Raw genomic sequence first — 43,046 nt, forward strand, 5'->3', positions numbered from 1 at the left:
CATTCTACATTTATACCCATCTTAACGCAAAAAGAGGTAGACACCTATTAAAGTGTCCACCTCTTTTATTATTTCTTATCTATTAATCATCATCTCTCTCATCATCGTCATCACTATCATTGTCATCATCCAGTTGGTCTTTTTCAAACTCTAAAGTTTTACCTGTTTTGCCATCTAGTTCAATACTATATTCATATTTAGAATCTATAACTTCTACTTCATATACCCATCTATTATCATCTTCGTCTAACTCAATTTCTACAATCTTTCCTGTTGGTACAAGTTTCATCACCAATGTTTTGATTTGTTCTTTTGTAAGTAGTTTATTGCCTACTTCTGGTTTCACTGGAACTTCTGGTTTTACTGGAGTTTCTATATCATCCATATCTAAATCCATTGCGAGCAATGCACCTGTTTCTGGACATACTAAAAGGTCTACCGTACCATTTTTTAGTGTTACATCCACATCATATACCCATAACTGACGTGAAAGCCCCATTTCAATTTCTGTTACTTGACTTCCTGGAAATTGTTTTAATACAAGTGCTTTAATTTGTGCAGGTGAATACTTTGCTACGTATCTTCCATTTTCATAGCGATTTGGCGCATTTTTATCTACTTCTTTTGTATTTAATATTTCTGCTTCGTCTATTAATCCATTACTTCCATCAACTGTAATTTCGATGTGGTAAGTTTTATAAACAAATGTCATCTCGTATTTTACTTTTTGATCATCAATAACTCTTTTACTATTTACAAGTGTTGACCCTTTGGGAAGCTTATTATAAACCTTTTGAATCGCTTCATTCTCTGTTACAATGCCTTCCACAATTTCATCACTTGGAAGAGTTGTTGGTCTATCATTTTGTTGTAACCCTCTAAATTTTAAATCTCTTTCAAGTGTTCTACCTGTTTCTGGGTCTATTTCTAATGAACCTTCTACTGCTTCTGACTTAAATTCTACTTCATAAATCCAGTATCCATTATCTTTTTCAAGCTCAACTTGCTCAACTACTGCCCCTGAATAAGTTTGCTTCACAAGTGCAATTACTTGGTCTTTTGTAAACTTAGGTTTATATTTTTCATTTTTCTTAACTCTATTTTTAGCTTTTGCATCAAACCCTAAATACGTCTCGCTATCTAACTCTTCAACTGTTTTTGATACGGCATCTACAATCACTTCAAATTTTTCCTTTGTTCCTCCATTATGTATTTTAACCTCATACTCTTTGTCATCTTCATCATAACTTGTTGAAATGTGTTCACTTCCGCGAGGCATCATTTGTAAAACAAGTTGTGTCGCTTCCTTTTGAGTCATAAATGTTGGTATAGATGCAGCAAAAGTTGTCACTGTAATAGCACTTAATGCAGTCAATATAACAAATAGTTTTGTAAGTTTCATTTTTAATCTCCTTGTATCGTTTTATTTTATTTACACTACACTATACAGATCTCTTTTTTTATTTGGGGACCTTTTTATCTTTTTTATTTTAAAAAGTAATAATTATAAATTGAAAATCAAAAACAAGTCCTTTTAAGTATGCTATAATTCTAAAACAAAAGCAGACTTAAGTGGGCTTGTTAATTTTTGAATAGTTATCTATGCTTATTTATAGCTTAATTTTTTTCTGATAGGAATGTAGTAGCTTTGTCAAATCCTTATCTTGCTTTTTATAACGTGTATCCAATAACAAACAGACGAGTACATAGATGATTGAAAAACTAATTACAAAGATAAGTACATAGGACTTATTGGACCAGTCTCCCCAAGCAAAATGTGCTGCCCAACAAACTATAATGCCTAAGAGCACTACATATTGCCCCCCTAATAACCATTTATTATTGATGCCTACCATCTTATTACTCAAATAATCTACTCCTGCAATCACACTTGCAAAGATAGCTGCTAGTCCCATACTTTGAAAACAACTTTGAACTAAACTTGGATCTGATTGAAGTCCTACCTTAAAGAGTGCAAATGTTATCATTATAATCGTAAACATCGCATTAAAAAGTGTACAAAAATATTTTATAAAACTCATTTTTTATGAACTCCTAACTTTTCCTTAAATTCCCCTACATAGGACCTTGTAATAATCACGTAATCCCCACTTTTCATAGTGACTTGCATACGTCCATTAAAAAGGGTTTTTAGTGATACGATATGTGCTAGGTTTACTATAACTGATTTAGATGCTCTAAAAAAATAAGTCGCTGATAACTTTTTCTCTAGTTCATATAACTTAAAGCTGAGTAGATACACCCTATCCTTTGTATAAGCAAAGACCTTATCATCTACACTTTCTATATAATAGATGTCATTAGGCTCAATCAAGAAACTTTCTTGCTGATCTACTCCCACAATCTTTTGATTATGACACGCTAAATCATTGATAAAATTCAAAAGTTCAGGCGTGATATGCTTACACCTAATACTTATTTCCGTTTCCTTTAAATCTTCTACTTCTTCAATAGTAACTTTCAAAATACTTCTCCTTATTGTTGCAATATCTTTTTAGGATAGATGTAAGATAGAACTAAACCTATTATTATAAAAACATACGCTATGTTTTCCATAGGTGACGGTAACAAGTCTTTTGTTATGAATTGGAGCGTAAACACAATAACCCATATACTGCTTAGTGTCTTATTAATATTCAGGAATAATTTTGTTTTCACCATTTCCTTGTTGTACTCTATCTTGGAATAACTCATTGTCATAGGCTTTTGCATAAGTATACTTATTAAAAAGCCTGCTATTAAAAATCCATCTACTAGATAAGGTGCCACCTGCTGATAAATATGAGTATCTCCTATACTCAGCACACCATATAGCATGAAGGTAACTAATGCTAATCCTTCTAATGACGTAAGCTCCTTATGCTTTCTTGGCTTAACCCAACTTATAAAGGCTACTATATAAAGAGTCGTCAACAACGTCAAGCTTAAAGGCTGTACATAAGCACCTACGATCCAATAAATAATCCATGGAAGTAAGGCTAAGTTTACCCATATAATCGTATTCATCTTGCTCTTTTCTTCCGTTTCCTCTTTGCCAGACAAGCTTTGGGTGTCAAAGAGCTCTTGAATTTTCATAAAGCTCTCTACATCCCCCTCTACCCTTATCTCTCCGTCAAATAATGCAGCTGCGCCACTTCTTCCCTCAAAAGCAATTTGATACCATATCAGATAGGAGGTATGGATGACTACATCTATTTGGCTTGGTGCCTCTTTGAGTAACTTCCCCTTCCCTTTTTTGACTTGCAAATAATAACTCCCGGCGTTATCAAATTGAAAGGCATAGACAATGTGAGCATCCTTAGCCTTTTTACGATCTACATTAGCTGCCATACCTGCCATAAATATAGGTAACGCCATAGGTGGTTCGGTCACTGTATGTGTTTGTTCTACTTTTGGTATCGTACTTGTTCTTAGCATCCTCTGTGCACACATTACCCCTGATACAATAGCCCCTTCAAATCCCCCACCTGGATTTGACCAGGCGCCTGCAAGTAGTGCGTTGTGAAGTGGCGTTTTAAAACTTACTCGCTTAAAGCCGCCTTGTCCTACACTTTGTTCCCAACCATAGACTGCCCCTTGTGAGTTATTGGTATATCTTTTCATCGTACAGGGGGTTCCAAGTTCCATGACTTTAATATGTTGACTTAAATGAGGGAAGATACGTTCTGCCTTTTCAATGAGTTTCTTAGTGACCTCTAACTTTCTAGCTTGGTAAGCTTCACTTTTATACGCTGGCCAATTATCTATAGTGTCACCTACTATAATGGCAACCACACCTTGTCCTGCACCATTCAACTTAGGATCTAATGTATCATAGCATGTGATTCCAAAACTCATTTGCTCATAATCTCCACTTTTAATGGCTTTATAGGTTTCCTCATGCTTTGTCACTTCTATAAAATAATCCCCCTTGCTCATCCCTAGTTCACGAGATGCACAATCTAGGCCAATGTACAGCTGAGTCAAACTAATCCCTTTTTCTAAACTTTCCAGTCTTTCTTTGTATAGCCTTACCTCTTGCGTCTGTTCCTCTATCATTTCAAAGATAGGAGTGGGGTCACACGCTATAATAAATTGATTGGCATAAAAGGTCTCACCCTTTTTAGTTGTTACCGATACAATCTCCTGCCCAGAAGTCTCAATCTTTACCACTTCAGATGAGCATTGAACTTTAGAGCCTTTTGCTTCTATCATTTCTTTAAATGTGTCTGACAGTTTCCCTGCTCCACCTTCTATATAATACGTTCCACCTATATGGTAAGAAATCCACGGCAAAATATAATAAAGTGCGTTTAACTTTTGGGGTGGTAGGCCATAGTAGAGCCATAAAAATGAAAAGGCTTCTATCAACTCTTCATGTTGTGTATATGTCTTTAAAAAGTCATATAAGGTAATTGACTCAAGATAAGTATTGTATTTGGGCATCCTTGTAGAAGATTTATAGACTTCCACCATATCTTCTTTCACATCCATTAAAAAGCTAAATAATCTTTTTATATTTTCCTTTTCACTTGGATATCTTTGAGTTAAGTACTTTTTATAATCTTCAAAGTTTGAGGGAATATCATTTTCTTCTCCCTCTAATGTGCGTACCGTTGCAGTTTCTGGCTTTTCCAAGAGTTTAATCTTACTGAGTATGCCAAGTTCTTCTAAATAAAGATTAAAAGCATTTCCCTCTCTCATTCCTCCAATTCCATGAAGCGCCGTATCAAATGTATAAAAATGTCCTTCTTTATCTTTTCTTTTAAAATTTGTCGCATAGCCACCTGCCATATGGTGCTTTTCTAAAATGACTACTTTTTTCCCATCATTCGTGAGTTTTAGCCCTGCTGCTAGGCCCGCTAGTCCTCCACCAATAATAACCACATCATAGTTCATCACGTTCCCCCTCTTATTTCGTCTTGTTATCTCCTATTATAAGCAAAGCAGATTCCTTATCAAGACTTCTCCCTGTGAAATGTCTTTTTAAGTGGGTAAGTTACAAAACTTTCTATACGGCCCTTTAGTATGAAATGATTGAAATTAGTCGTAAAAAGTGTTATGCTACCAACGGTAAACATAACAAAAGAACTTGTTTTTATAAGCTCTTTTTTAATGATAAAGCGAGGTAACACTATGATTAAAGTTGATAACTTATCCTATTCATTTCCAGAAAAGGACTTATACAATAACATTTCATTTACATTAGAAGAAGGCCAACATTGTGCATTTATAGGCACAAGTGGTAGTGGAAAAAGTACACTTATCGATATTATTAGAGATCCTGAAAACTATATGTTTGATGGTGACTTAGAAATAGCACCTCATTGTAGAATGGGCTATGTCAGCCAATTCTCTCAATTAGATGACACTAACGAACTTACTGTTTTTGAATACATTGGTGAAACATTTATTAAGCTTCAAAATGAAATCACCGCTATTTGTACAGAAATGGAAACTGCTTCAGACCTTGAAGCTTTACTTGAAAAATATCAAGAAACCTTAGATGCATTTAGTGCTATTGGTGGAGATGACTTTGAAAGTAACATTACTAAAAAGTTAAATCTAGCAAACCTAAATAAACATGAAGATCTTATGGTTTCAAAGCTTAGTGGCGGAGAGTTTAAACTTGTTCAAGTTATTAAGGAAATGCTCACAGGTCCAGACCTTATGATTATGGACGAGCCTGATGTATTCTTAGACTTCGAAAACTTAAATGCCCTGAAAAACCTTATCAATGCCCATAAAGGTACGATTCTTGTTATTACTCATAACAGATATCTCCTCAACCATTGCTTCAACAAAATTCTCCATCTTGAAAACACAGAACTTCAAGAATTTGATGGCAGATATATTGATTACAACTTCTCCTTACTTGAAACTAAAATTGAGTTGCAAGAACTGGCTGTTGCTGACACCCTAGAAATAGAGAGAAATGAAGCCTTAATCAATAAATTAAGAGCTGCCGCAACTGCCTATGCTGAAGCTTCTCGCGGAAAAGCATTAAATGCCCGTGTTAAAATTCAAGAAAGATTAGAAGCCCGTAGAATCAAGGCTCCATTTGTAGAGATTAAACAACCTCAAATCAACTTTGTTACAGAAAATGAAGACTTGGAAACTACTGTTTTAAAAGTTACTGACTATAGTGCGGCCTTTGAAGAAACCCTTTTAGAACATGTAACCTTTGAGATTAATGCCACCGATAAAGTAGCTCTTATTGGACCAAATGGCTGTGGAAAGACTACACTCCTTCGTGCAATCTTTAAAAATAACCATCAAGCAATTGAAATCAATCCAGAAGTTAAAGTGGACTTTTTATCTCAACTTCAAGGCGAAGTCCTTGGTGAGACTCATACTATAGTAGAAGAATTTTTAAATGCTGGATTTGAAACACCTCAAGAGATTAGAACTTACCTCTTAAACTATGGTTTTGGAGAAGAAATGATGAATCACAAAATTGGTGATTTATCTGGAGGTGAAAAAAACATCCTTCAGTTAGCAAAACTTGGTGCACATCCTACAGACTTCTTACTTCTTGATGAACCAACAAGTCATCTTGATACCTACTCACAAATTGCACTTGAAAAAGCCATTGAAAACTACAACGGCGCTATTCTTATGATTTCTCATGATTTCTATTCCATCGTTAACTGTATGGATTACGCTTTAATCATTGATGATAAGACCGTTAGAAAAGTGAGTATGCGTAAATTTAGGAAGATGATTTATGCAAATCATTTTGACAAAGACTATTTAGAAATCGAGCAAAAGAAAAAAACTTTAGAAACTAGAATAGAACTTGCTCTAAAAGATACAGACTTTACACTTGCAAAAATTTTATCCGAAGAATTAGAAGAACTCATCAAATTACTTTAAATTAAAAAGCTAAATCTTTGTAGTCCTTTACATCTAGACTACCTGAGATTTAGCTTTTTTCACGTTTAATATTTCCTAAAAACAAGATTTATAAATACTTATTTAAATAATTCATTGTAGTTCAAAATCTTTATTGACAGCCTATTCCCTTCATGCTAAACTAGGGGGAAATTGTAGGATTTTTAAAATTCTGCCAATTTATCATTAGGAGGCCATAACAGTGCTCAAGATTAAAAACGAACTTTATTTTTATGATATTTATCCAAAGGTGCTCCCTATAGGGCAAGCAGTCACACTTACCATTCGTGCCTTACAAAAACCTTTCCAATCTGAAGAATCATATGAGGTACATATCCATCCTATTAATAAGGCTACACCTCCTATTTTCTCCTGTACACTCCAACCAGAAAACGGTGCATTAATCCTTACACATACCTTTTTAAAAGAACAAGAATACTCAATTCGTATTAGCAGTTCTAAGCAACAAGGCTATATCGCCAAATTATCGGTCTATGCACTAGAAGAAGATTTATTTTCCCGCAAACCACTTGTTGGAGATTTCCACGTACACACATTCTGCTCTGACGGTAAGGAAAGTCCTGAAGTCGTTGCCGCTATGTATCGTCAACATGGCTTTGATTTTATCTCCATTACAGATCACCTTCAATACGAGCCTTCTCTTAAAGCCATTAATACTTATAAATCACTTGATTTAGACTACAAACTCTACCCAGGAGAAGAAATTCATACCCCTGGAAACGAAGTACATCTTGTTAACTTTGGTTCTGATTCTAGCGTCAATGATTTATTCCGCGACCACATCAATTTTGACAATCTTTGGGACCGTCAAGGTACAGCCAAATGGTATGGCGAGATTGCGGCTCTACAAGCAACACTTACAGAAGTTCCTGAAGATGTAGATCCTTTTATTCATGCATCTTGCCTATGGGCCATCTCTAAAGTTCGCGAGGCTAATGGCATGTGTATTCTAGCACACCCTCACTGGCTTTCAGATGTGCGCAATCTTTCAGATTCTTTTACTTCCTTCTATCTTAAGAACGGTTTAGCAGATGCCTTTGAATTAATTGGCGGACAGTCTTGGCATGAGAATATGACCCAAATTGCACTTTATCATCACCTCCAAGCAGGAGGCGCTCAAATTCCTATTGTTGGTAGCAGTGACTCTCATGGTACTGTCAATCCACAACATGGAAATGCCCTGGCACCTCAGCAATACTTCACTGAAGAACGTACCATGGTCTTTGCAACACAAAATAGTAGAGATGCTATCATCTGTGCAGTAAAAAATCTTTATAGCGTGGCTATCGACCATTATGTTGGACAAGACTTCCATATTCATGGTCCTTATCGTTTAGTTCAATATTCACTCTTCCTTCAAGAAGAATACCTTCCTTTACATAATGAAATGTGTTATGAAGAAGGTCGCTTAATGCGCATGTATGCCAATGGATGTGATGAAGCCCATGCTCGTTTAAATGCACTAAAAGGACAAACTGAACGTCTTTACCTTAAGTATTTTGCTCAAATAAAGTAAGCTCTTGTGTTCACATACTTCTCTTATCTTACCTTTGATTAAGAAAAAATCCAAATAAAATTGGCCCAAGTTTGTCACTGACTATAAATGTGTACAATCTTGGGCTAATCTTATTTATGTTCTACCTTTTTATACTTGATTAAAATCAATTATTTTTCTTCTATTTCCTTCAAGCTCAATCTCTAGCTTTTCTCCGTCTGGTAAAAGAACTGTACAAGTAGTATTCTTTTTAGCTATAAGGCTTATTTGTTGTACTTGGCTAGATGCCCATTGGAAGCTCACTTCAATCCCACCTCTTGCAAGGAATCCTTTTGCACTTCCTTTTTGCCACGCTTGTGGTAGTGCTGGCAAAATGCGTATCATCTCCTCATGAGACTGAATAAGCATTTCTGCAATGCCGGAGCATCCGCCCAAATTGCCATCAATTTGGAATGGTGGATGTACTGTAAAAAGATTACACTTAGCCTGTTTTGTCATAAGCGTCAGTAATTTGTTATAAGCATCCTCTGGTTGCAACAATCTGGCATAGAAATTAATCATCCATGCCATACTCCATCCAGTATGTCCACCACCATGTTCTAACCTCCTTTTCAAGGTTACTTTTGCAGCTTCAAACAGCTCTGGTGTTTCTTCTTTTGTAATTTGATTGGCTGGGTGTAGTGCAAAAAGGTGTGACATATGTCTGTGTCCTGGCTCTGCTTCTTCGTAGTCTTTGTACCATTCCATAAGCTGTCCATGTTTCCCCACGCGTATAGCTGGCAACTGTCCAAGAATTTTCTTGAATGACTCAATTTCATCACTATCAACACCTATACTCTGACTTAAATTAATATATTCAGTCATAACCTGTCTAATAATTTGAGCATCCATAGATGGTCCCATACACAGCGCACCTACTTCTCCTGACTCCGCCTTATAGCTGTTTTCTGGTGATAAAGATGGACCTGTAACCAAGTACCCTTCTGGTGATTTAACCAAATACCCTTTATAGAATTTCCCTACCTCTTCTAATATAGGCAAACATACTTCTTTTAAGAACTGCTCATCTTGAGTATAGTGGTAATGGTCACAAAGATGCAGACTAAGCCACGCTAATCCCATGGGCCAAAAAGGTGCGGCTGCAAAAATACCTCCTGGTGTTGTCTGTGCCCACATATTACTTGTATGATGGGCAACTGCCCCTTCACATCCATACAATCTTCTTGCCGTCTCTTTTCCTCTTTCACAAAGTCTTTTAATAAAGTCTATAAGAGGTTGTTGACATTCTATTAAATTGCCTGCACAAGTCAACCAATAGTTCATTTGCAAATTAATGTTAATGGTATAGTTACACTCCCAAGCCGGCATGAAACTTTGACTCCAAAGCCCTTGCAAGTTAGCAGGTAGTGCACCTTCTCTAGAAGAAGCAATAATTAAATATTTGCCATAGGCATAGAAAAGTTCTGCTAACGCCGCCGCTTCTTCTCTTTTGCCTTCTTTACACTCATCCATAAGTTGCTGCGTAATAGGAGTCTCTTGCATTTCACTCAACGTCAATTGATTTTTGTTATAAATTTTTTGATAGTCTTCTATATGATTTGCTTTAACACGCTCAAACCCTTTATTTTTTGCTTGTTCATAGGCTTCTATTGCCTGTTCCTTATAGTCTTCACCTCTAAAAGATGTTCCCACACTGACATAGATTTCTACCTCTTGTGCTTCTTCAACATATACAAAGTCTCCGATAGTCTTTATACTTCCCCCTTGTACTTTGCCTCCGATTAAGGCCATAAAATGTACACCCTCGGGTCCGCTTTGACCTTGTACACATAATGTATCTTCACTATATTTACCACTTTTAACATCAAACGGCCTGCGGTTCATATTTAAAGCGAAAGTAAGTTTGCCTTCTCCCTCTGCCTTAAACTGCATGGCTATAACTTGGTCTGGGTAGCTGACTAAGTATTCTCTTGTATAGTGAGTCCCCTGATGACTATAACTTACCTGACTCATTGCCTCATCTAGGTTAAGTTCTCTTTTATAACTTTCAATCTCTCCAGCAAGCCCTTCAAATGATATACTCAGATGTCCTAAAGGTTGATAAGGATTCATATATTTAGGTGTAGAAGTCATTGCCATTTTTGCAAGTTTGGTTGCCTTACTAATCTCTCCGTTGAAAAGCAATGCTCGAATCTCATCTAGAAATATAGGTGTATCTGGATTATGACAATCTCTATCTCCACCATACCATAATGTATCTTCGTTTAGGAAAACTTGTTCGGACTTGGCCCCACCCATAATCATAGCACCTAATCTTCCATTTCCTATCGGATAGGCTTCTTCCCACTCTCTTGCTGGTCTATCCATTTTTAATAACCGTTTCATTTTGGCTCCTCTTATCGGCACCTTGCCAACCCTTCTTCATCTTTTTATTCTAATTATTTTATTCTAATTTTTCGTATAAAAACTATAAGTGGCTGCTGCAAACGACTCCTCGTCTTACAACAGCCATTAAGATTCTTATATTCTATCTCCTTCTACATAACACTCAATTTCTGTTATCCCTTTCGGAATAGTTAATTTGATAAAGGGTAAGCTTACTTTAGGATGAATAATGTTGCAACTTGTCTCACATTGCATACTTTCTGCTACCCCTTCACCTTTGCGAAGGGTAATACTTGTATAAGCTTCACCATGTTCTAGTCGTACACTTGCACCTTCACAAGTTCTAGTCATTGGACTTGTGCCCAGTACAGGAATTGCAAATCCTGCTTCAAATGCTTCACATTCAATTTCTGAATGTATCGTGTGCTTACGAATATGACCTTTTCCACAAGGTTCTAGCACAGTTTCTACTACAATCCCTTCTAATGGAGACCATTTGGAATAAATACTCTTTTCCCCAATCACTACCACTTCACATTTTCTACGTACAAAACACATATGGTTATGCATGAAGGTAAGCATATTATCAGGTGCTGCTTGACTTAATGAGTAGTAGGATCTTGGTACATTGAATCCAAAGTATGTAGAATAAGCAAATTTTGAATATTTTTCAGCTGTATGTAAAGGCTCCCAACCTGCATATTGACCTGAAGCAAGTGCTACTGCGTGATTAGGAGAAATGCGTTGAATCATCAACATAGCATGTTTTTGCACACGAATCTCATCTAATGTTGGTAGTGGCTCTTCCTCTGCAAGCCAGAAAGGATGGTGATCATCAAGCGCTAGCACAAGGAAGCTCTTGAATGACCAGTAAGGGGACCCTGAACTATTGTATCCTTCTGTCATTTGAATATTAGGGTAGCCATAACCAATAGTGAGTTTACCTTCAGCATCTAAAATCGGTCTACTAAACCAACTTCTAAAATGTCTATTCACAATACCTTTCATAACACCCCATGAGAATACCTCTACATCTGCAAAGGCTAATGCACTCCAGAAAGCACATTGTGCAAATCTGTAAGTTAAAGAACGTCCATAAGGAAGAGATTCTCCACCTTCTACAAACCAGTAAATAAAATCTTGTGCAAAAAGTTTTGCGCGTTCTTTATAGGTTTCACATCTTGCAGGGTCTATATCTTTCATCTTTTTTGCATAAACTAAGCTATAAAAATGCATTGCAAAAGCTACATAATAATCACGTTGACTAGATTTACCGTCTGAGTACCATCCCTCACCTAAGTAGAACTTTTCTACTGTTTCTAAGGATTCATTGATGGCTTCTTCGCTATATTCGGCACCTACACTTCTTAAGCCAATATTGACAAAGACTCTAAAGAATAACCAGTTATTTGACGGAATAACATGCTCATTAATTTGTAATAACCATATATTAAGATTTTTTTGTTCTTCTGCTTTTAAAGGTGTCCAGAATTTCTCTGGCGCTAAGAGAAGTCCAAGTCCTATCGCAGCCATCTCTACGAAAGATTGATGACAGGTTGATCCCTTTCCCCAATATTCTTTATGCACTTCATTAGGTCCATTTTTAAGCCCTTCTTGATAGAAAGCATCAAAATCACTTTTTCCTCCACCTGCAAAGAAAGGCACTAATCCCCATAAAGGTCTAGAGAATGTCTCAAGTGCTATTGTTCTTTGGTCATAATGTGCTTCTGTTACTCCAATTTTCAATCCTGCTTTGCCTTGAAAGAAATATTTTTTTAAAGGCTCACATAATGCGAGTACCGATTCTTGATAATCCTGTTTGGTATTAAATTTAAGCGTATTCATATCCCTTTACCTGCTCTTTCTTTTCACTACCAGAATAGTTGTTCATTTCCTTTTAATTTATAAAGCGCCTCTACAAAGAAATAATCCCCATAAATAATAGGTATATGTCTACCACCACCATCACTGTGATACTTTTCTGTACCCATTTGTAAAATACTATCTTCTGCTTCATCCCAGTTACAGAACTTTTCTTCCATTGCCTTCAGCATACGTACTGCTGGTGTTAAGTAAACATGTTTTTCATATTCTGGTACCATACGCGCTATTTCAATAAGTCCGCAAGCTGCTATAGCCCCTGCTGTGCTGTCATAAATCACAGGTTCTTGTGGGGACCTAAAGTCACATTTTGGTAAGTAATCCTCACTTATATTAGCAATGAAATAATGAGCAATACGCTTAGCTGTTTCTAAGTATTCTTCTTTTTGTGTATGTATATAGCTTAAAACGAACCCATATAGTGCCCAAGCTTGCCCTCTACTCCAAGAAGAACCTACTCCATAGCCTTGCCCACCTTTTTCTTTTAGTACGCCGCCATTGATTGCATCATAAACAATAATATGTTTGACACTGCCATCTGGTCTTACATGGTTTTCCATAGTTGTATCTGCATGGCTTTCTGCAATGAATCGAAATCTTTCATCTTTTGTTTCCCTAGATGCCCAGTAAAGAAGAGGAATATTCATCATACAATCAATAATTGCCCATCCTTCTGTTCCATTTCCATTCCACGCTCTGATAAATTGACCCTTTAAGTTGTAGCGTCCAGCTAATGTATTCGCCGTATATAATGCTCTAACTTTTGCTTGCTTATCTCCTAATAAACGATAATGTACACCACTTGTAATATGCCACATAAAGCCTACATCATGATGGAGTCCATCATAGTTTTGTAGTGCCTTATCAAGTCGTTCCTCACCTTTTATTGCAGTGTCTTTATAGAGGTCATCCCCTGTAGCTGTATACATAAGCCACATCATGCCTGGCCAAAATCCATTTGTCCACCAAGATACATTATTTTTAGATTGGTCATCAAATTGTCCATCTACACTTGTATAAGGCAATTTTTCTTGATTTCTAGGTGCAACTTGTCTCAACTTATGCTCGATCCTATTCCAGGTTTTATCAATCCAAAGTTCTTCCATGTTCTTTCCCCTTGTCTTATCTTCTTTATATGGACATTTGCAATGTCTTTAAAATCATAGAGAGATGAAGCTATCTAAGGATACCCTTATACAGCTTCACCTCTCTTATTTATTCTGCTTTTACAACTTCTACTTCAACCGTTATTGCTGCTTCATTATTCGCAAAGTCGGTAACTTTTAAAGTTACATTGTATTGGCCAACTGTTGTTGTATCTAATTCTGAAAGGTCTGCTTCCACTTGTTTCTTAAGTGAAATACCATCTTTATCTTCTACTGTTTCTATAAAGTCATTGTTCCAATTAATTTTATTAACATCTTCTCCTAATTTAAGTTCTCTATAATCTTCTTTTGCCACTAATGTTGGAGGTATTGTATTTTTGTCATCAAAAATAATAATGTCTTGTTTAAAAATACCCTCATTACCATTACTATCTTGTATCTTAATTTGTAATGCACCTGGATAAGTTGCTGGCTTTGTATTGTCTACATCTACAATTTCAACAGTAGCTGTAGACATATCTAAATCTCCATCAATATTATCTTTCGCTGTAAAGTCAGCTTTAAAATCAATCACTGAAAGATCTGTTCCCACAGGATAGCTGTAAAGATCTTCATTAACTTTTGTTACTTTAGGGCTTACATTATCTTGTGCTGTCCCTGAATTCAATGCCTTTTCTTTAATATCCATAGCTTCTTGGAAAATACCTAGATTTTGTTCAATAGCAACAGGATAACTCGGTATATTATTTCTACCATAGATAGAATCTCCCACTAATCGGATAAATCTGCCACTCATACTAAATATATCAGCAAGTTCATTTACAACTGTTTCGCTTGCTCTCTTACGATAAATATCTACCATATCTGAACCTATTTCTGGATGGAACATATCCATCCCTATAAATACATCTTTTTCTTCCTCCTCTTTAGGCTCACCTGTCTCATCATTTAGGTACATATATGTTGCTTGAATAATAACTGGAATCTTCTCAGGGTCAGTACCTTTTAAGATACCATAACTTTCTCCTGGTATACGACAATCACGGTAGTTAGGATCATCGAATGCCATATGATCTGGTCTAGGAAATGGTACATATCCCATAGATTGTCCTTTCTCTGCAAGCATCTTAGAATGTCCCCTTGACTTCCAATCTTCAATAAGTGAAAATACTGTTTCACCTTTACCAATAGATTCTCGCCCATCTACAATATCTTGGTTTGTTTGTCCTTCATTTTGTACATAAACTAAATGTGACTCAATAAGTTCTTCTGTATAAGCAACTGCCTCTTTGGTCTCTTTTGATTCTACCCCTAATCCATTACGCCCATAAACACTTCCCCCTGCTGCATGAACAGCTTGGAGTACAATGTCATAATGGCTAGACCAGAAAGCTTCAATACGTCTTTCAGGACGGTCTGGTGCTTGACTATTTTCATAGTAACTATCTATTTTCCCAAGGTACTCTTTAAAGGTACTCCATGTCCACTCACCTGCTAAATAAAGATCTGTAGGATACACAGTTTTACCATCTACCTTTAGCGAATCTACTGCTTCTATGTAATCGATGTTATACATAAGGGGTAAGAATGTTGTCTCCTTATCTCCCCCTATTCTTAGAAAGTAATTTTTATCAAATACTTTAGGTGGTGCTTCTTCCTTAAGCAGCTCTTCCCACTCATCTAATGGTTGCAAAACATTTTGTCCTAAAATAGTTCCAGCCCCATATGTGTAGATACGAGCAACCTCACATATAGGATCTCCTGATAATACGCTTTGTAATAAAACTTCTGTTGTGTCTCCAGGGAATTCTACAAATTCCATTTCGACATTGAGTGTCTGCCTAATATTATCTAGTACTTTCAGTTTAGTCTGCCTTGCTTCTTCTCCCATTCTATACTCACCTGTTATAGGATCCTTATAATTGGGGTCATTTTCACCAATTGCACCCGTCCCAAAACGTACGACTATCGGTTCCGCCTTTTCCTTATTACCGTTAACTGTACTTGCCTTTTGTTCAGGTCCACTACACCCTGTTAATAGTATTGCACTTGCCATAGCTACCGAAATAAACTTTTTATACTTTTTAAATAACATAGAACTTCCCCCCATTTTTCTAAATGTATTTAAATTTCTAGTTTAAATCCTAATGCTACTAAGTTTTCTCCTACAGTTGCCTCTGGTAAAGTAACTTGAATACCTTTTTCTGTTGTCTTAAATTCAAGTGGTGTGATCTCCCCTAATAAGGTAACTGATTTAACTGCTTTTTCTGTATAAGGAATCATCATTTGTAATTCAACTGCTTCTTCCTCTTCATAAAGTTTGAATGCATATACAAGTTTTTCTTTTGCTTTTTGTGTAAAGGCAAAATTATTTTCAAAGTAAGGGCTACATACTCTTGTTCCATAAATACCTTCACCATTTACATTCAGCCATTGACCTAATTCCTTAATGCGTTTAATTGCATTTTTAGGAAGTCTTCCATCTGGTTGAGGGCCTACGTTTAAAGCTAAATTCCCCCCTTTTGCTACAATGTTGAGGAGCATATGTACAATTTCTCTTATAGATTTGTATTCATCTTCATAAGCAAATGAGAAAGATGTACCCATTGTAATACAGCTTTCCCAAGGTATGGGGATTGGTTTAGATGGAATACATTGTTCTGGTGTAATATAGTTCTCGTAAGGTCCACCAATGGTACGGTCTGCTGAGATAATCCATGGTTGTATTTTTCGAATCTTATCTACTACCTCTCCAAGACGAATGTCTTGCCCTGCTTCTTCACATACCCATCCCGCATCGAACCATAAAACATCAATCTTGCCATAGTTCGTACATAATTCTAAAAGTTGATTATGTGTAAACTGTATAAATTCTTCCCAGAGTTCTTTATGCTCTGCTGGTTTATATGAAGGCCCTCTCCATGTGAAGTCTCCACGTTCCATATTGGGTGCCCAATAAGATGGCACATGCCAATCTGCTTTTGAGAAGTAAGCTACAATACCCATTCCCTTTCTTCTAAATGCTTCGAATATATTGGCACAAATATCAGTATGTTTATTCGTATGGAATGGACAATCTGGTGCTGTTACTTTGTAATCAGAATACTGAGTATCCCACATACAAAAACCATCATGATGTTTAGTCGTAAAGATAAGGTATTTGAATCCACCTTCTTTAGCTAAGGCTGCCCACTCATCTGGTTGAAATCTCACAGGATTAAAAGTTTTATTTAAGTTTCTGTACTGCTCTTTAAATTCTTTTCCTGTTACATCCCAGTCGACACCTCTCCTAGACCATTCAGCATCGTGATCACTCATTGCCCAAGATTCTACTAACCCTAATTGTGAATAATGCCCCCAGTGCATCATTAATGCCAATTTTTGATCTTGGAACCATTCAAGGTGTTCGATTACCTTTGGTTCTGTAGGTGGAACATAGCTGTCTACGCTACTATAAGTATGTACACCTTGTTCTACTACTTCTTCTACTTCCACCTCTACAGTTGTTTCTTCTAACACCTCTAATAGTTGTTCATTTTCTGACATCTTCAAACCTCCTGGTTATCCTTTTCTTGTGAATTGTCACAAATTTTTATTATAACATTTTAATTTTTAGTGTAATTTTATTAAAATATTATGATTTATTCTATATTATTATTTGAATTATTACAATCACTTCCTTTTGTTTTTATTTATTTTTATTTTTACTTTTGTTCTTTTGACTTTCCCAATAAACTCATTTATCTAATTATTTTTCTTTCAATTTATTTAGTTGATGACTTAATTCTCAACACTTTCAGCCTATATCCTTTCATTTTCATTTGTATGAATTATTATAAAACAATCTAAAAATTACTTTCAAAAACTAACTTTTATAGATTATACAAGCTAACTAAGTTGTAAACTTTTTTACATTATTATTTTATCTTCACTTTTTACACACTCTCAGTACTTTATTTTTTAATTTACCAAATATAAATTTAAGTTTATTATCTAATTGTTTTATAAATAGATATACCCCCTCTTATTCGTTTTGAACCGCCCATATATTGCATTGTGGAGATATCAATATCCATTTATAGACAAAATAGACGTAAGCGTACTCTCAAGCACGCCTCGTTTTAACTGATATATTTTATTATACTATCTTCAAAACATTGGAGGTAGTATATGAGAAACAGAAAAAGCACGATAAAACAAGAACGTATTAATCTAGTGGCCCCGTTCATTGCAAGTGGTGAATCCCAGGTTAGTTGGTGCAAAAAACAAGGGATTGCAGCATGTATTTGAGTAAATCCAATTAAAGCATGACGTATATCTGAAAGATGTAAAAATAGAAATACGCCACAAAACTAGTACTAGTATACTAGCCGTGGCGTATTTTTTATAGGCGTACTTGAATTGACGCTTACTTAACATGACAACTTATCTCCATAAAGTTCCTAGAAAATAAAAATGCCATAATGGCATCCTAAAGGTATCGAATCTTTTAGAAAGGATGTGAGACATTATGGCATATAGAAGTAGCATCTCCAGAGAACGTAGAATTATACTAATTTACCAAGGATAAACTGATAAGAGCAAGTAGTATCCTTAGTTTAAATATATAGAATTTACAATTCAACCCTAAAACGCTAACTGCGTAAAAATATTAAAGATGATGTGAAAATTTTGCAAGTGTTTACTTTTTAGCGTGTTCTAATACAAGTTTCATTTTTTCTTGTACATGTTCATAACTGTTGGCATCATGAGGTTTTGTACATCCCATACAACTTTTGATACCTGATTCTAGATAGGTGAAGTTTCCACCACACTCCTCTTTGAGCATATATAATGGACAATAACAAAACAAACAATTAAAGTCCTCTATATTTTCTAATTTATGGCATGGAAAATACTCACATGCTGTATTTTGAAACTTTTTATAACCTTCCATATTGTACCTCCTGACTTTTGATTGACTCATCTATTCTACTTTAACAAAACCTATTTTTTCAATTCCTTTATATTGAAGGAAGTATGATTATTAAACTAGGCAAACTGTGCTTCATACAAAGAACAATAGAAGCCTCTTTGATGCATCAAGCTTTCATGGCTTCCTTGCTCAATCACTTCTCCATCCTTAACAACTAGAATGGTATCGGCATTCTGAATGGTAGAAAGACGATGGGCAATGACAAAGCAGGTTTTGTTCTCCATCAACTTTCTCATAGCCTGACCTATTTGTATCTCCGTTCTTGTATCTACATTGGAGGTTGCCTCGTCTAAAATCAGCATAGGTGCCTCGAGTAACATGGCCCTTGCAATCGTTAGAAGTTGTTTCTGTCCTTTGGAAATGTTAGCTCCCTCATCATTAATGACAGTATCATACCCTTGTGGTAGTCTTTGAATAAAGGAATGGATTTTAACAGCTTTAGCTGCTGCAATAACCTCTTCACGCGTTGCGCCTTCTTTACCATAAGCTAGATTGTCATAAATAGTCCCATGGAATAACCACGTTTCCTGCAATACCATAGCAAATGATTTTCTTAGACTTTCACGAGTAAGCTCTGTACTTGGATGATTATCTACCAAAATATTTCCACTTTGAACATCATAAAAGCGCATTAAGAGATTAATCAACGTTGTCTTCCCAGCACCTGTTGGTCCTACAATAGCAATGAGCTTACCAGGTTCTACCTGTAAAGATAGGTCGTGAATAATGTTTTTCCCTTTTTCATAACCAAACTGAACATGACTCAGTTCTACCCTGCCTTCCACACCTTTCTCACCACCAAGAACAATAGCTGTTTCTCCATCTTCTACCTCATTCAGCTCATCTAGAAGACTAAATATTCGCTCTGTTGCTGCTAGAGAAGATTGCAACTCACTTACAATATTAGCAGCTTCGTTGATAGGTCCTGAAAATTTTCTGGAGTACAAAATAAAAGAGGAAATATTCCCGATTGTCATTTTACCTGCAAGGAATAACATGGCTCCAAATACACTGATTAAAGATAAAGATAGATTGTTTATAAAGTTAACACAAGGACCTGCCATCCCACCATAGTAATCCGCTTTATAGTAAGCATCTACTGCCTCTTTATTTTTCTTACGAAACTTAGTAAGTACATTCTGCTCTTGTGTATAGGCCTTTAAGGTCTTCTGTCCTGACACCATTTCCTCTGTAAATCCATTAAGTAAGCCAAGTTTTGCCGAACGATCTCTAAAGAGTGGCCTTGTTTTACTTGTAATAAACTTTGTAATGCCCATAGATAATGGCACTGTCAAGCAAAAAACTAAAACGAGTTGCTTAGAAATCACCAACATCATAGCTAGTGCACCTGTTACAGTAATAAGTGTGGTGAGTATTTGAATCAGGTCACTGGATAATGAAGCATTAATAGTATCAATATCATAGGTGATTCGACTAATAATATCCCCTGTCTGCCTTGTATCAAAGTACCCTACTGGGAGCTTCAAAAGCTTATCAAAAACATCTTTTCTCATTCGCTTAACGACCTTTTTACTAATCGTAAGCATCAAGATGGCTAACCAATAAGAAAGTACACTTGATATGAGATAAAAAGCAATCATACACCCTGCATAATAAAATACCTTTTCAAACTGCACCTTACCAACACCTACAATAGCATCTACTGCATAACCTGAGAGCATAGGCCCCACAAGTGCTAGTAGATTACTTCCCACCGTGAGTATCAATGCGACCAACAATAATCCTTTATATTGCATCAAGTAAAGTGCTAATCTTAAAAGCGTTGCCTTCTTATTTGTTGCTTGGTTGCCAGCCTTCTGGCCTTTAATACTTTTATCGACTTTTAGTTCTCCTACAAATCCACGTTGACCCATTTAAGCCACACCTCCCATTTGAGATGCACTAATCTGTTTATACGACTCACACTGTGCCATCAACTGCTCATGTCTACCATAGCCAATCATACGGCCCTCTTCTAGGACAATAATATGATCTGCTTGCATGATGGAACTTACTCTTTGAGCAACGATGATTTTTGTTGTCTTTGTAAAATGCATACTCAACTCTTGTCGCAACATAGCATCTGTTTGGTAGTCTAGTGCACTAGATGAGTCATCTAGAATTAAAATATCAGGATGGGCTGCTAAAGCTCTTGCAATCAGGATTCTTTGCTTTTGTCCACCACTTAGATTGGCTCCCTTTATATCTAAGGCTTCCTCTAGATTATTCGTTTTTTGATCCACAAATTCCTTCGCTCTTGCATAAAGCAAAGCCTCTTGAATAGCCTCTTCACTGAGATTTCTTCCCAAGTTTACATTCTCTAAGATTGTATCTTCAAAAATTATATCATTTTGAAAAGCTACTCCAAATTTCCCTCTTAGCTCCTGTATAGGAATCGTTTTGATATCTCTACCATGGATTAAAATACGACCTTGCTTCACATCATAAAATCGCAAAAGCAGACTGACAATGGTTGTTTTTCCTGCACCTGTCCCCCCTAATATGCCTAATGTTTCTCCTGGCTTCACTTCAAAGCTAATATCCTTTAAGTCATCTTCCTCACCCTCATTATAGGCAAATGAAACATGCTCAAAGACAATATGACAGCCTTTCTTTTGTTCATGAGTTGGACTAGGATACTCCTCTTCGTAAGTCTTTAGAACTTCTACCACTTCCATATCATCTTCTAATGCTAAAATTATATCAATACGATTAGCCGATGCAATCGCTTTTGAGAGAATAACAAACATCTTGGATATGGCAATCATAGCATTAAGAATAATTGTAAAATAAGTCATAAAAGCTAAAATTTTTCCCACTTCACTGAGTCCACTATTTACTCTAAACGCCCCTACGATTAATACACCAACTAAAGCTAAGTTCATAATGACGCTTACACTCGGGTCTATAACAGCCATGACCCTTCCCGCTTTTTGCTCTTGCCCTACCACCTCATCATTAATACGCCCCAAACGGTCTCTTTCGTAATCCTCTTTAGATAAGGCCTTGATTACACGAATACCACTAATGTCCTCCCTAACAATCCTCACGAAACGGTCAATGGACTGTTGTAACTGAGTATACATAGGAATACTTTTTCGTGATACCTTAATCATAATCCACGCCAAAAATGGCAAAGTGATCATCAGTACGCAAGCTAATACAGGATCTAATGTCAATGTTACAATGATTCCACCAATCAAAAGAATGGGCGCTCTTACGCCTAGGCGCTGTATTCTTCCTATCATTTGATGGATATTATATGTATCTGTTGTCAACCTTGCCATAAGTGACGGCTTCGTATAAGTATCAATATACGTATCCGATAAGCACATGACTTTCTCAAATAAATCATTCCTAATATTTTCTGTTGCATCGCTTGCCACTTTAGAGGCCATTCTATTGGCAATGATATTAAATGCTACGGCTAAAAATGAACACACTATCATCATAAGCCCCCATAGATAAATCTGACTCTTATCTTTTGTAGGAATGATCGTATCTATCATATACGCCAAAATCCATGGTAAACACAGGTCCATAATAGAACCTACAAACTTAATGATAAAGCCTTCACTCATACGCCAATAATAAGGCCTTAAATAATACGTTAAAATCTTTTGCATTGTTGTCTCTACCTCCTTTAACTGTTGTCATATTATTATTTGCATATTTATTATTCTAATATAGTTTAGAATTTAATTTCAAATTTATCTACGCTATCCTATTTGCAACGTACCGCTTCAGTCATTTCAAGTCCTGTACTATAATCTAGCTGTTTTGGCTCATATTCTTCATTTTGCTTTTGTCTTGTCATACCTGTGTAGGCCCATGTTACTTTTCTTGCATTCACACGCCATGGTCTTCTCTCCCAGTAATAGCCTCTAAATGGGTCGCGTGATGTATTCATCTCTTCCAAGAGGGCATCATGAAGTCTATTCCGAATCTCTTCATAAGCTTCATCCTCAATTAGATTATTCACTTCATAAGGGTCTGCTTCTAAATCATAAAGCTCATCTGATGTTAACAAGTTGATGACCAACTTGTATCTTCCATCAAAAGTTGCTCGTACAAGTTGCACACCACCAAATCCATCATGGTCTACTTCAAATCGACCAAATTCCATGAAGATATAGTCATTGGCACGGTTGCCCTCTGTAATCTGCTCTTTTAGGCTATTCCCTACAAACATCTTAGGGATAGGTACACCCATCATATCGAATACAGTAGGTGCAATATCTACATGAGATACGGGAGCACCATCTACAATGCCTTGCTTTTGGAATGCTTTACACCTCATGATTAATGGGATATTCGTAATCTCATCATACATAGCTGGCCCCTTCTCACGAAGGCCATGTTCACCAAAGAATGTCCCGTGGTCACTTGTATAAATCACAAGTGCATCTGGTGCATAGTCGTCAATAGCCTCCATCACACGCCCCATTTCATCATCTACAAAAGTATTACAACCAAAGAAGATATCCTGTCTTGAGCCCTTGCCATTGTTGGTAGTTTCCACAATCTGTTCTGGTGTGCGCTTGCCAGTCTTTTCATTTACACCTGCCCATACTTTGTGGTGCTCAGGCTTTCCTTCTAAGGTATCTAGATGTGCTGCGGTCACTGGTACATAGTAATCCATATACATCTGACCATACTTCTTAGGTGCCAGACAAGGTCCATGTGGTTCATCATAAGAAACGACAAGGAAGAAGTCCTCCTCATGGTGATGCTTCAAGAAGTCAATGGCACGATTAGAACAACGATGTCCATACGTAAAACTGGCCTCAATTCCATCTCCATTACTGATTGTCGCATGTTTTCTAGAAGCTACACGCTCCTGTGGTGTCAGCTCTTCTAAGTAGTTACGCATATCATACCAATAGTTTGAATCCCATCCTGCTGGGCATCTGCCCATACCAAAGTAGTCTCCCCCATCTAGATGCCACTTACCAATATAAGCTGTATGAATTCCGTGGTCACTCAATCTCTGTCCAATAGACTGTACATCTTGTCCGATTCCCATAGAATTAGTCCATCCCCCTGTAGAGCGTGGATACTGCCCTGTAAAAAGAGCGGCACGGGCAGGTTGACATACAGGCTGTGCTGTATAGGCTCTTTCAAATCGAATACCCTCTGCTGCTAATGCATCAATATTAGGTGTAACCATCCTTGGGTTGCCATAGCACCCTACCATATCCTTCCGCTGCGTATCTGTCATCATCAAGATTACTTTTCTAATTGGCTTCATCTGCTTTTCCTCACAATCATCTTCTTATAGTTATATCTTCTAACTCATCACAACTCATTTCATTAAAAATAGGCACCTTATAGGCACAAAATTTTTCTACACATACCTGACAACTCATTATTCGCTTTCCTTTACTTTCTATCATTTTACCTTCATACATCTTAGAAGACATATGACATATTCTTTTTATCCTTATGTTCGATCATTCCCTTTACTAAAAGGAATGTATTTATTATATGATATTTCATTTGAGATATGTAGCTCTATCTAGGCCACGAAAATTAAAACAAGATACCCCCTTCAAACTTAATAAGCTAAGCCTAAAGGGGGTGTGTACTTATTAGACACATCGGTAAAGAGATCATCTTTGCTACTGCTGCATTTTCTAAATGTCTAACCTATGATTAAAACTTCCATCGTCCCCCCACATACCATCCCTTCATCTTCTTCAAAATCATTAGTAAGGTCAAGTGTCACTATTTTATAACTGGATGAGCCTATCATGTTTCTTGCTACAGTAATAACTTGATTTTCACTACATCCACCTCCAATAGAACCTAGTGTATGTCCTAAATTCGTGACAGCCATAATCGCACCTGCTTTTCTTGGTGTAGAGCCTTTAGTTGAGAGAATGGTCACAATAGCAAAAGGTTCTTTTTGACTAGTAATTTGCTCTAAAAACTCAATCGTATCATAGCAAAAACAGATATTATGCTTAGCCTTTAAAGGATACACTGTGCGTTTTACCTTAATGAGTTCTGACAAGATGGAAATAGCAATTTCTTCTGGCGTTTGTGCACCAATAGCAAGGCCTATCGGCGTATAGATTCCATTTAATTTTTTCTTATCATATCCTTTTTCTATAAGCCTTTCAAATAAACCACTCACTCTTCTTTTAGAACCAATAAGACCAATATATGCAGGCCATCTACCCTTTAATAAAGTTTCAAGGCAAATTTCGTCTTCTTGATGTCCACGTGTTATAACCGCTACATAGTCATGTTGTGTCACATTAAGCTTTTCAATAGCAACTGGAAAAGCATCACATAGGGTTTGCTTAGCATAAGGGAAACGGTATGCATTCGCAAATCTAGGCCGATCATCCACAACTGTTACTTTAAAGCCTGTCTTACTTGCAAATTCAGATATAGGTAGTGCAATATGTCCACCTCCTAGTAAAATAAGTCTTGCAGGTGGCACATAAGCATAACAAAAAGTATCTGGACTTTCCGGCTCATACAAAGTAAGTTCTTTAGAAGAATGAACCTGAACAACACTTATATTAAGTGCATCAAAGGCTCCTGCTTTTGCGCCAATATTTATTTTTACTAAAGCAATTTTTCCAGCTTGTACTATTTTTAATATTTCTAAGTAGATTGCTTGCATTTATAAACTTCTCCTTTATTCCTTTTAGGATTGCATCAGTCTTCCTTTTTTTAGTAGGATGGATTGTGTATGCTCCATTTCCTCTATATACTTCAGTACAGTATCTGCCATTTGATCTTGCCTCTTTGTATCTACCTTATTTAAAAAAACAGTGTGTGCCTGATTCATATTTCTGTTTTCTAAGTATCCCTTATAAATAAGTACTGCAACATCTTTTTCATCTAAGAGATGATCTTCTTCAACTTTTAAAATTTGCTTTGCTAATTCAAACCGATGGCAAACTTCACTTATTTTCTTTCCTACACTATCTATACCCGTTACGACTATAACCCTATTGGTTTGTTCCCTAATAACAGGTTCAAAAGTTGCTGGAAATTTAATAGGCAACCTTCTTGATCCATCTGCTTCAACCAATAGGACATCACTTATTAATAAAAGTTGTAAAAAGCATGCTTGACTTACACCTTTCATCTTCTCCTCATTTGCTTTTGTCCCTACAATAACAAATCCATCTCTATTTAATGTACTTTTAATAGCATTCATATCTTCATTAAGTACGACATGACGAGTAGGTAAATACATCTGGGTAGTGGTTGTTATAATAACCCTCTTCCCCTTAGCTACTAATTGCTCTTTTAATTTCTCCATACACGATGTCTTGCCACCTGCACCAACGACTGAAATAACCATCTTCCCTTCATTAGGTATATGTAATGCCTCTAATAAATCCATTTAATCACCTTTTCATTCAACGATCTCTTCTGCCAATGCCCGGATTGCCTGTATGCCTATATTAACTTCTTCTTGCGTATTGAAATAGGAGAAGCTAAACCTAACAGTACTTTGCTCCATTGTTCCGAGTGTTTGATGTAATAAGGGTGCACAGTGTCCTCCGGTTCTCGTAGCAATACCGTATTCCTCCATGAGTATATCGCTGACTCGGGCAGCATCTATATCATTAATATTAAGCGTCACAATAGGCACTCTATTGAAATTGAAAAAATCTCCATAGATTGTAACGCCCTTAATCCCTTTTATTCCCTCATAAAATTGTCGCATAAGTGCTTGTTCTTTGAGCCTTATTTGCTCAATACCTTGATTTAAAATAAAAGTTATACCAGCCTTTAATCCAGAAATGCCATGGGTATTTAAAGTCCCTGCCTCTAAACAATCTGGCATTCTACCAGGATGTTCTTTGTCATAGGTATTGATACCACTACCTCCTACTTTTAAAGGCCTAATCTTAACACCTTCTCTAACATAAATGCCTCCTGTTCCTTGTGGCCCATATAAACTTTTATGTCCTGTAAAACAAAGAATATCAATACAAGCCTCTTCCACGTCTATAGGTAAGATCCCCGCAGATTGAGCTACATCTAAAATAAATAATAAGTTATAGGCTTTGCATAATTGCCCAATACGACCAATATCTACTACATTGCCTGTTAAATTAGAAGCATGTGTACAAATAATCGCCGCTGTATTTGATTTGATTTTTTGCTCCACTTCTTCATAATTTAGTACCCCTAATGCATTACAAGATATAAAGGAAATCTCAATAATCCCTTGCTTTTGCAATAGATATAAGGGTCTTAATATACTATTATGTTCAAGAACGGTGGTAATAACATGGTCTCCCTTTTGAAAAACCCCTTGTATAGCAAGGTTAAGACTCTCTGTCCCATTATATGTAAATGCAACTCGACTTTCATCTTTTATGCCAAATAGTTCCGCTAACTTTACCCTTGTTTCATAAATGATTCTACTCGCATTCAAAGCATAGTCAGATGTTCCTCTCGTGGCATTGCCAGCTAACTGTAATGCCTCCATGATTGCACGATACACACTTTCTGGCTTCGTTAAGGTTGTGGCTGCATTATCAAAATATATCATCTCTTTATGCCTCCATTCTTATTACTTGTTTGTTTGTCTATCTTCCATTCATACGCCAATAGCCTATTAAAATGGCCTCTAATACGCTGCCTGCTACACATCTTGCCTTGTCCGATATAGTAAAGCAATTATTCTTTTCACTTTCCCTAGGGTCAATATCTATAATTTTCAACCCCTTTTTCACTTGATAACCTTCTCTGATCATCCCTCTTAATACACCAGTTAATGTTGCATAAATAGGATGTTCATCTACCTGTGCAATCAGTTCTCCCTCTTTGACCACATCACTAATTTCTTTTATCCCATGTAATCTACCTTCTACAGGTGCATGAATGACTCTTTCTTCACCATATCCATTGATGAGGCCCGGTATCCCTGTATTAGGCTTTGCTTTACCCCTTTCAATAATCTTACCTAGTTGATGCCCTCTACTTGTCTCAATGACAAAATCCACATCTACACCAGCTTCAAACCCAGGTCCTAGCGCTATTGTAATAGGCGCCATCTGCCTATTGGTTCCTAAATTTTTCTTGGCAATAATGGCATCAATCACTGCAAGAGGTTTAATTTCTTGAATACATGTACCTGCTACATCAATCATCAATGGCACGTTTCCCTTTTGGATGACTTCTAGCGCCTCCTCATATGTATCCACTTTTACACAGCTTATCCCCTCTACTTGAGCCACTCCATCATACACTGCTTCACAAAAAGATACTTTTCTACGAATAGCAGTTGGCATAGCCGTTTCTAATACAATAAGCTTAAATCCAGACCTTACTAATTTATGTATAATGCCAGTAGCAATATCGCCACCACCTCTAACTACTATGATCTCATTCCAATTCATCATTTCTCCCCTTCTTCTTAAGGTTTAATAATCTTGCCTGAATGGGCTAATGCCTCAGCAATATCATACATATTCGTCACTGTGCCCACTTCTAATTGATCTGCAATCCCATAATAGTCTAGACAAGTTCCACAGGTCATCACCTTCACACCACTTTGTTCTAAATACTGTAAATCTTGAACCACTTCTGATGAGGCTACAGCCAACTTAGCGCCACTATTATACATAATAATCTGAGTTGGCAAAGGATCTATCTGGGTTAAGGCATAGATAAAGCCTTTAAGCAATAATTGCCCTAATTCAGCCACTCCTTCTCCCATTTTATCAGAGCTTAATACAACAACCATCTCTCTAGTATCTTTATCTTTTTCTTTTTCAAAATTATAAAGTTGTAGCGTCACCTTATAATGCGTAGAGCCTACCACTTCTGTAGTATACCCTAACCCTTTTTGAACAGCCATTTTCTCTAGGTTTTCCATGGCAATTTCATTATCTACACTCACTTCTAAAAAATCTTCTACTTCCAACTTTTCTAAAGCTTGTTTAGCTAGAATTAATGGAAGAGGACATTGTTTGCCTCTTGCATCAAGATATTGTATCATTTTATCCTCTCCTTTATATAAGGGACTATTAAATATATAATCATATGTTAAATCACTATTATTTCATGGTGCTCCCTTGAAATGACTTCACCTACTATTTCTGCATGTAGGCCCTTTTGCTTAAGTTCTATACAGGCTTTTATAGCTTCTTCTTTACTCAAACTTACTAATAGCCCTCCAGATGTCTGAGGATCAAATAGAATTTCCTCCATTCCAAATCCAACCTCTTCAAAATGAATATATTCTTGCAAATACTTTCTATTTCTTTGACCTGCCGCTGTAATGAAAAATTCCTCTGCATAGGCAAATGCATGTTCTATAATAGGTAGCTTCTTAGTATGAATCAAGAAAGAATAGCTAGACTGTACCATTTCATGTAAATGACCTAAAAATCCAAATCCTGTCACATCTGTACAAGCATGTACCTCATATTTTCTAATGATTTGCGCCCCATACTTATTAAGCAAAGTCATAGACCGAATAGCTTGTGCCATAGCATTCATTTTATCTTCTCCAACACGATGTGCTGTAGAGACAATGCCTACCCCTAATGGTTTGGTGAGTATGAGATAATCACCTATATGACAACTATTATTCTTATAGATCTTCTTAGGATGAATAATGCCTGTAACAGATAATCCATATTTGATCCCTTCATCAACAATAGAATGTCCTCCTGATAAGACCCCTCCAGCTTCTTTTACTTTTTCACTACCGCCTAAAAGTATCTTGCCTAAAATATTTAAATTCATATTTTCTGGATAACAAACAATGTTCAGCGCTGTTTTGACCTCTCCACCCATAGCATAAATATCACTTAGTGCATTCGCTGCTGCAATTTGTCCAAATACATAGGGATCTTCTACCATAGGTGGAAAGAAATCTAGTGTTTGGACAATTGCTAAGTCATCTGTTAATTGATAGACTGCTGCATCGTCTAGACTTTCAAATCCTACTAATAAGTTAGGATCGTCAAATGAGGGAAGCTTTGATAATACTGAGCCGAGTAATCCCGGCCCTAACTTCGCCGTACATCCACCACTTTTACAAAAAATAATATCTTCTTCCATCTTTACACCCCTTCTTATAAAAGCATTTCATATATACCATCCGTTGTGATTTGCGCCTGACTTAATACCGTATGCATACAGTCTTTATGTTCTATATCTGTACACCACGCAAAGCCACAACCTGCTGAAATTTGACGTGGAATAGGGATAAGCCTTCCCGGAATTTTCTGCTCTTTACAAAGATATTCTGCCTTTAGGGCATATGTCGTTGTTGGAAATGCTACAATTAATTTCAAAGTCTTCCTCATCCTAATCCCTCCAATTTTGCCTCATAATGATTTCATTCTTATGTCTACTTACTCTTTACCATTATACTAAACTTATCCTCATAATTATACAGTTTTTCCTCTGTTAGTACTTATGCTCCTTTCATTTGCGTAACACGCTTTCCACATAACACTAAGCCACCTTACACTCAGTCCTATATTTCATAAGAGGAAACTGAGTATAAGGTGGCTTAGTCTGTTTTTATTCAGTATAAGCTACTCTTAAATAGAAGTTCATTCACTTTTCTTTTGTTAAAGATAATACGTACACCTTACAGATTGACACCAAACTGTTTCCATATAGGTGTCAAATCCAACACCTGACCATCTAGTCTTGCTTGCTCGATTCCAAGGGCTACAACTGCACTACGTATACCCTCTTCCCCACTACATACAGGCGCTTTACCATCAACCATAGACTCCATAAGTTCTTTTATAATATAGTAGTCCCCATCACCATGACCTCCACCTACTAAATCTACTTCTGTAATTGCCTCATCACCTAATCTCTTATAAATCAACTTTCCACTATAAAGTTCTACAATAAGCGTTCCTTCCGTACATGAGAAATAAAGACGTCTTTCTGGAATTGCATTGGAAGTTGTAGCTTGAAACTGAACTTGAACATTGTTTGCAAATCGCATAATGGCTACGACGTTATCTTCTATGGTCTTATCTGATAGGAAAGGATTATCACACCCTTGTTCATAGTCTTCAGCCATACCTGTATCCCATCCATTAAATAAGTTTGGATGTTGATCATAGAGATGACTATTGGCTGGTACAAACATTTTATTGCCACCAAATGCACTGATATGTGTTGGTACTGAGGCAATAAGCCAGTTCAATAAATCCATATCATGAACACATTTTTCTAAAATATGTGGGCCTGAAAGTTCCTTCAGTCTACGCCAGTTTTTCATAATATAGCTTCCATGATCAGGTAAAATATTTTCGGAACCATTTACTGAAATAATGTCACCTAAAGCTTTACTTTCTAGAATTTTTTTAGCTTCTCGGTAGATTGTTGCATATCTTAATGTAAAGCCCGTTGCAAATAATTTATGGGATGCTTCATGAGCTTCTTTAATGGCTAATAACTCCTCTATAGATATAGCAATAGGCTTTTCTGAAAAAACATGTTTCCCAGCTTTAAAAGCAGCAATAATCTGCTCTGCATGAAAAGCATTTGGTGATCCAATCATCACCCATTCAATTTCCTCATCACTTAACATCTCCTCATAGGAGTTATAGATAATTCCCTGATTATCTTTTGTACATTGTTGCAACAATTGTTCTGCATCTGCATGACTCGGATCCCACACACCCTTAAGCATTACACTTTCATATCCATTAAGCGTTGCCGCAAGCCCTCTAAGTCTTCCTCCACATCCAATGACACCAAATTGAATATTTTTCATTTTATTCCCACCCTTAATATGTAATTTAAATATATTTTAGTCGATAGTATCATACTAAATCTATTTTAAAAAGATTTTTTGTGTATTTTACTAAAATTTTATTATCAAACATTTTTATTTTATACAAAAAAACTTATTTGTAATTATTACTTTATATTCTTTCATAACTCGTGTCTCTTCTTCTATTAATTTGACAAAATCTTATTAGTGTATTAATCTAAGTTATATAGTTTTCGATACTACATTCTTTAGATTAGTACACTGTTTTAAACGATAAAAATAGATTATATGGAGATAACATTATGATTAAAATTATATCTGACTCAGCATCACTTTACTCAAAAAAAGAAGCCTTAGCAGCTGGTATTGATATTTCCTCTCTTGCAGTAACCATTGATCATGCCACTTACAAAGAATATGAAGATATCGACACTAAAACCTTCATTGACATTATCAACAAAGGGCATATTCCTACCTCTTCTCAGCCCTCTATTGGTGAAGTATTAGATGTCTATAACGACTATCCAGATGCAGAAATCATTAATATTTCTATGGCCGATGGTCTCTCAGGGACTTATAGCTCAGCTTGTATGGCAAAAGAAATGGTACAAAACCCTGAACGCATTCATGTCATCAATTCTAAAACACTTTGTGGGCCTCAAAAATATCTTATTGACCTAGCCTTAGCGCTAGCTAAATCTGGTAAATCTTCATCAGAAATCATTGATACCCTAACTATGCAGCGCACAAAGTCTTACCTTATTCCTCATGATTTTGATTATCTCGTTCGCGGCGGTAGATTATCTCCACTTGTTGGAAAAATAGGTGGCCTCATTAAGTTAGTCCCTGTAACAATCCTTTCTGAAGATGGAAAATCTCTCGATAAATTTACCACAAGTAGAGGCTTCAAAAAAGCTATCCAAAAAATTTGTGCTGATATGCTAGAAGATGGCGTGAGCTCTGCTTATCAACTCTATATTACTCATGCCATGAGAGAGGATTTAGCTTTAGAAGCCAAAAGCGTCATCCTCGATTATATCCCAAATGCTAATATTGAAATTAAACTTCTAGGCCCTGCATTTACAACACAAGGTGGTCCAGGATGTGTTGCTATCCAATGGATTAAAAAACATGATTTATTAGCCTAAAACAAGTGGGGGGGTGTATGGATATTGAAACTTTTCACCTTCCTAGATTTAACGAATTACCAACTCTAAAATAGTATCTATATTGAGGCATAGATCTCATCTAATTTAAAACGTACCGTAAGAATATAAGGCTCTTGATTGACTTCATCTTTATCCCAATGTCCATAGGAAGTTAGTATGTAAGTACCATATTCCTCATGATGGATATCTGTAATCTGCTCAATGCCAGCATAGCCACAATCTCCATCATTCCCATTCCAAGAGACTGTCCCTATATTCTTTTTAAGGCAAATACGACAGTCACCTTCTGTCCCATTAACAAGGTCCTCATATTGACCTAACCAAGCTACCCAATGTCTATCATCTGGATTACCCGTTATGCCATAAGATCTAAAGGTAACTAGTAGCTTGCCTGTCACACAGTCATACTTAGCTTGATGTCTTTCCCCTCTTAAAGCACCTGCTACCTCTTTTGGCTTACTCCATGTCTCACCTTCATCATCCGAGAAAATAACCATAGAGCTAGTCACCTTCGTATTACCTCTAAAGATTACTGCAAGCTGCTTGCCATCAGGTGAGCGTAATGCACAAGGCTCACATAGCCCTGCATACATCTCAATGCTTCTATAATTTTGTGGTTTTATGGTTGTTGTTAGTAAGAGTCCATCCTCTGTATAAGTCTTAACTACCTTATCTTGACCTAAGTAAGCTTCTGGCATAGAACAAACCATTTGGCCTGATTCATCAAAACTAAGTATAACTTTATAATTTTTGTACTCACGATCATGGAAGAGTCCCATCCAACGATAGTCCCATTCTCCATTTGGCTTTTTAAGTCGAACAAGCGTGGCAAAAGCAACAATGCCTTGCACACCAATCTGATCATAATACGTTTTAAACTCAGACCAAGTTATGCCTTGGTCATCTGAATAAGATATTCTAAAGCCACCTGTACCCGATACAATACCTGATACCATGAGAAGCCTTTTAATACCTTGTGGTGTTTCAATTTCATAGAGGATAGGTGTTTCTTTGCTCTCTTCCCAACTCTTTGGTGTCTCTAGTCGCGTGCTCCATGTCTTACCTGCATCTTCACTCTTCTTGAGAATGATGGCACCTGCACCATGTCCCTTAGGGTATACCGTCCACATCGTCTTTTGGTCTTCTAAAAGCACAGTGGTTGGATGTCCTAGATATTGTCCTACTTCACGGTCCACAACGACTTGCATCTTAGTCTCTTGATCTAGGTTGATAAAGGGAATCGTATAAGGCTTAGCATTTGTCTCATGATAAAGTAGCTGGTGGTCTAAAGCTTCACGAAGTACTGGATAAATAGTCTCTGCCATGCGCATAAAGCCTAAGTCATTAGGATGGCAGCCATCTACTGTACATTCGCCTCTTCCTCTCTCACCAAAAAGTGTTGCGCCGTCAATGAAATAAATATTGGCATCCCCTTCTGTTTTTGCCTTCATATAGGTATTGTAAATGACTTGCCTACGCTTACCATGGCCTTCTACATCCCCATCAAAATCTGGTTTACTTATCATAACCATTGGCAAAGATGGATGGGCCTTTCTTATGTATTTAAAGAAAGGTTCATAAGTCTCTTCTAAATCTTGAAGGGTCGGTGCATTGTGGTCATAATCAATGACTAAGGCACTCATGCCTTTTTCACTAATGTACTCTGCGACTATCTGCTCTCCCTTTGCATTTCCACTAAATCCAAAGTTAATCATATCTGCATCTAACCATCTAGATAAGAGGAGTGGATAGCTATTACCTGGTCTACTTGCACAGCCACCTTGTGTAATGGATGAACCATAAAATAAAATAGGTTTTTCTATAGTATAAGGTGTAGGTTCAGAGAGTGTTGCCTCTTCTTCAATCCCTACAACCACATCTTCGACCCCATTGTAGAGTGGAAAATGGATAAGGATATCTTTTTCTCTATCATCACTCCAGAAGTAGCACTCTCCTACAACAACAGGTCTTGTATCTGGATTACCATAGCCTAAGTCTGGGGTGAATGTCTTTTGATACCTATACTCTTTTTCTCCTACCACTCTTACATAGACATCAAATCCTGAGATACCTGTATCTGCCATATGTGGCATAGTATCTTTAGAAGACAAAATGGCTTTGAATGCAAAATACTTGGTATTCGTTTTAAACCTTATTCTCACACCACTTGTGTGAAGACCTAAAATTTGAATACCTTCTGGGAAGCTTTGGATTCGATCGCTTTCAATACGTGTTAGAACTTTTTCATTATTAGGTGTGCCATAGATATGAATGGCTTTTTCATCTAATGTCAACCAATTTAAATCTGTCTTTGTAATACTACCAAAGCTAAATCTCTCATCAATTTTTTGAATACTGTTCATCTGCATGCTCCTTATATTCCTTTAGATATTCTTACACTTGGAAGATAGTTTTTAGCAATTCGCTCTACAAATACACGCCCCTTAAATGCTTCTGTTTCAAAGTGCTCAAAGACCACAGTTGTTTGATCTTCTTGTACTTCTTCTGAAAGTCTATAAGGTGCTTTTCCATCAATACTTGTATAAAGTGCAATCACATCCCCTTTTTCTACATTAGAGATAACGAGTTTTTGGTCTTGTTGGTTATCTATTTCTACTGGCGATACTTTTCTTGATCTTTCTGGATAAGCTTCATCAAAGAGTTCAAAGGCATAAATCCTTGTATGTCCACCACCATTGATACTAATTTGTCCAGGCTCTATAATCTGCAAGCGCACATATCTTGCGGATACTTCATGGAACAGCATTCTATTGATTGTTGCATTTTGATTATTAGTAACTTCATCTACTAGTGTGAAGCTTTCTCCATCTATACTTGTAAGGATTTGTAAATGCTTTGTATTCCAAACACCTGATTCTCCCGCTTCTGGATGTCCACAGTTAATGATACGATATTGTTTGATGACCTTTACTTCTTTTAAATCCAAAGTTAGATAAGGTCTAAATTCTCCTGTACACCATTTACCGCTTTTGATTGTGCCCTCAATCACCTTTTCAGGCTCTTGTCCTTTAATGATTTTATTGGAACACGTTACACTCACACCCAGTCCTGCTAAGGCAATATTTTTTCTATCGTAATGTAAAACCTCTTCTTCTTGTTCTATCCCTGCTAAAATAGCACACTTTTTAAGCGTCTTTTCAAGGAATGGCTTGATAAGTAGTGTCCCTACTTCTACTGTAAAATCTTTTTCTACGCCATCTTTTAAACGTAGTACCTTACAGTCTTGCATAGCTTCTACTTGTCTCAGTGCTACTTCATTTTTCTCTTCCATACTAGCAATATCATTGGCAAGGAATGCTGTTATTCCATACATCATATTTTGTCCAGCCTGTACCATTAAGCGTGTAGCATCTAAAAACGGGCGGAGTTCTTTCATCAATTGGACATGCGTACATTCTGCGTCGATTGTGTCCACTGCCGTTTCGATTTCTTTAAAAGCTACCATCAAGTTGGCAATAGGCGTAGCTAAATCAGCTCTCTTTCCTAAGCCCTTTTCTATGGCTTCAATATCCGCTCTAAGTGTCCATGACTCATCAAAGTAGAAGGTATCTCCCTCATCCCCTACATGACAGCAGTGAGAAGCAAAGCGTTGAAGTGCCTCGGCTACTTCTGGTGCTATCGCCTTAAAGGAGGCAGCAAAACTTGCTTCACTATCAAATGCATCTGTGTTCCAGTTATGGTCAGCAATGCAGAACAAAGCCTGTTTTGAAGCTTGTGCTTGATTCATAGGATTTGAGAAGAATCCATTGATATTGTCTACATCTGGACTTAAAGTTTCTATTTTGCCCATCAGGATTTTGGCATCACAGTAATCATTAACAGGGTAGTTCCACCATACAGATAAGTTTTTCTCACTTTGAATCATACGCTTTGGTGCATCGAATTTTTCTTTTGATACAGTAGACATAGTCGCAGAGCCTGTCCACATGATTTCTACATCCTCATGTAAGTCTTCTACAAAAGGTTTGAAGTATTTTTCCATCGAAGGTCCCCATGCTTCACAATATCTTGTACCTACTGTAAGTAAAGGACGTACATCCCCTTTTGCTTTAATAAATTCTGTATCCACACGATTAATATAGCGTGCTTGTTGTTCCCCATCTGGATAACCACCTATATCATCAAATAACACACCAAACTGGCGCACACCTAGTGCATACAATTGTTCAAGTTTATGAATGGTTGCAATAAAGTCTTCTTCTGAGTCTAGGTCAATAGAATCTCCTGGATGGATGGTCCATACAAAATTCAAGTTGTTTTGATGCCCCACTTCTGCAAGTTCTGCAATTTGCCTTGCTTCATTTTCTGGATAGAGTGCTCTCCAGTCACTTCTATGGTAAGGATCATCTTTAGGCGCGTAAATATATGTATTGAGTTTATATTCTCCCCCAAATACCATTAAATCTTTTCTATCTTCATGACTCCAAGGGAAGCCATAGAATCCTTCAATGTATCCTCTATAAAGAATCTCTGGATAGTCTGTGATGACAAGCTTTTGCACAGTGCGCGCTTCAATTTGAGATAAAATTTTTCCAAGTGTGACTACTCCATAATACAGACCTTCTTGATCTACCCCTGCAATACACATGTTACAATGCGCCATGCCACCAATACTTAAACGATAACCTTCTTTTTGATTGATGCTATCATATTCTTCAAGTCCTTCTTGCCCAATCAAATAAAGTTGAGTTTGCCCTTCTACCAACTCTTCTCCAATGGTGTACTCAAACTCCTTGTCACTTAAGACTTGTTTGAGTTTTGAAAGGGTTACATCTCTTACACTCGTTTTTAATACAATGTTTATTTTTTCACTTATTTTTACTTGTTCATGTTCATAAGTTACAACTTGTGGAACCGGAAAGATTTCGTAATTATTTAGCATGTCTAATACTCCTTGTTTTCTAGTAGTGTTCTCTGTTTTTTACTGTATTTAAAATATATTCCACTACACTTTAAACATATTTTACTACATTTAAAATATATTTTATACTTAAATTATAGTAAAATATAAATTATTTTTCATTTCACCAAGACCTCTTTATTCTCTATACTTTCAGATTCATTGTTATCCCTTCTGTCTATTTCTATGACCATTAAATCGTTTTAGTTTTAAAGTCTATGCAGTTAGGCTATAATGAAAAGTAAAAAGGATTAAACGTAATGAACATACAAATATTTGGCACTAAAAAATGTAATGACACAAAAAAATCAGAACGCTACTTTAAGGAACGTAATATAAAATATCAATTTATAGATATGAAAGAAAAAGGCTTAAGCCAAGGTGAGCTCAATAGTGTAAAACAAGCTGTAGGTGGTATTATTGCCATGATTGATGAAAATTGCAAAGATAAAGAAGCTGTATCACGCATTCAGTATGCCTCTCATATCAATAAAGAAAAAAGAGTATTAGAATATCCTCAACTTCTAAAAACACCTATTGTAAGAAATGGCAAACAAGCTACCATAGGCTATAAACCAGAAGTTTGGAAAGAATGGGACTAACTTTTCAACAACACTCAGCCACCTTACACTCAGTCTTATATTTTATAAGCAGGAATCTGAGTATAGGGTGGCTGAGTGTATCTTTATTCAAGGTGCGTTACTTCTAGATATAATTCATCTCTCCTTAAGCTTCTCAAGTGCCTCTAAAAAGGCTTTATCCTGTTTGTAATTTACGTACATCAAGCAAGAAATAGATTCGCCATTTTCAATTAACCTTGTTGCAATACGTACATGATCTTCAAGTGCCTTAGTCTCCATTTTGAACTGGAGGTCTAAATGACGCTTCTCCCCCTTAACCCAAACTACATCACCTTCACTTGGAATAACCACCTCTACTTCTTTAAGTGTATGCCCCTCACTAATATTACCAAATTTACTTATTGTAAAAGCCACATCCCCTTCTTGATAGCGGCTATATTCTTTGATATGTTCCAAAATCTTTTCTGCATCTTGCCTCTTCTGACGAAAGTCTGCTTCCTCATAAAAATAATAAATCGATAAATAATCCAATACAAATTTTTCACCTTGTCTATCCATCTTTTGGTTGCCTCCTCAATATGCTTAAACATATTTAGTGTTCACCGTTTAAATTTAATCTATGTAATTTGACTCCTATTTTACGCTACGCCACTCGCAGTATAATGTGTTTGTTACCTTATTCTTACTGTCATCTATTCTCAAAGGAGGAAATAACTTTGAAAGAACAATATATCTCTACCTCTTATGGTACCATTCACATTTATAGCAAGGGCAGTGGACCAAAAACGCTTATACTTCTTCACGGAGCCGGTTGCGACAATGCACTCCTTTCTTGGCATAAAATTATGGAGACCTTTTCAGATGAGTATACGATTTATGCCCCTAGCCATCTAGGATATGGTCTTAGTGACAAACCGGAAGATCTTGTTGGTCCTGCTTTTTATCCTACGCACATCTCTTGTCTAAAAGAAGTAGTAGATAGACTTGGACTAGATACCTTTGCCTTAGTCGGGCTATCTATGGGAGGAGCTATTGCTATTGGCTTTGCCTTACAATATCCCAAAAGCGTTCAGTATTTATTTCCCGTAGCTTCATGGGGTCTGTCTCCTAGATTCCCATTTCAGAAACTCGCTAATTGGTATATCTATAAAACTAATGGTACACTCTATCAATACCGCTGGCTCACCAAATATAACACTCTCGCTAAGCACTTCATTGGCTACTCTCTTATAGGTAATAAAAAAAACATTACCCCCTCACTCATAGACGAAGTCTTACAAGCATGTAGTCGAGGTGGGGCAGGCAAATCTATGCAAGATTTTCAAAGAAGCTCTTGTATCAACACAGGCACTTTCCCCTACTACGGCGATGCATTAAAAAACCTAAAGATGCCTGTTATCTTCTTTGCTGGTGAAAAAGACCCTCTTATACCTCTGAAAAATATAAAAGAGGCTTTTAGAAAAGTACCCCATGGAAAACTCTATATATTTCCAAAATGTAAGCACTGGTCCATCAAAGAAAAACCCCATGCTTTCGTAGAAATTGTACAGAAATACTATTAAAATAGGGTTTAAGTTACTCGACTTATATTATGGTGTATCAGGTGTTTTGTTAGCTCAGAACTTAAAAGGGACAGTACCTTACATTTGTAAGGCACTGTCCCTTTTAGGGTAAACTTGATATGACTCTCAAAGAATTTAGAATGATGTCCATCCACCATCTGTTTGTAATGTAGCACCTGTCATATGTGTTGAATCGTCAGACGCTAAGAATAATATAGATGCAGCTTGCTCTTCAGCCGTTGCATTTCTCTTTTGAATCGTTTGAGTCTTTTGTCCTGCCATAGAACCTGCATCAGCTGGATTCATTCCATTTGCTATAGCTTGCGCTCTTCTAGCTTTTACATATTCCATAGCTTCTTCCACCATTGGTGTATCTGTACCTGCTGGGTTAACTGAATTTACTCTAATTCCAAAGCGAGCATAATCTAAAGCTAAATTTTTAGTTAATCCGTTTACTGCATGTTTAGAGGCTACGTATGCAGGATTTCCTGGTAATCCTGTAAGCCCAGCTATAGAGGCATTATTAATAATTACTCCTCCATTATTTTGAGCAATAAATACTTTTAGTTCACTCTTACATGAAAAATATACACTGTATAGATTATTAGCCATAGTGTAATCCATATTCTCTTTTGGCAACTCATGTAGTGGACTTGGATTACCCATTACCCCTGCATTGTTAATAGCTATATCTAATTTCCCATACTTGTCAAGTGTTTCTTTAAGCATCTCTTCAGCAGCTTCTTCTTTAGATAAATCTAAATTTAAGAAGATTGCATCTCCACCTTCACTTAATATGGCCTGTAAAGTTTCTTCGCCTTCTACTACCTTTTTATCCACTAAAACTAGCTTAGCACCTTCTTTAGCTGCTCTTAAAGCTGTTGCTTTTCCTATCCCTGTAGCTGCTCCTGTGATAATCATTACTTTAGTGTCAAATCTTCCTGCATAATATCTTTTTTCCATTTTTATTCTCCTATATCTTTTCTTCACCAAACAACTCTTCTAATGGGCTATCTGTAACTTTTCTAAAAAGATAATAGAATTGTTCTAATTCTTCTTTAGTTAGTTTTTCAGTTAATTCTTTTTCCCAGTTCTTTGATGTATTAATGATTTCTTCTCTATTATTCTTAGCATACTCCGTTAAAAATATATGGTACTTCCTCTTATCTTTTATATCCTGTACTCTTTTTATATAGCCTGCTTCTTCTAGCTTTACGATGGCTCTTGTCGTTGCAGCTTTATCCACACCAATTTTTTCAGTTAATTCATCATGAGTGATCCCATCCTTCATATATAAATAGACTAAAAATTGATACTGTCCAGCCCCTATATTATATGCTTTATACTCTTTTCCTAAAAAAGCTATACCTTGCCTATAGAGTTGATTAATATATCTACTAATCGATTCTGTTTCATACTTTTTCATGAGATTTACCTCTTGTTCACCTTTTTATAAGCTTATATTATCCTGATTAAGTCTTCTATACTGGTTAATTTTATACTCCATAAGCTTAGCCTTCAAGATAATGTTATACTTTTTATACTCATCTTGAATAGTATGATTTAATAATTTTAGTTCCTTTACATCTTTTGTATACTCCATCGCCAAATCTTTCATAAAGTCTTCTAGGGTATAATAGAGTATATATCGATTAATTATTAGGGCTATAGCACATCCTATTATAGTAAATAAGATCCTAAATGCTAATATTTCTATTCCTGCTCCTCCCATTGTTGCACCACCTAATGCTGAAACAGCTACTAACGATGTTGAAATATGATATTTTTTCATAAACAAATTAATATAAGCTAGTAATATAACTAAGTTCATTCGTACTGAATTATCTTTCACTATACTAAATAAGATAGTAAAAAGAACAATACCTATCACCGTTCCAATTATCCTATCTATGGCTTTCTTAACTGTTCCATCGTAATGAGGTTGTATAATAGCAATCATAGGAAATACAATCCATCTACCATAAGTTATCTGGAAACTATCTACTAAGAAAATTACCAGACTAATAGCTAAGGCCATTTTTATAGCAAATTTAAAAGTAGCTGTATCTCTGTCTATTCTTTTTAAACCATTTTTAAGCGTTAACTTTTGTGTATTCAAGACATGCTCTTTCTTATCTTCTATCATTTCCAGATAATCTGGGAATGACTTGAGTGTCTGAACTACTTCTTTTATCCTTTTATCGCTTATCTTCACATTCAGTTTTTGTATCACTTCATCTATCTTTTGTTGTGTCTTATTTTTCTCTACATCGCTATAAAAATATTCATCTAACAGATGCGTGATCTCTCTTATACCCACTAAAAGTTCTTTTTCCTCTTCTGTTAGGGCTTCTTTCTCAGAAAAGTTATGTAATACTCTTCCTAATTGTTGCTTAGCCATTGCAAGTTCTAAATTTCCTTTGTTTGCAGATGTAATATGCTTACTTTTTAATCTCGTATCATAGATTGCTTTAGCCATTGTATCTACTAATGCATCCATTTCAATATTCAAAGTAGGTTTGTAATCATTTTCTAATAGGCTATCTACTTGCCTTGCTATATTCGCAATCATAGCTTTTCTTGTTCCTAGTATAGTCTTATTCAATCTATTTCTATTGAAAACTAATTGTATTAACGCTATATACAGACATCCAATAACAATAGAACCCATCCTTAAAGGTAATCCCTTAAAATCTGTAGGTGCAGACATGATCATAAATATATAAGTTAATAAAAACGGGAAGTAAATAGGCATTTTATAATTATGCATGCCTTGATAAACAATACAGAATATAATAGCTACGTTAATTATTAGCCCTACCATAGGATGTATGGTAGCTACACTCGCTCCTATTCCTAAAACAAGTGTAAACATTGATATCCAAAAAGTTTTTCTTATTATTCCCTCTGTCAAATCTGTAGCAACTAATGTTAAAGCTATAACAACAATTGAAACTGCAACTATCGTATTTGACGCTCCAAAAAGCTTAGCAAATATATTGATAAATATTGAGTTTGCTATGAAGGTTAATGTTTTTGTGATAATTTCTTGCTGATTAATACAAACACCTCCTATTATTTAATTGATAGATCAACTATTATTTTAGTTGAATTTAGTTGATATGTCAATTAAATTCAACTAAGACTTTTTACAAACGCTTTTACTTGCACTTTATTCTATTCAAAGAAGTGCTTTTACAATTTCCTGGTCTCCTCTAAAGTTAATATTATATCTGGCTTCTGTGCACCTATCTTTCATAGCCGGAATTTGTCAAATATGTTGTCGCATGAGTTGTAATATTCACTCTTTCTAGCTA

32 protein-coding genes are annotated in these 43,046 nt (G+C 36.3%); 5 read left to right on the top strand and 27 right to left on the bottom strand.

The features are described from left to right. Positions 1 to 82: 82 nt before the first annotated feature. From RRY75_RS08985 to RRY75_RS09000, 4 genes are all read right to left on the bottom strand, one after another. Positions 83 to 1,402, bottom strand: coding sequence for a PepSY domain-containing protein (locus tag RRY75_RS08985; protein ID WP_332491974.1), 1,320 nt, complete (start codon positions 1,400 to 1,402; stop codon positions 83 to 85). Between the two features lie 208 nt (positions 1,403 to 1,610). After that, positions 1,611 to 2,042, bottom strand: coding sequence for a hypothetical protein (locus RRY75_RS08990; protein ID WP_332491972.1), 432 nt, complete (start codon positions 2,040 to 2,042; stop codon positions 1,611 to 1,613). Beyond that, entirely contained in the window at positions 2,039 to 2,485 is a 447-nt protein-coding gene (locus RRY75_RS08995) for a LytTR family DNA-binding domain-containing protein (RefSeq protein WP_332491970.1), read from the bottom strand. Before RRY75_RS08995 ends, RRY75_RS08990 begins: the two co-directional genes overlap by 4 nt. A gap of 11 nt (positions 2,486 to 2,496) precedes the next feature. Further along, positions 2,497 to 4,899: a phytoene desaturase family protein gene (locus RRY75_RS09000; protein WP_332527208.1), complete on the bottom strand. Its 2,403-nt coding sequence runs from the start codon at positions 4,897 to 4,899 to the stop codon at positions 2,497 to 2,499. 237 nt (positions 4,900 to 5,136) lie between these two features. Here RRY75_RS09000 and RRY75_RS09005 point away from each other — a divergent pair, with 237 nt between their 5' ends. Next, complete coding sequence (locus tag RRY75_RS09005; protein ID WP_332716439.1) at positions 5,137 to 6,876, top strand: ABC-F family ATP-binding cassette domain-containing protein; 1,740 nt, start codon at positions 5,137 to 5,139, stop codon at positions 6,874 to 6,876. Positions 6,877 to 7,096: 220 nt separating this feature from the next. Further along, positions 7,097 to 8,431, top strand: a complete 1,335-nt coding sequence (locus RRY75_RS09010) for a PHP domain-containing protein (RefSeq protein ID WP_332491964.1) — start codon at positions 7,097 to 7,099, stop codon at positions 8,429 to 8,431. Between the two features lie 129 nt (positions 8,432 to 8,560). Here the strand turns inward: RRY75_RS09010 and RRY75_RS09015 are convergent, their stop codons facing one another. The 17 genes from RRY75_RS09015 to RRY75_RS09095 all read right to left on the bottom strand — a co-directional run bounded on the left by RRY75_RS09015 (position 8,561) and on the right by RRY75_RS09095 (position 31,496). Further along, positions 8,561 to 10,795 (bottom strand): glycoside hydrolase family 95 protein, encoded by a 2,235-nt coding sequence (locus RRY75_RS09015; protein WP_332527205.1) that lies wholly within the window; start codon positions 10,793 to 10,795, stop codon positions 8,561 to 8,563. Between the two features lie 135 nt (positions 10,796 to 10,930). Further along, positions 10,931 to 12,640: a DUF2264 domain-containing protein gene (locus tag RRY75_RS09020; RefSeq protein WP_332716443.1), complete on the bottom strand. Its 1,710-nt coding sequence runs from the start codon at positions 12,638 to 12,640 to the stop codon at positions 10,931 to 10,933. 26 nt (positions 12,641 to 12,666) lie between these two features. Further along, positions 12,667 to 13,782 (bottom strand): glycoside hydrolase family 88 protein, encoded by a 1,116-nt coding sequence (locus RRY75_RS09025; RefSeq protein WP_332527203.1) that lies wholly within the window; start codon positions 13,780 to 13,782, stop codon positions 12,667 to 12,669. 109 nt (positions 13,783 to 13,891) lie between these two features. After that, positions 13,892 to 15,877, bottom strand: a complete 1,986-nt coding sequence (locus RRY75_RS09030) for a hypothetical protein (RefSeq protein WP_332527202.1) — start codon at positions 15,875 to 15,877, stop codon at positions 13,892 to 13,894. 29 nt (positions 15,878 to 15,906) lie between these two features. Then, entirely contained in the window at positions 15,907 to 17,328 is a 1,422-nt protein-coding gene (locus tag RRY75_RS09035; protein WP_332491953.1) for an alpha-L-fucosidase, read from the bottom strand. A 1,135-nt stretch (positions 17,329 to 18,463) separates the two neighbouring features. Next, positions 18,464 to 18,718, bottom strand: coding sequence for a cysteine-rich small domain-containing protein (locus RRY75_RS09040; RefSeq protein WP_332491951.1), 255 nt, complete (start codon positions 18,716 to 18,718; stop codon positions 18,464 to 18,466). Positions 18,719 to 18,813: 95 nt separating this feature from the next. Further along, the gene (locus RRY75_RS09045) at positions 18,814 to 20,631 is read right to left on the bottom strand and encodes an ABC transporter ATP-binding protein (protein WP_332491949.1); all 1,818 of its coding nucleotides are present in this window, start codon (positions 20,629 to 20,631) and stop codon (positions 18,814 to 18,816) included. After that, entirely contained in the window at positions 20,632 to 22,383 is a 1,752-nt protein-coding gene (locus RRY75_RS09050) for an ABC transporter ATP-binding protein (RefSeq protein WP_332491948.1), read from the bottom strand. Between the two features lie 98 nt (positions 22,384 to 22,481). Continuing rightward, the gene (locus RRY75_RS09055) at positions 22,482 to 24,008 is read right to left on the bottom strand and encodes a sulfatase-like hydrolase/transferase (protein WP_332527201.1); all 1,527 of its coding nucleotides are present in this window, start codon (positions 24,006 to 24,008) and stop codon (positions 22,482 to 22,484) included. A gap of 393 nt (positions 24,009 to 24,401) precedes the next feature. Beyond that, a complete protein-coding gene (locus RRY75_RS09060; RefSeq protein ID WP_332491941.1) occupies positions 24,402 to 25,394 on the bottom strand; it encodes an XdhC/CoxI family protein in 993 nt (330 codons plus the stop codon). Positions 25,395 to 25,418: 24 nt separating this feature from the next. Then, entirely contained in the window at positions 25,419 to 26,126 is a 708-nt protein-coding gene (yqeC, locus tag RRY75_RS09065; protein WP_332491939.1) for a selenium cofactor biosynthesis protein YqeC, read from the bottom strand. Positions 26,127 to 26,138: 12 nt separating this feature from the next. Beyond that, positions 26,139 to 27,287 (bottom strand): aminotransferase class V-fold PLP-dependent enzyme, encoded by a 1,149-nt coding sequence (locus tag RRY75_RS09070; protein WP_332527200.1) that lies wholly within the window; start codon positions 27,285 to 27,287, stop codon positions 26,139 to 26,141. Positions 27,288 to 27,324: 37 nt separating this feature from the next. Then, a complete protein-coding gene (gene yqeB / locus RRY75_RS09075) occupies positions 27,325 to 28,137 on the bottom strand; it encodes a selenium-dependent molybdenum cofactor biosynthesis protein YqeB (RefSeq protein WP_332491936.1) in 813 nt (270 codons plus the stop codon). 17 nt (positions 28,138 to 28,154) lie between these two features. Next, complete coding sequence (yedF, locus tag RRY75_RS09080; RefSeq protein WP_332491934.1) at positions 28,155 to 28,739, bottom strand: sulfurtransferase-like selenium metabolism protein YedF; 585 nt, start codon at positions 28,737 to 28,739, stop codon at positions 28,155 to 28,157. A gap of 47 nt (positions 28,740 to 28,786) precedes the next feature. After that, positions 28,787 to 29,809 (bottom strand): selenide, water dikinase SelD, encoded by a 1,023-nt coding sequence (gene selD, locus RRY75_RS09085; RefSeq protein WP_332491932.1) that lies wholly within the window; start codon positions 29,807 to 29,809, stop codon positions 28,787 to 28,789. A 14-nt stretch (positions 29,810 to 29,823) separates the two neighbouring features. Then, positions 29,824 to 30,057, bottom strand: a complete 234-nt coding sequence (locus RRY75_RS09090; protein WP_332491930.1) for a DUF3343 domain-containing protein — start codon at positions 30,055 to 30,057, stop codon at positions 29,824 to 29,826. Between the two features lie 290 nt (positions 30,058 to 30,347). Then, the gene (locus RRY75_RS09095; protein ID WP_332491928.1) at positions 30,348 to 31,496 is read right to left on the bottom strand and encodes a Gfo/Idh/MocA family protein; all 1,149 of its coding nucleotides are present in this window, start codon (positions 31,494 to 31,496) and stop codon (positions 30,348 to 30,350) included. Positions 31,497 to 31,798: 302 nt separating this feature from the next. Between RRY75_RS09095 and RRY75_RS09100 the strand changes: the two genes are divergently transcribed. Beyond that, a complete protein-coding gene (locus RRY75_RS09100; RefSeq protein ID WP_332528545.1) occupies positions 31,799 to 32,644 on the top strand; it encodes a DegV family protein in 846 nt (281 codons plus the stop codon). A gap of 77 nt (positions 32,645 to 32,721) precedes the next feature. On the opposite strand, the gene RRY75_RS09105 is transcribed toward RRY75_RS09100, so the two are convergent. Then, on the bottom strand, positions 32,722 to 35,028 hold the full coding sequence (locus RRY75_RS09105) for an SGNH/GDSL hydrolase family protein (RefSeq protein ID WP_332527198.1): 2,307 nt from the start codon (positions 35,026 to 35,028) through the stop codon (positions 32,722 to 32,724). Positions 35,029 to 35,039: 11 nt separating this feature from the next. Next, on the bottom strand, positions 35,040 to 37,568 hold the full coding sequence (locus RRY75_RS09110) for a beta-N-acetylglucosaminidase domain-containing protein (protein WP_332494149.1): 2,529 nt from the start codon (positions 37,566 to 37,568) through the stop codon (positions 35,040 to 35,042). A gap of 278 nt (positions 37,569 to 37,846) precedes the next feature. Here RRY75_RS09110 and RRY75_RS09115 point away from each other — a divergent pair, with 278 nt between their 5' ends. Next, on the top strand, positions 37,847 to 38,188 hold the full coding sequence (locus RRY75_RS09115; protein ID WP_332494147.1) for an arsenate reductase family protein: 342 nt from the start codon (positions 37,847 to 37,849) through the stop codon (positions 38,186 to 38,188). Positions 38,189 to 38,302: 114 nt separating this feature from the next. Here the strand turns inward: RRY75_RS09115 and RRY75_RS09120 are convergent, their stop codons facing one another. Then, positions 38,303 to 38,725: a hypothetical protein gene (locus RRY75_RS09120; RefSeq protein WP_332494145.1), complete on the bottom strand. Its 423-nt coding sequence runs from the start codon at positions 38,723 to 38,725 to the stop codon at positions 38,303 to 38,305. A gap of 158 nt (positions 38,726 to 38,883) precedes the next feature. Between RRY75_RS09120 and RRY75_RS09125 the strand changes: the two genes are divergently transcribed. Beyond that, on the top strand, positions 38,884 to 39,729 hold the full coding sequence (locus tag RRY75_RS09125) for an alpha/beta fold hydrolase (RefSeq protein WP_332527197.1): 846 nt from the start codon (positions 38,884 to 38,886) through the stop codon (positions 39,727 to 39,729). 135 nt (positions 39,730 to 39,864) lie between these two features. Here RRY75_RS09125 and RRY75_RS09130 read toward each other — a convergent pair whose 3' ends face one another. The 3 genes from RRY75_RS09130 to RRY75_RS09140 are packed head-to-tail and all read right to left on the bottom strand — an operon-like array spanning position 39,865 to position 42,604. Further along, positions 39,865 to 40,692, bottom strand: a complete 828-nt coding sequence (locus RRY75_RS09130) for an SDR family NAD(P)-dependent oxidoreductase (RefSeq protein WP_332494141.1) — start codon at positions 40,690 to 40,692, stop codon at positions 39,865 to 39,867. A gap of 10 nt (positions 40,693 to 40,702) precedes the next feature. After that, positions 40,703 to 41,155 (bottom strand): MarR family winged helix-turn-helix transcriptional regulator, encoded by a 453-nt coding sequence (locus RRY75_RS09135; RefSeq protein ID WP_332494139.1) that lies wholly within the window; start codon positions 41,153 to 41,155, stop codon positions 40,703 to 40,705. 24 nt (positions 41,156 to 41,179) lie between these two features. Next, positions 41,180 to 42,604, bottom strand: a complete 1,425-nt coding sequence (locus tag RRY75_RS09140) for an FUSC family protein (protein WP_332527196.1) — start codon at positions 42,602 to 42,604, stop codon at positions 41,180 to 41,182. Positions 42,605 to 43,046: the final 442 nt, after the last annotated feature.

This window comes from Niameybacter sp. (genome assembly GCF_036655075.1).
Classification (GTDB): Bacteria; Bacillota; Clostridia; order Lachnospirales; family Cellulosilyticaceae; genus Holtiella.

Excerpts from the sequence above, each read along its gene's own strand:
- RRY75_RS09100 (WP_332528545.1), top strand. The coding sequence starts at position 31,799 with ATGATTAAAATTATATCTGACTCAGCATCACTTTACTCAAAAAAAGAA.
- RRY75_RS09040 (WP_332491951.1), bottom strand. The coding sequence starts at position 18,718 with ATGGAAGGTTATAAAAAGTTTCAAAATACAGCATGTGAGTATTTTCCA.
- RRY75_RS09025 (WP_332527203.1), bottom strand. The coding sequence starts at position 13,782 with ATGGAAGAACTTTGGATTGATAAAACCTGGAATAGGATCGAGCATAAG.
- RRY75_RS08990 (WP_332491972.1), bottom strand. The coding sequence starts at position 2,042 with ATGAGTTTTATAAAATATTTTTGTACACTTTTTAATGCGATGTTTACG.
- RRY75_RS09095 (WP_332491928.1), bottom strand. The coding sequence starts at position 31,496 with ATGAAAAATATTCAATTTGGTGTCATTGGATGTGGAGGAAGACTTAGA.
- RRY75_RS09130 (WP_332494141.1), bottom strand. The coding sequence starts at position 40,692 with ATGGAAAAAAGATATTATGCAGGAAGATTTGACACTAAAGTAATGATT.
- RRY75_RS09045 (WP_332491949.1), bottom strand. The coding sequence starts at position 20,631 with ATGGGTCAACGTGGATTTGTAGGAGAACTAAAAGTCGATAAAAGTATT.
- yqeC (WP_332491939.1), bottom strand. The coding sequence starts at position 26,126 with ATGGATTTATTAGAGGCATTACATATACCTAATGAAGGGAAGATGGTT.
- RRY75_RS09115 (WP_332494147.1), top strand. The coding sequence starts at position 37,847 with ATGAACATACAAATATTTGGCACTAAAAAATGTAATGACACAAAAAAA.
- RRY75_RS09140 (WP_332527196.1), bottom strand. The coding sequence starts at position 42,604 with ATGTTTACACTTGTTTTAGGAATAGGAGCGAGTGTAGCTACCATACAT.
- selD (WP_332491932.1), bottom strand. The coding sequence starts at position 29,809 with ATGGAAGAAGATATTATTTTTTGTAAAAGTGGTGGATGTACGGCGAAG.
- RRY75_RS09090 (WP_332491930.1), bottom strand. The coding sequence starts at position 30,057 with ATGAGGAAGACTTTGAAATTAATTGTAGCATTTCCAACAACGACATAT.
- yqeB (WP_332491936.1), bottom strand. The coding sequence starts at position 28,137 with ATGAATTGGAATGAGATCATAGTAGTTAGAGGTGGTGGCGATATTGCT.
- RRY75_RS09120 (WP_332494145.1), bottom strand. The coding sequence starts at position 38,725 with ATGGATAGACAAGGTGAAAAATTTGTATTGGATTATTTATCGATTTAT.
- RRY75_RS09060 (WP_332491941.1), bottom strand. The coding sequence starts at position 25,394 with ATGCAAGCAATCTACTTAGAAATATTAAAAATAGTACAAGCTGGAAAA.
- RRY75_RS09070 (WP_332527200.1), bottom strand. The coding sequence starts at position 27,287 with ATGATATATTTTGATAATGCAGCCACAACCTTAACGAAGCCAGAAAGT.
- RRY75_RS09105 (WP_332527198.1), bottom strand. The coding sequence starts at position 35,028 with ATGAACAGTATTCAAAAAATTGATGAGAGATTTAGCTTTGGTAGTATT.
- RRY75_RS09035 (WP_332491953.1), bottom strand. The coding sequence starts at position 17,328 with ATGTCAGAAAATGAACAACTATTAGAGGTGTTAGAAGAAACAACTGTA.
- RRY75_RS09020 (WP_332716443.1), bottom strand. The coding sequence starts at position 12,640 with ATGAATACGCTTAAATTTAATACCAAACAGGATTATCAAGAATCGGTA.
- RRY75_RS09110 (WP_332494149.1), bottom strand. The coding sequence starts at position 37,568 with ATGCTAAATAATTACGAAATCTTTCCGGTTCCACAAGTTGTAACTTAT.
- RRY75_RS09000 (WP_332527208.1), bottom strand. The coding sequence starts at position 4,899 with ATGAACTATGATGTGGTTATTATTGGTGGAGGACTAGCGGGCCTAGCA.
- RRY75_RS09015 (WP_332527205.1), bottom strand. The coding sequence starts at position 10,795 with ATGAAACGGTTATTAAAAATGGATAGACCAGCAAGAGAGTGGGAAGAA.
- RRY75_RS09050 (WP_332491948.1), bottom strand. The coding sequence starts at position 22,383 with ATGCAAAAGATTTTAACGTATTATTTAAGGCCTTATTATTGGCGTATG.
- RRY75_RS09055 (WP_332527201.1), bottom strand. The coding sequence starts at position 24,008 with ATGAAGCCAATTAGAAAAGTAATCTTGATGATGACAGATACGCAGCGG.
- RRY75_RS08985 (WP_332491974.1), bottom strand. The coding sequence starts at position 1,402 with ATGAAACTTACAAAACTATTTGTTATATTGACTGCATTAAGTGCTATT.
- RRY75_RS09005 (WP_332716439.1), top strand. The coding sequence starts at position 5,137 with ATGATTAAAGTTGATAACTTATCCTATTCATTTCCAGAAAAGGACTTA.
- RRY75_RS09135 (WP_332494139.1), bottom strand. The coding sequence starts at position 41,155 with ATGAAAAAGTATGAAACAGAATCGATTAGTAGATATATTAATCAACTC.
- yedF (WP_332491934.1), bottom strand. The coding sequence starts at position 28,739 with ATGATACAATATCTTGATGCAAGAGGCAAACAATGTCCTCTTCCATTA.
- RRY75_RS09030 (WP_332527202.1), bottom strand. The coding sequence starts at position 15,877 with ATGTTATTTAAAAAGTATAAAAAGTTTATTTCGGTAGCTATGGCAAGT.